Here is a 55827-nt window from a genome sequence, read left to right on the forward strand (position 1 = left end):
TCGTTATTTTGCCCTGCAATCATGTGGGCAACCTCGTCCAGCTCCGCGCTGAGTTCGTCCATGGACATAAACATCCGGCCATCCTCCAGTTCCTCCCGCGGCTCGGTCAGGCCGTGCAGCTCATCGGCTGCCGCTGCCGCTTTCTCCAACAGGACCCTCCGGCTCTCCACATTTTCTACAGCCGCGGCTTCTAAGAAAGCGGCCCAGATCTGGTCCATCATTTCGACGGCATCGTCTCCGCAGTTAAACAGGCAGTCTCCCATGCCGCACATATCGGTGGTCGTTCTGGCCAGTTCCAACAGCTTCGTGCGGGTTTCCTGTTCATCGGTTTCCGCAACGATGTGGAAAAACTCCAGTGTCATGTCTATCTGCGCATCGATATCAACGGTTCGGACAAGTTGTGAAGTGGGGATCAGATGCGTAACACATTGGGGCGTACCTGCTGTCTGCTTGAGGTTTTCAATCTCCTGATCGATCCACTCCAGATGCGTTTCAACGCCTTCCCCCGTACCGGCTGTGGTGGCCAGCATAGTCAATCCCTTGCGCATTTCCAGGGCGGGGGGGATCGCATCGTCATCCACTGCTTCGAGAAGTGAGACGGTTTCATGGGCAACGAGGTTGTAGAGATCTGTGATTGTAACCTGCCTTTTTTGTGTTTTCATTGTGTGAACTCCTTTCTGTTTTGTGACGGGTTGATGGTTTGCAGCAAACACATTGCCACATTTTTTATACGAAATCCATTCATCAGCACCGACAAAAAGCTGCTTGTCACACTGTGCAGGCTGAATAAAATTCGCTGTAGCTCTCCGCTTACATCTGGATTTCGGGGGTGTCCTCTCTCTGCTCCCGCAGCAGGGCGGCCCTGGTGTCCTCCAGTCCCTGCCCGGTCTGCTGGCGGCAGTAGGCGTCCATCTTCTCCCACAGCTGAACCTGTTCCGCGGGAGTCAGTGGGTAGGAAAACGCAAACTCATGCCCGTCAGCGCAGACGAGGTACACGGCCAGCGCGCTGTCCAGCCGTCCGGTTTTCCAGTCAAAGCTGGCGTATACATTCAGCCAGTCATCGTTGAAGGCGGAAGCAACATTGGTGCCAAATACCGCGTCAGGATCAAAATTTATGGGGATATAAAAGTTCAGCTTCCCATCGCACTCTGAGATCTCATCTGCAAATGATACCGCATCTGCCGGCAGTCTTTTAGTGCCCGCTGTGAGTTCAGGAGGGCTTTCACGCTCCAGATCCAACCGAGCATAGTAGTCGTTCAGCGTTTTTCCGGTTCTGCAGAGGCAGTCCACCTCCATCTGTTTCCACAAAAGGGCCCGTTCTTCTTTCCCGAGGGGATAGGAAAAAGACTGCCGCACAGCCCCATCCCGATTGTACAGAGTGAGGGAGAGGCTGTGATCGATTTCCTGCCGCGCCACGTCATAATTACAGAGGATATCCAGCCAGCTCCCCTCGCTGGGGTGATCCAAGGCTGCTCCAAGAACCTCCCGCTGGGCCTCCGCACTGACGAAGTCAAACTGAAAATTCAGGCAATGCCCTGACAGAATAATTTCCTCCGGGAAGGTGAGATCACCCTCCCGCAGAGGGCGGATTCCTCTGATTTCAACAGGATCAAAGGTCTGGAGTTCAATGTCCCGCCCATATAGATAGTCTATAAACTTGCGCCATTGCTCGTTTCTCTGGCTGCTGCGGCTTCGGGTGGACTGGTAGGCGGCCGTAGATACATCCTTGATTTTGAAGGTCTGCCAACCGTCCGCGAGATTCAGCGCGGAACACCAGCCGGCATCCAGATCAATTTCAAACGCGCCGGCAACCTTGCCGGTATTTTCGAGGCGCAGAGCGGCTAATTCCTCAAACCGCACCCGTGTAATGGGCTGAGAATTATAAAAGTGGTGGGAAAAATCGCCCTTCACCGCCGCGGCGCCTCCTTGCAGATAACGGCGCAGCCGTATAGCCACATCCAGAAATTCCTCGCCGTTACACGTCGAGAAGACGCTGTCGTGGCCATGTTCCCGAATATGAAAGGCCGCGTAGACCCTCTGGTCTTCCGCTTCCCGTGCCGATTCCAGTTCTTCTTTTGTGATGGCTGTTTCAATCTGCGTCCACTGTTCTAATGGAACAGTTTCGTTGTACAGCGTTATCAGATAGTCCTGCAGATGCTGTTCAATATCGCTGCCCTGGGCCTTCAGCGCCTCCTCCAGCGCATCCCAGCGCCGCTGATCCAGCCACACCTCGGCGGACATGGAGCCTGTCATTCCCTGGCCTCCTTTCCAGTGCCGGGCGCATCCGGCGCCGCGCTCCGTGAGGCGCGGGGAGGCCGCTGGCGTGTCTGCTCGTCCGGTTCCGCCATGCTCTCGATGTACTCTCTGGTCTGGGACGGTACATATCTCTTATAGAGTTTCTCCATGAACTCATCCAGATCCGATTCCAAAGAGGTGCCGGTTTTTCCCGCGTAGAACTGGATGGCTTTGAGTTTCTCCTGATCAAATGAAATGGCAACCGTGGCTTTCTTCATCGTGACCCCTCCATTACATAAAAATCCCCAGGACATTTTCAGCCCTGGAGTAATTGGCGATTGCTTCATCATATCGTACCAGCATTTGGGACTCAACGCCGTCCAGTACTAATTCCACACCATAAGGGCCGGGGCGAATGGCGGTAACTTTGGCGTCCAGCAGGGCTGAGAATTCTTCTTTTCCTTGGGCAGTCAGCCGGGGGAGGTCCGCCGCGGGCACCCACCCCACATCCTCTGCGGTATGGACCAGATAGACATCGTGGTCCGGCAGGCCGAGGGTGAGCAGGTCCCGCAGATGGATGGCGGGGTCCTCCGCCAATGCCTGGAGCTGCTGCTCTTTTACCGCCTCCGGTGGAAAGTACACTCTGGTTTCTCTGCCGTCCACGCAGGAATAATCTACCTTTGTCCACTCACCGCCATGAGCAACCTGCAGCTCCCCGAGATGGCTGTATCTCCAGTTCCGATTATTTTTCTTGCACCACTGGACTACATGGTCGCTGACGCTTCCGGACTTCCAGTCGAAGGTGAAGAGGGTTTCGCCTCTTTGCCGGAGCAGTTCCGTCCACTGCACCCGGTCCGTAAAACCCATGCTGTGGGCAACAAACGCCTCACACATCCGAATAGCCCAGTCGGACGGCTCCGCCTGACGCTCATGCTTTTTTCTGAACTCCTCTAACTGCCAGAGCAGATCCAACGAATCTTGTTTGATTTTGATGTTCTTTCCCTCCTCTTTCGTGTCAGCCTCCGATTGCTTAGCCAGCAGCGGATTGGTTCCGAAGGCTTCCGTCAGGCTCTCATAGATGCTCTCCGTATCCCATTCTCCAGCGGAGGACAGCCGTCCGGCGATCTCCCGCAGGGTCGTTTCCTGGGCGAGTATCTCATCGCGGGAGATAAACCAGGGCCAGATTTCCGAGGTTTCCTGTTCAAAGCGAATGTAGTCCACGATGTCCTGGTATGCGTCGCCGCAGTCCGGCTCATAGTGGTGGGCGAGATCAAAGCCCATGGCTTCGATCTCCTGATTGGTCAGTCTCAACTCATCGTGAAGCATTCTGTAGAGTTCCTCACTTCCGTCATGCTCCGCGAGGAAAGCTATGAGCCTATTCTGAATTCTGTTGGCGCCTGCCGTTGGAAAATGGTTTGCCAGGGCGTCCAGGCTCTCCCGCAGGCTGCCGGCCCGGTGGTCATACTCCACCCGTATCCGCCCATTGTCCAGGTCAATGACCACCCTCTGCTCCGCGGCCCCGCCATGACCAAGGTCATGGATCAGGGCATCTGCTTCATCCGCAAACGCCCGCCTGAGCGGAGCGCCGCGCTCCGCGGCGGCAGTGGAAAGTGCCTCCGCAAAGCCGCTGTTCCCAGCTTTCGCGATAGCAGAGGCCCGCGCCAACAAGGGGTGCAGTTCCGCAAGCCCATCCCCATTTTCATTTACAAAGGCAGTATGACGCCCCTGTTCCACTATCTGATACAGCATAGACATGGTGTCCATTTCCTCCTTCGCTCACTGCATCGTTATGCCGCCTATCTGTTCCACCGGCTCATCCTCATATTCATCGTATAGGCAAAAGCCAAGGGCCCCAATCTCATCGTTGCGAATTTCCAGCGTGTTGTGAAGGATATCATAGAGGCTGCTGCCGTCAAAGTATTCCGCCATATAGTTGAGGATGGCCGACATGATTTTTTCTTTCCGGTCTGCTGAGAGGGAGGGCTGGCGATCCTCTGGCGAAAACTTTTTACAGTAGTCGAGGTAATAGCAGACGTCAAAACACTCGTCTGTCAAAGTGACCTCCGCCGTCTCCGGCCGCTGCTCCAGCTTCTGAAGGAGCAGAGCGTCGAAACCATTTCCATCCTCTATCACCAGTCCCATTTGCTCATAGAGTTCACTGAAATAGTAACACCAGCTGCCCTCGTTGGTGCTTTCTGTGCCTTCCTGGATGATCCTTTCCACCGCCTGCTCCAAGATGGAATCGACCATACCCCGCATATTGGGCAGATAGGCGAAGTGTTCTCCTGCGTCATAGGCAAAGACACCGTCCCCGCAGCCCTCTCCCAAAATGAGGACGCCCCGGTAGATCCGCTTGCCGTCCTCCTCATAACAGGATGGCTGTATGCCCCGGCATTTTTCTTTCCACGGCCAATTCAGAAAGGCTTGAAAATCGTTGGCCGGCAGGGTGATCAGCCGAACCGCCTCGCACTCGGAGACGCGGAGCCGGCCGGCCTTGGCCAGCAATTGAAGTTTCAGACGCAAAAATATCAACCTCCAGTCGTGGGCAGATAAAAACGGGGATTGGTGCGCTCTCCATTGACCCGGACCTCAAAATGCAGGTGCGGACCAGTAGACCGCCCGGTGGAGCCGGAGAGCGCGATAATGTCACCAGCCTCCACCGTCTGGCCCACCTGTGCCAGCAGGCGGGAGTTGTGGCCATAGAGGGTGGACAGGCCATTGCCGTGGTCGATCATCACATAGTAGCCATAGCCGCCCGCGTTATACTGCGAGACTGTCACCGTTCCGGGCAGCGCGGCGCGGACTGGGGTGCCGGTGGGGACCGCCAGATCCATCCCGGTGTGGCCCCGCGTCTCGCCGGTGAAGGGGTCGCTGCGATACCCAAATTCCGAGGTGACCACGGACTCCCAGCCTGCCCCGATGGGGGAACAGAAACCATCCGCTCCAATGAATGGGACATCCGCCCCTGGGAACCAGCCGCCGCTTTCCCCGCTGGGGCTGCCATAGAGGATGAGGCTATAGATGCTGTCAGCGTTGCTCTGGTGGTCCGTGGTAACCTCAATGCCCATGCCCTGGCTGATCCGTTCGTAAATTTCCGCCAGGTCTTCCACAGGGGTGGCCACTGTGTAGGTCTCTGTGGCCTCTGTTACGTTGCCATCTTCGTCGGTGATTATGACAGTCCTGGTCCGCTCCTCATAGTCCACAAAGCAGTCCGCAAATGTGCGGATGCCATCCGCCCCCGGCTGCTCCGCGGCGAAATACAGAGCATAAAAAATGGCCTTGACGCGGGTATCGTCAAGGCTTTTTCCGTCTTCACACTGGCTGTTTATCACCGCAATCACATCGTCTATTCGGGCAAAGCTGTTCCGCATCTCCTCAATATAACCTCGGTATTCCGGCGTAGCGCTGGCGGAAATAGAGCCGCCGTGGAAACACAGCTCCACGGCGGACACATTGTGCTGTGAGGTCCCGGAGAGAATGGCGCAGAGCAGGACCACCAGCACGATCAGCGGAGAGAGAATGGCCACGATGACCCAGCCCACCTTTTTGCGGGCCTCCTCATTGGAAAGGACCGCTATCGCCGCTTTGATTGCGGCCGCCGCGCCGACGCTCATAAGCTCATACCGCCCATGGGCGAATCCTCCGGCCGGGGGCTGTTTCGCGGTTCAGACCAATATGCGGCCAGCTCCTCCATGGTTTCCGCGTATCCCTCGCCTTTGGGCCGATACTCTGCCCACGCTTTGTACTTCTCCAGATCCATCCCATGGTCCAGCAGGAGCTTGGCGGTGCCGGGAGCCTGATTGCTGACGCAGGCATAAAGAGCGGCGTAGTTGTCCGGCTCCACTGGCATTCCGCGCTCCAGCAAGTGTTCCGCCATCCACTCCTGGCGCTGGCCCGTGAGGGCGCGCAGGATGCCGGCCGCCTCATCGCCCGGCTGGGCGCCCTTGTCCACCAGATCCACCGCCGTCTGGAAGTCCAGCTTCTCTGCGGCCCAGCGAAGAAGCTTCGGGGGGGCGGCGGCGATCTGCTCCGGTGTGCATTGGGTAATCAGGTCTTTGGCGATGCTCCGATGACCATCCGTGTAAGCGTACAAAATCACCTCGCCTGGGAGAGAAGGCGCTTGCTCCGCGAGGAGGTTTTTCGCCTCCTTTACCAGTGTCTGCACCCTCTGGCTGTCTCCTGTTTCCACTGCCCGCTTGCAGGCGGTGAGGTATGCATCCGGCGAAAATCGGTCTGCCGCCGCGAGAAGCATCAGGGTCATATTCCCTCCCACAACTCCGGGCCGTCCCGCCACCTCGATCAGCAGATCGTCAGCCCGGTCCGGTACTCTGGGATAGAGGTTTTGGAAAGCGTCAAATTCTCCGTCCCGAATGGCCAGTACTGTTTTATCATAGTCGCTCATGTGCAGGGGCCGCTGGCCCACCTCATCCATATAGGCGGTGATGCTCCCGGTCATCCGCCGCAGGAGCTGTTCCGTCTGGGACATGGCCTGCTCCTGCCGCTCCCGCTGCTCCACCAGCGCGTTGATGATGGTGCGCTGTTCCGCGGGGCTCAAGTGGACAATCATGTCCTCCGGCTCTGCCTGTTCCCCCAGACGGAGGTACCGGGCGTAGGTTCCGTGGTCTCCGTGGAACGCCTTGGTGATGGCGGAGGAGATGAGGAACATCCGGTCCAGATCCGCGCCGCTTTCACCCAGCGTCTTGCCGGTAATAAAACTCTTGGTGACCGGCCGGTCGCTTTCATACCACTTCAGATACACATCCAGATAGGCGCCCTCACTGCTGCCGTAGTCGGTAGTACAGAAGATATCCGCGCCTTTGGGGATCTCCCGGCCGTTCTCCCATTCCCGATCCATGAGGAAATATTCGTCCGGCAGGCAGCCCATGCCCTCCAGACGGTGCTTCAGTTCCTCAAAGACCTCTTGTGCGGTACGCTGGCCGGCATACTGCGTCTGCCGGGGATCTCCCGGCAGCGGCTCCCGGCGGGATAGCTCAATTGTTTTCATTTTCATGACCTCCTTCGGTTTTGTAGGCTCATTTCATATCGTTGTGTGGCCAATCAAGGCCGAAAAGTCGGCGATATGACAAAATTCGGTTGACAAGGTTCAGCTTGTATTTTATGATAATCGCATCAAACAGAAAGGATGTGCCCTGAATGGCCGCTCGCAGCACTGAAGAACGTATCGCGCTAATCGACGCGAAGATTTCCAAAAAACAGGATGAGATCAAGGCTCTGGAAGCCCAGAAGCAGAAGCTCCTCCACCCGGTTACCATGAGATCTGTCATGGAGAAAGCGAAAGCCGCTGGCCTATCCGCGGAGGAGATCGCGGAGAAACTGGGGCTTGAAATGTGATGTCATATCCTGTGGAGATAGCCGGCGTATATCATGCGCCGGCCATCTCTTTTTTCATGTGGGGATAGCGGTTGCTGTCGGCCTGCCGGCCGGGGTCAGTCTTACCGCCCGCCCGCTGTGCCGAACAGCGCCTCCTTGTAGGCCGGGGCATGGACTTCCAGTAAATACCGCTCATTGCCGCATTTGAACAGGCACACGCCCCGCTGGGGGAAGCGGATGAGGTTGTACTCCGCCTCCTCCAACTGGAGCAGGTCCATATAAAAACGCTTGTCAATGGAGCCACAGTTGAAGATGAACTGGTGGGGCGGAATAGCGAACAGGGGCTTGGTCAGTTCCCGGATGCCCTCCCGGTCAAAGTCCTCCAGATTCTGAGAGGCCATGATGAGATTAGATTCCTTTTTGCGGACGCGCTTCAAGGTGTTGCGGATATACTCGATGATGGTGGTCCCCACCGACACATTGTCCGACAACCACACATACAACTCATCCAGCGTCGCCGTAGTATTGCCAATGGTCAGCAGGCGGTCGGACATATAGGAGAGGATGTTGAAGAGCATGGCCCCCCGCACATTCTTGCTGGCCTGCAAGAGTCCCTTTACGCCGAAAACAATAAAGCGGGAGGAGGTCACATTGGTGTGTCCATTGAAGAACTGTGCTTCGGCGCCCTGGCACATGGAGTGGAGGCCCAGCAGGATCTCCTGCAGCAGTTCCTTTGTGTACAGCTGGTGCTGGGTTTCATCGTACTCCCGGTACTCCTGTTCAATGAGTTCATAGAGGTCAGAGAGGATGGGATAGTCCTGGGGCTTGAGACCGGCGAAGTTGGTATTGTCGCAGATACCCCACCTGGCGTACAGCTTGCCCACCATGATCTCAATGGCGTCGATGTGCCGGTCTGAAAAATCCTTGTAGGCCCGGAAAAAGTCCTTGAGGAAGGAGATGTGCTGGCTCAGACGGGTGGACTTACGGAATGCCTCCGGCGCGTCCCTGTCCTCCGGGCCGCTGCCATCATCCCAGCACTTGGGCTCCAGCGGGTTGATGCGGTACACGCCGCCCATCAGATCCATGAAACAGCCGCCCACGGTTTCGCACATATCCCGCTGTTCATGCTCCACATCCAGAGAGATCACGGACTTGCCCGCCTCGAGGAAGTTGAGCAGGAGCAGTTTGAGCAGATAGCTCTTGCCCTGACCGGAGTTGCCGAGGATCAGAATATTGGCGGAGGTCTTATCGTCATCCCGCTTGTCGAAGTCCACGAGGATATTGGCCCCGTACTTGTCCTTGCCGATGTAGAATCCGTGTGGGTCGGTCTTGCCACTGTAGTTGAAGGGGTACAGATTGGCCACGCTGGATGCGGGTAGGACCCGTTCAAACTGGGCGCCGAAGGTGTTGCGGCCGGCTGGCATGACAGAAACAAACCCCTCCTGCTGGCGGAGCATGAGCCGGTCAACATTGAGCTTGGAGCGGACCAGTTCAGTCAGCACATCGGTCTGAAGCAGCTTGAGTGCGTCATAGTCCGGGGCGGTCAATTCCAGGAACACCGCGCAGTGGAGCAGAGGCTCGCGATTGCGGTGCATGGAGGAGACCAGAGTGACCACATCCTGCAGGTTGGCCTCGGCGGTGACTGTCTGCTGGAGATCCTCGGTGCTGGAACGGGACATCCGGTGCTTGTTGGCAGCGTTGTGGATGATCCGGCGTTCCTCGCTGGGAGTGACCTGCCGGGTGTAGATGCGAATAGTGACACCGTCCATCTCGCCCAGATGCCGCAGGATGGCCTGCTCATCGGTAGAGGTGGGGTACTCCCGCAAGGCCCACACACAGCGGCAGGTGTTGCCGCACAGGTAGTGGTCCACCTTGAAGTCAATGACCGAAGGGGCGACCATATCAAGAAAATCCTTGATATATGGTTCCTCCGCCGCAGGCCGGGGTATATTCTTTTTTCTGTTTTTCGGCAATGAAAAAACCTCCTGTCCAGGCCGGCAGGAGATCTTTTATTGCGCTGTTTTTTCCTGATATGGCCCGGAAGTTCTCCTGACGGCCATATCAAATTAAGTTGCGGGTCACAGATCAGTCATTCAAAATGATCCAGCGTTCCCCATCGTAATCTTCATACTTTTCTGTGGTAGCGTTCTGCTCGAAGTACACTCCCAGCATGCGCTTGAGATCCTCGCCGCTGGCGAGGCTTACCTTAAATCCCTGATCTTCAAGGCTTTTTTGGATGCGGGAGAGATGGGTGTGCAGTTCCATCCCTGTTTCCTCCCGCAGCCGGACCAGCATGAAAAACTCACGGGCAGTCGCCATCTGGATCTGCAGGCGGTCCAGGGATTTTGCGTCCGCCTCCAACAGCCGACTGATGACCGGCAGGTCCTCCTCAGCGGCCCGCTGGCGGTAGTAGCGCTTGTTGTCCTCAAAGCTCTCTTTGGAGTTGAGGGCCAGCATCTCGATCTCAGCCTGTCCTTTGAGGACGGTCATGAGAGCATAGATGCGGTTGCTCACAGCCTCCGGGGGCTGGACCGAGAGGTTGGTGGGTTTGATGGCAAAGAAGGTCAGCCGCACGTGGCCGGTCTTCAGGCCGCTGTCGGTGATCTCGTCGATCCCGATGAGCTGCCGTGTGGTCTGCTTGGCTTTTGCCTCTTTTTTTCTGCTCATTCTTTATCACTCCTGTTCTTTGTTGAGCCGCACAGTCCCCAGGCATAGGTCTGCTGGCCCAGGAGAAAATATCGAATCGCATAGCGCAGGAAGTCCAAAATGCTGGTATCTTCCAGCCGAATGGAGAGAAATGCATAGGCCGCGGTGACCACCACCGGGGGCAGGAGGCCCAGTTGGGCCATGGCGAATACGGAGATCAGGGCGCCCACGCCGACAATGGCGATGTCCCGCAGCTCCCACAGCCATAAAACCGCTTTTGATTTCAGGTTGTCCGGATAGATATACACTTACGTTCACCTCACATTGTCATGCTCATTCCAAATCCCTGTTCATCCTGTTCAGGATCGGGTTCCTGACTTTGCGCTTCGTCTCGCTCCTGCGTTTCGCTCTGGTTTTGTTCCAGCTCCCAGGAGCGGAGCTCCTGAGCCACCACCCCCACAACAAAGGCCCGTTTGGACATACCTTTGTGTGCCTCGAGATACTGCTCAACACGTTGGAAAAGCGTCTCGGGCATGGTGATTGCCAGCGTCCGTTCTTTCTTGTTTTCCTGTATGGCCGCATCCTGGAGCGGCTCCTCACCCTGTTCCCACTGGCCCAACGCCTGATTCAGAAGGCTCTGGACAAATGCCTTTTGGGTGAGCGGTGAATGGGCATCCAAATACGACTTCAACTGCTGGAACATCTCCTCTGAAATCTGAACGGCCAAAGTACGCTGTTCCTGCCTCGGTGTGGCAGGCTGGTCCAGATAGGCGGTGAGTACCTTGGTGAGATACTCGCCATTGGTCATCTCCGGATCTTTGTTTTCCATCAGCCGCTTATGAAGTGACTCTGGAATCAAACCACAGAGATTTTTCATGGGTTCCATGTTAATAGCTCCTTTCACTTATTCTGTTGAGTCAGTAAACGCCAATGCGATCCCCCGCAGGACAAAGTCCACGCAGGGGATCGCCACAGAGTTGCCCAGCGCCTTGTACCGGGCGGAGTCGGAGGCGCCTGGCAGGTCGGTCCAGTGATCCGGGAACCCCTGGAGCCTCTCGCATTCCAGCGGGGTCAGCCGGCGGATGAATTGCCCGGTTCGGACTGGGTGAATAGAGTTGAGGGAACTTCCGGTGGCGCCCTGTTGAAGCGCACCGTGCAAATCGCCGTTCTCCCGGCCATTCCTGCAGTCTAACTCAGCCACATCCATTACCAGGTCTGTCGCGTCCTTATGCTGGCGGGCGCTCTGGGTGCTGGCTACTGCATCCTTTCGGAACACATCCACCCGCTGTCTGCTGAACATAGCGTGAGCAGGTTCTTGGGTTGGAGCACTTTCCTGCGCGATCAACGGAACATTGTTGCCGCCGGTTCCGTATCGGGCGGACATGGTGGGCGCTACGGCATGGGGGCCGGTGTAGCGGGCGTCGATGCCATGGTTTTCGAACAATACCGGCTGATTATTGCCGCTCAGCCCTGCCGCCGCGGTTATGGTTGGGCAGACGCCCACGCCGAGCTCCGCGCCGCCCTGCTGGGTGGCGAGCACCAGTGGCTGGTAGCCATGTTCCTGCGCCCGGAGTGTCCCAGCAACATCTTCACTACAGGCCATCATATTTCCGCCCTGGTCGTTAAGACAAATGACAGGCTGATGGCTTCCCATCTGCGCCCGCAGGGTAGCCGTCTTATTTTCTGTCAAATCCATCCGCTCTCCCCCCTGGTCATTAAGGCATAGAATGGATGGCATACAGTTTCCGCTGGCGGTCCCTTTTAATGTGGGCGCAATTTCCTCGCTATAGCCAATACTTCCTGCGGAAGCTCCGGCTCCAGCAGAAAAACCGGCCGTAAAAATGGCGGGATACCCCTGTCCAGGCATACCACCGCCTTCGCTCAGCGAGGTGTGCCGCTCCTCAGAGAGAAAGCAGTCACCGTTGCCTTTGGCCGTGATCCCGGCCACAAAGGTCTGCTGTTTCATCCCAGGCTGGGCGGTCAGCGCTGCGGCGACATCGCGCAGATCCCGCACCTCATCCCGCTGATTGGCGGCAAAGGCGGTGATCACACCGTTCCGTCCGGTGGACATCCCGCAGTTTACGCCGAGGGTGGCCGCCTTTTCTCCCACCAGGTCTCCGTTGTATCCGTCGAATCCAATGGAGGCTGTCCCGCCTGGAGGATCAGCGCCTCCCTGAGCTGGGGCGGAAGTTCTTTGCCTCTGGCTTCTGCCCGGCGTAGAATCCCTAAGCAGGCGGTCCTGCTCAAATAGTATTTGGATGGCACTTCGTCCTGCAAAATCCGCGACAAGGAAGATTCTCTTTCTTCGCTGGGCGACACCCCAGAATTGAGCATCCAAGACTCTCCAAGCCAGGCTGAATTGATCTCCCAGAATGATTGCCCCAGCAGATTCCCAGCGCCCGGAGTCAGGTCGAGGCACTGAACAGGAGCTGTCTTTAATTCGGACGATCTCCTCGAGGACGATGCGGAAGTCTTCGCCTTCGGCCGAGCTGAACGCTCCTGGGACATTTTCCCAGCACATATATCGAGGTCGAATAGCGTGAGCTGTTCTGCCGCGCGGCTCATCTGCATCCCTCATTTCTTTTACAACACGGATCTGCTCCATAAACAGGCCGGAACGCTCCCCGGCAAGACCTGCTCTGGCCCCCGCCACGCTGAGATCCTGACAGGGTGAGCCCCCTGTGATAATGTCCACCGGGGGGAGTTCGGCGCCGTTTAACTTCGTGATGTCCCCGACATGGAGCATGGAGGGGAACCTCTTTCTTGTCACTTCGATGGGGAAGGCTTCGATCTCGCTGGCCCACACCGGCTCGATGCCGTTGCGGACCGCCGCGAGGGGGAACCCTCCGATTCCATCGAACAGGCTGCCCAGCGTGGGCATTATGCCATACCCATGCTCTGCCCTGGAGCTTCGCTTTGCTCCATCTCAGCGGGCAGAGCCTCCTGCTTGATTTCCAGCTCCCCAATCTGTCGGATGGGGATGCCGAGCCGTTGGGCCTCCTCAATCTCACGGGCCATGCCGGAACTGATCCGGTCGCCGCAGCACCACAGTTCGTCGCAGACTTCCAGCACTCGATGCCCCAGCCGAAGCCCAGTTTCCCGTTCCGCGGGATCGCTGTCATCCAGCATCTGCGGGTAGAGCAGGTGGACGGCGATGGGAGTATGACCCTGGCGGATCGCATAGCGGCAGGCTTTTTTCGCAAACGCAATGTTCGCCTCAATCTCTCCGGCAAAGGGAGAAGCGATATAAATCAGTTTTTCTCTGCTCATTTCGCCACCCCCACTGCCTGTACCACGGTGCGGGTGGTGTTGATTGCCGACTGTGCCGCGTAGACGGCGGACATGATGTTGGCGCGGGTGGAGGTATCCAGCCCGAAGGCGCCGCAGATCCGCGGCACCTCACCGGCCGACAGCATCAGCCCAAGGCCCAGCAGCGCGTGGTCTTTCAGCACCAACAGTCCCGCTGTGAGGATGGTGGCCTGCAGGAAGGTGGTCAGGCACAGGCCGATGATCTGCTTGCACCACTGCACAAAGCCGTCCATGTAGCCGCGGGGCACCGAGAACATATACAGGGAGCCCACAGCGATCTGGATGAGCAGGATGCCGCCGCGCTTAAGATTGGAGAAAAAGCACTTGATGATGGCGTATCCCATCATGATGATAATGAAAATGACCATGATGGGACTGGTGATGCTGCCGATCCCGCCAAACACACCGGAGGCCGCTGCCGTTCCGATATCCACTTCTTGCAGGGAAGTGATGATATCTGTGGAGAGGACGTCAAAGCTCTCCCCATACCCGGTGATCCCGGAGGTCAGGCTGGCCTGTAGGGTGACGGAGAGCTTGTAAAGCTCTACCGGCACCAGGGTAAAGCAGCTCACCGCCATAAAACCCTTGATGGCGTTGAGCGCGGCGTCTTTGACATTGGCCCGTCCGGTCTGGTATTCGATCCCGACCTCGAACACGGCCACCACCAGCCCGACAACATACAGCGCCCAGGCCAGATAAGAAAAAAAGAGGACGATGGACTGTACCCAGCTCATCTCGAAGAGTTCAACGCCCATGTTCCCCATCTCGGCAAAAAAGTTGCCAAAGAAGCCCACGAGCTGGCTGTAGACCCAGTCGATGAACTGGTCCATCAGCCCGCCGAGGAAAAAGTCCAATATAAACATCTGGTGGTTTCACCCCTTTGCGTAAGGGGGACCGTGCCAGTATTGGACGTATACTCCTGCTCAAAGGCACAGGGGCCGTGACTTGGCACGGCCCCTGCTTGGATTCACTTCCTGTCTTCTTAATACATTTGCGGGCTGTGCTCCTGCGCCTCATCCTGACGCTGGAACACTTGCAGATACTCATCTACCGCGCCCGCCAGCACCCTGTAATCTGCCTGAGTAGGCTGGTACACATACCAGCCCACCTTCCCGTAGTCATCCCAGAGGTGCGGTAAAACGCCATTCGGGAAGTTGGGGTTGCTTACCTTTTTCTTTCCCAGCAGATCGCCAAAGCGGAGGATATTCACATCCACCGCGCCCTCGGTCCGGTTCAGAACCGTCAGCTTGAGGGCATTGTACTGGCTGGCAATGTTCAGAGAAACGAACTCCAGCCTGGCCCGCAGATCCGGGTCAAGCTGGATGTAGGCCGACCTGCCCGCAAAGGATACTGGGCCGCTGGTTTTGCACTGCGTGAGGATTTTCCTCAGCTCCTGCCCAAATGGATTCATGTTTCTTTCCCTCCCTACACGGTTAATTCCGGGGCAGCCGGAGCCGGTGGGCGGGCCAGCTCCAGCGTACTGCTTTCCAAGGCCAGAACACCATCCAGCCGGTGAATAAGGCCCTCCATGTGTTTCTGCCACCTATCCCAATCTTTCGGATCAAACCAGCCGCCGGGCAGTTCGCCGGCTTTGATCTGTTGCTCCGCCCTGATCCTGGCATATTTCAAGGTATCCGCAAGGTAATCCCGAAGTTCCAGGAGAGCAGATCTTGATGCTGTAAACGAGGTGATGGAGCGGAACTTGTTGTCTTTGGCCGCCCACTCGTCATCATAGTCCAAACTGCCGGGATCACCGTCAAGATATTTTACAATGATCTCAGCCAGTGCCATAGGACTGGTATGCGCACGCCCCAGTTTTACATCACAGGGGGCATTCCATTGGTCTTTCTTTAATGGTTCAAGCATTTCCCCCAGGTCCAGCTGTCCGTCTTTCGGTAAATTGTGCCGGATACACCCAACTGCATCCAGTCCATCGTCGGATTCCAGTGCGGTGATTCCCCAACAGCCCATAGAAACCGCCTTCCATTTCCGGCTTACGCCTCATCATTCTTGTCCTACATTTCCAGTTTCGGTCCAATCTGCTCCTGCTCATCCAGCCCAAATGCCTCGCGCATTTCCGCATCCGCCAGAATCCCGAACGCTTCCTGACAATCTGCGCAGCTCACGATCCAGGTCTTTCCTTCAAAGTACCGGAGCGTTTCCGCCAATATTCTGGTCTTCGGGTCCGAGGCAGAGAGAAGCTGCTCCACCCCCTCCCGCGAAAGATATTTGCGCTCTCCGCTCCAGGAGCCAATCACGCCGACAGTGTACTCAGGGATTTCCACCGGCAGTATTTTACAATCCAGAACCGGATCTGGATCAAAGGTGAAAAACACATCAATGGGAGTATCTTCTACCACGCTTATCCCGATGCCGTATGGACCTGCGCCTGCTCTGCACATCCCGGTAGACCGCTGGTACAACTCGTTAACCAATGAGAGCATTTTATTTCCGGATGGATTTGAAATTGGATATTCCATTGGTCCCTTCCTCCTGTGTTCTCAGAATAATTCTTTACATTCCCAGGATGCTCCAGACATAGGTGGGAGCCGTCAGGGTGAAAATGAGGCAGGCAAACAGAATGGCCGGCGCGGTCCACTCAAATTGGCCGTGCTTTCTGTAGTCAAAATACGCCATCCCCAATTTTGCAAAGAAAAATACAGCCAAAATAAGATCGATCACCGGAAAAATAACATTATTCACTACGGTTTTGATCTGCTCAGATGCCGTTGTCCATGTCCCCTCAATGGCCTCAGCCACATTTCCCGTTTCAGCAGCAAAGGCAGTCGTGCCGAGTAGGACTGCCAGCAGGAAGACCATTACAAACCCGCAGAGAACCTTTCTGTACTTTGTCATAAAATAATCCACCTTTCTTTTGAAAAGGAAAAGCCGCGGGAGTTATTCTCCCGCGGCACAGGTGGACCAGCACAACCAAGCCGCAAGGTATTTCCCACGGCCTGTCTCTTGTCTGCTTTTACTCTGATAATCACTTACAGGGTAAGAATCTGTCCGTCAGATGCGGATAGTTCTTGGAACTTTTCTTTTAATAATGCTTCAAGCACCTCCTTTGCGAGTTTGCAAAACACCGAATACATTGGAAGCCCATTTTCAGCTGTGTATTCGTATGGCTCCGGCAGCCGACCGTGCTTTAGAAAGAAACCATTTTCCGCCTCTATAAGCCGCTCAACAGACCACTCCCGTACTTCGTTCCGATATACCAGGACGGTTTGAATATGGCGCTCATCTCTTGCGGAGAGAAGCGTGGGGTAGCGAAGTTCAGCATACTCCTGGGCGGTCATCCCCATGTAGCGCTCAAAGGTCCTGCGTGTTGGCAGCCCAAATTGGGGATTCATTTCCCGCGCCACCGGCAGCCTGCTGTTCTTTTCCACGAATCCCGCGAAGGCTTCTTCGATTTTCCCCTTGGTCCATACTGCCGGGGGCCCTTTTTTACCCACTGTCAAGAGCCTCCTTACATCGAGAAAGAAATATCAAAAAACCGCGTCTGAGCAACCTCAACCAGCGGGGCCACTTCAATAACCTCGGGATTCTGTTGGAACTTCAGATCTCCCCGGAAGCCCAGCTTCAGGTTGCTGAATACCTCGGCGGCCTTCAGCAGTTCGGGCGGCGATCCCGGAGGCGTCTCCTACATCCAGCGCACCCACTCGCCAGTCTGATACCGGGGGTCAGCCGGAGGATCACATAGTCCTCCGGCACAAACTTGGGGTAGTGGCCGATGCTGCCGCCCACCTTGTAATAGGGCTTCCCCTCGCTCATGACGGTGGCCCGCATGAGCGTCAGGGTATCCTCCAGAGAGGCACAGAACCAGCACTCCCTATCGCCCATGCGCCGGATTCGACCGTCCCGCAGGATGCTGTCCAGATTCTTTCGGTGCGTGTAGTGGTAGACTTCGCTGGGCCGCTCATCTAATCGGATATATCCCATAGAGTCCACCTCCTACGGGTCAAGCGGGGCGATGTGCCAATCGTCCCACAGATTGCCTCGGATGCTCAGCGAATCGGTGAGGTTGGCCGACAGCATCCCCGCCGGCGTCCAGCAGTCGATGACCCAGGTGTTGACCGTATAGGAGCCGTCCAGGTACCAGATCGGCGTGAAATGGGTGCGCCGGTTATAGGTGCTGTACTCGTTTTTCTGGAACTCCAGCCGGGAGGACGAGGAGCTGATGGAAATGCGATCCAATAGCCGCCAAAAGGATTCATAGTTGAACTCTGGGAAGTAACTGACTGCATTCTGCAGGGCGGTGGTGGCCGACCTCTGGGAACTGTTCACTCTGGCGGTGACCACCTGATTGACCCCATAGCCGGACTTCATGGTGCTGTCGCTGGCGGTGGGATTCTTCTCGTCTGGAGTAATTTCCATAGCAGCGGAAAGGCTGGCACTGTAGCGTTCCAGATCAAATTCCCACCAGCCGTGGTCACACCAGTATCCGCTGTCTTCGCCGGTACTGTGCCACACCCAGTATTCCCGCCACCAAGGGTCCCAGATGGTCCACTGGGCCGAGGTTTTCTCCGGCCGGTCTGGGACCGAGGAGGGGGTGAAGGACTCGTTCCGGTCATCCGCCACCGGGTTGGGCGGCGGGTTCTCATCCAGATCTACGATTTTGCAGTGGATGGTGGCCTGTGCTGAGCCTGGGCCGGATACATCCACATTGATGGTCATATCCTGCGGTTCGTCCGGTGTGGTCCAGCGTACCCAGGCCAGTTGGGAATCCCCGTCCGGGTAGTAGACATTGCTGACCGTATAGGTGGTCCCATCAATATGGAACCGTACAGTGACTGGATTATCCGGATCACTCTGGCCTCCGCTGACCTCTACTGCCGTAATGACCTCGGTATTGGTCCGGTACTCATAGTCATAGGTGCTGATTTCCGGCTCCTCCGGCTGCTCCTCAAAGCGGACGATGCCAAGGCCCAAAGAAGACTTGATGTCCGAGTTGGACACATTCTTATTGGTGGGACCGGACCATGCAGGATAGCCTAAATCCGGTGTTTCGAGGAACATGGACAGTGGGAGGTTTTTGGCTGTCAGCGATCCCATCCAATAGCGGAGCTGGCCGCTGACCTGCTCGTCATAAAGCGCCGCCTCCGTTGCGGTTGTGGCGATCATGACGCCCTCGAACTTATAATAGGCAATGGGTTCCAGCAGGATTTTATACTCGCCGCTGATGAGCGTATCGTAATCCATGCCGGTTATATCGGCAATCCGCTTCACAATATACTCAGAGCAGAAATACTTTTTTATTGCTTCGATGTTGTTAGTTCCGTTAGTGCTGATTATTCTTGGCATTATCTGTCCGGGATTTTTAAAGGTGTACCCACCTTTGACAGGAGAAAGCCCCGTTCCGTTATTGTACTGGAGCTTGCTCACCTTACCGAAATGATAGATACCCTCTGATGGTGTTTTGTTGGTGAAGTCAAATGGTGTGGTGACCACAGCATGGTCACTGGTCCGTACCACAGTAACCCGGACGCCGTCATTACCGGGGTTCCAGCTCCCGTGACTGGTGGCATCACCCATGCTGCCACCCCCGCCGTCAATGTTGCCAGACCCGCCAGTGTCAGCATAAGCGGACATACAAAGAAGAGCAAGTAACAGGGCCAAAGAAAGGAATGTGCTGATAACTCGTTTCATGTCTCCTCCTTTCTGACAAAGAAAAAGCACAGCCGAAGCTGTGCTTTTTCTCGTCATAATTCTGCTGTATCAGTCCATGATACCAATCTGCTTATTGATGTCGCCGTCACCGTCAACATATTCGCCTTGGTTCGGACCAGCGTCTGGCACGTTATCAAAACCAGGCAGGCCACCGCTGGTGTTGGTGGAGGGCTGCTCAGGGGGCGGGGTTACATTGTCGTGGTCCTGCGGCTCAGGGGTGCCCTCTACCGGAGTCCCATCCGGCGTCTTGGTGGGGTCCTTCAGTTCCTCCTCTGTATATTCCGGCTTGGCCGGATCGCCCTGGATGGTCTGCTCTGTGCCGGTAAAGTCAGCGCCGTTTCCCTCGCCGGCGTTGGTATTGGCATCCGGTGTTTCCGGGTTGACAGTCACAGCGTCTTCCGGCTCCTGGACATCCCCGGATTCCGAGGGAGGCGGAGTGCTGTTGTCCGGGTCCACCACCACATTGCCCTGCTGGGAGCTGCTGGGCGGAAGCGGGGCGTCGGTGACCTTGTCTTTGCTGAAGCTGCTCACGATCACAACAACCAGCACCACGCAGATGACGAGGCAGCCGGCCACCGTCAGCCATTTCTTCGTATTATTCTTCATCGTCTGGATTCCTCCTTTTTCTGTTGGTCACACTTCTTGCGGAAGCGGTCCGCATGTAATTCCAGGCGGCTGAGGAGAGTTCGGCCTTAAAATCTATTGCCTACATCTTCCTATACATCCTGGTCTTTGTCAAGCTGTACCCTATCACAAGAGTGGAGAGAAGTCTATTGGGGCAACAGAAAACTTTTTGAAAACTGTGTTAAAACCGAGGTGTGTAGCCCGCGCTGACCTTGACTGTCATCCGCATGGGCGGCAGAAGCTCCCCGCCAAAGGATACCGGGACCTCCAGCTCGATCTCGCAGTCCGCCACAAAACGGTCACCGGCGCTGTCGCCAGAAGCAAACGGCGCGTTGCGGATCTCCACATCAAGGCCCCAGACACGGAACTCTGTGGTGCCGTCCTCCGTGTACTGGGTGTGGTAGCCGCCCTGGTAGGTCAGTCCGAGGATATCGTCCAGGCGTCCATAGATATCGCCATAGTCCAGCGATTCCTCGAAGTCTCCCGCCAATGGCTGATAGGCGCCGGAGTAGCCTTCCCGGACGCTATGGTACACATCGTCATAGTTGTCGTTGACGGTGGAGATCACTGCCTCCTGCACCGCGTCCCGGACCCCCTGGGCCACGATGAGCAGGCGGAAATACTCGCTGATGCAGCACATCAGCATCACCAGCACCAAAACGATGGCAATAATCAGGGGGAAGGCCACGCCACGCTGGTCTTTCAAAATCTGCCGGAGTCTGTTCATTTCCAGTACACCTCCGACTTTCCTGTGGCATCCGCCCGCAGGGTGATGGGAAAGCTGCCAAAGCCGGCAAACAGGCCGAGGTCAATCTCATAGGTGAGCGTGACCGAGACCTCCTCATTGAGCTGGATTCGGCCGGCATCGCTCCACTGGACAGCGGGGTCCAGTCCGGTCTGTTCCCGCAGGGCCTGTTCTCTGCGATCTGTTTCCGAACCGACCCGGCCGGTAATCTCCGCCTCGCGCACCAGTTCAGTGGCAAAGGTGTCGAGCTGCTGTTTGGCGATAAAGGCCGGGAGGACCTGTACCGCCAGCGCAATCATCAGCATGGCGCAGAGAACCAGTACGCACACATCCATGTATCCCTCGCCGCGGCGGGATCTCAGAATCCGTTTCAGCACATGGTCACCTCCATTTCCGGAGAACCTTGTGCCTGCTCGGGAGTTTCCGTGAGGAGATGCCACACACCGTTCTGCCGGCTGGCTGATTTAACCGTCTGAGCGAGGAGCTCATCGGCCGGAACGGTCATAGACATACCTGACACGCCAGGATGAGAAATCATGTCGTGTCCATCAAGCAGGCTTTCCGCCTGAGCTTCCGTGAGAGAAACAAAACCGCACGGCGTCATCAGGAAAAATCCCCCGCCCTTATGATCAAGCAGGAAATCCCGGACGGTTGCGGGGACACGCACATCGTTAAACTCCTGTTGGAGCGTCCATACACAGTGCAGAAGCTCCTCCTCGTGAGGGATATCGGCGCCATTTTCCGAGATCCACCGGTCTGTAAGATAACCAAGCGGGTCATCCAGGCAGAGCAGGAACTTCGCGTCCTGCTCGCTGATGGCATCGTCAAGATTGTCATGGATCAGCTGTGCGGCGGAAATCGTTTCGGCGGCATCCAGCAGTTGGGCGGGATCAGACTCCATCCACTGCTTGACCCTGCGCTCATAGCTGGCATCGATCCGCTTCTTCAGTTCTTGTTTATCATTCATCGGGAGCCTCCTCTCTTAAAACATCCCACCCAGGGAGTGGATGATCTCATAGATGATGATGGCCAGATAGGTCCCCAGGAAGCACATGAGCAGCGTGAGGGAAAAGGCCCGGATCTTGGGCGGGATCTTCATGGCCTTCGCCTTGAGCCGCTGGAGCTCCAGCTGTTTCATATCATGGGACAGCATCTGAAAGTAGTTGATCCCGTTATCACCCCGCAGCACACCGATGAGTCCCCGGACAATGTCCGAGAGGAGGGGGGAATTAAACCGGGCCTCGAAGCGGGTCAGCGCCGCCTCGTAGGAGCCGGACCGCATATCCGCGGTGAGGACATCCAGCTCAGCGGAAAAGGTTTCGCCGGCGTGCTGCTTGTAGTGCTCGATCATGCTCAGCACATCCCGGCTGACAGCCAGCTCCTGTGTGATGGTGGCCACAAACCGGGGCAACTCCGCCTCGATCTCGTCCCGCTTGACAGAGAGCTTTTCCTCCGCCCGACGAATCTCCTTGAAATAGACCGCCACCGCCAGAAGAACGACTACCAGTGCCAGCAGCGGGAAGACCAACAGGCATGGGATCACCGCCAAGAGCACCGCGCTGGTCTGGACCATGGCAAAGGCGGTGTATTCCTCCGGGGTCATGTTCAGCCCAGCGGCGGCCAGTGTGTTTCTCAGGCGCCCGCGCTTGTACTCATCCATGTGGATGTGCGGAGCCAGTCTGACCGCCCAGCCCATGAGCAGGGCTTCCACACTCTTGGCCTGTTTTTTCTCCTGGCGGCCTACTGAAAGCATGGCCCTCTGTGTGGCCAGACGGGGGAGCTTAAGCAGATCGGCCATAATAAAGAACAGGCCCGCCGCGAGGAGAATACCAAAGAGGAAAATTAAAAATACCACCGACATCACCTCCGATACTCAATGGGCTGGGTCAGCTTGATAACCGCCGCGGTGCTGATGAACATCACGGCGGCGATGACCGCCAACAGCGCCTGCCCCAACGGGGTGTGCATCAGGACATCGTACCAGTCCTGGTTGAGCCAATACAGCAGGGGGATATTGCCGATGACCAGCACCTGCATGGTGATGAACTCCTTGCGGGGCTCAAACACCAGATTCTCCAGCTCACCGTTGACGATGCGCATGTCGGAGAGCTTGGCCACGATGGGGGTCAGGATGGTCTTGAGGCCCCTGTCATGGCGGCAGGTCAGCAGAGCGGCCACCCACTCCCGAAACACGGCGTTGTCGATCTTCGTCCCCATGTCCTGGAGGGCGGCGTCCACATCGGGGTCCACCAGCTTGACGCGGGTGAGGAACTCCGCGAACACGCTCCGGACGGGCGGGTTGAGATAGTCGAGGTTTTCTTCCACCGCCGTCTGGATGTCCTCACTGCGCAGGTAGGCCGTGGTGATGATGGAGAGGGCGGTTTCCAGCTCGGCGGCAATGTTCTTTTTGTAGTGATTCGCAGTCAGGCGGATAAACCAGAACGGCACGAGCATCATGCCCACCGCCAGCACCGGCACCAGGAAGAGGTTGCCCAGCGTCAGGGCGAAGGCGGCTCCCACCAGAAAGAGAAGCAGGGACAGGGCGCACACCATGGGGAACTTGGCGGACCGGCCGGTCATCCGCAGGATATTCTGGGTATCCTCGATCTCCCGGCGCAGGAAGGATTTCTTTTTGCGCCGGGTGCTCTCATTGACCTCCGCCCGGATGCTTTTGGGCTTGCTGGTGATCCTGCGGAACACCCCTTCGGTGAAATCCATGGGCGAGACGCGCAGGAGAATGAAAAAGCCCGTGATCAGTCCGGCACAGGCAATCAACTGGATCATATTCACGCGGATTCGCCTCCTTCCTGACTGGTCTTAGGCTTTGCGGGTGGCTTGGACGCTGTGGTCCTGGTCTTTGGAGCGGACTTTGCCTGTCCTGCCTTTGCCGGACTGGAGCCTGACTTGCTTTTAGAGGGAGCGGGCTTTTTGCCCACAAGCTGGGTCAGCACCTCCCGCGGCATACCGTTGTCGATGAACCGCTTCCGCAGGCTCTCCGAGATGGGGTTGACCGCCTCATGGCGGCCCTTGACGCGGTATTTGCCGTCCACCAATTGGTTCTGCTCAATCTTGAAATGATAGAGGGTGTTGTACCGGCGTTCCCCATTGGGCAGGATCTCGCACTCCATGATCTCCATGATTTTGCGGGATTTGTCCTCCAGCTGCTTGGCGAACACCACGATGGGGAATGCCTCGGTGACCAGATCCATGAGGGTGTCGTCGGCCATCTCATGCTTGCGCTTGCAGAGGGTGACCATGCGCCGCCAGGTGGCCTGAGAGGAGTTGGAGTGGATGGTGGTCAGCACGCCGTGGCCGGTGCGGGCCGCCTCCTGCGCCGCGTATGCCTCGGCGGAGCGCATCTCGCCCACGCAGATGATATCGGGGTGATACCGCAGGGCCATGTCCAGCAGCATATCTTGGTCGATGTTCTGCTTGGCGTTCTCGCTCTCACGGGTGAGGGTGTGGATGACGCTGTTACACACCCTTCCGTCCTTCTCCCGCACCAGATCCAGCTCACGGGAGCCGTTCTCAATGGTGAAGATGCGTTTATTGTCCGGGATGGTGGTCAGGAGCCACCCCGCCACCGTGGTCTTGCCGGAACCAGTGGCCCCGGCCACGCAGACGGAAACACCGTACCGCAGGCAGGCGGCCAGAAAATCCAGCATGGGGCCAGTGGCCGTGCCGCCCTTCACAAAGTCCTCCTTCTGCATATTCTGCGGGTTGACGATACGGATGGAGGCGGTAACGCCCACATCCTCGTCCACCAGCGGGGTTTTGAGGACAGCGATGCGGATGTTTTTGGAGAGGTGGCCCAGGACGGCGGGGCTGGCGTTGTCCAGCACCATGCCGCTGACATGGAGCATGCGGCGGATCACATTGACGGCGTGTTCAGGGCTGTCGAAGTGCTCCTCCAGCTTGACCGTTTCCCCGTTGGCGTACAGTACCTCAATGTCCCGCCAGGAGTTCACATTGATCTCCTCGATGCCGGTCCCGAAGATGTACTTGGTGAGCAGACCAAACTCAGCCATCTCCGTGTAGAGGGCGTCCACCAGCTGGGTGCTGGAATAGCCCTTGACCGCGATGCGCCGGTCCTGCACATATTTGGTGATGTACCGCTTGATCTGGGCCTTGGCGTCCTCATCGCCGCCCTCGGTGATAAGAGCGGAATACTTGCCGGAGATATACTCCTGCACATCCTGCAGGACGGTGTTGAAGTCCTGTCCCTCATTCTCCGGGGTGAAGAAGAGGGAGTGCGCCCGGTGACCACCTGCCGGTTCCGTGTTCAGGGAACGCCTGGGGAGTTCTTCCGCTATATCCACATGGTCTGCGGGATCAGATCCACCCCCTGTCTCATCATCAGCTGTGACATGCTGCAGAGGCTCATCCGCGGGCTGGAATTCCCCTGTGCCGGCCCCATGCTGACTCTGCTCCGCATCACCGCTTACCGGGCAGTCCGGGCCAAAATAGAGGGGGAGTTCCTTTTTCTGTCCGTCCGGGCCTGTGGCGATATGCGTCGCGGCAGATTCCCCCGCAGATGCTTGGGGAGCGAACAAGGACTGATTTCGTTTCTCACCTAACACCCAAACACCTCCCTGGCGATCTTCTCGATCTCCTTGCGGAATACCCGGCTGTCCTTCATGGAAAGGTCCGCCAGCAGATTGCCGGCCAGATAGCACCCCTCCAGCTCCGCCGAATGGGGCAGCGTGAAGGCCACAGTCCCCAGTGCCTGACTCATGTGTTCTCCAGCCTGCTGGGGTTTTACATTGCTGGCGGTCTTGTACTGCTTGCCCGCGTCCCACTTGGCGTCCCGCAGAAGGGGAAGCTGACTGGACAGGTAGCTGATGCTCTTGAGATCGGCGTTGGCCAGCCGCAGAACGGAATCCGCCTCCATGAGCGCCACAGCGGAAAGGATGTCGTTGGCGATGTAGCTGCCGCAGTCAATGACCACATAGGGGGCGATCTCACGCAGGCAGTCGATGAGTTCCCGCGCCTGCACCTCGTTGTAGGGCGGGTAGGTGTACTCATTCTCGCCCTTGAGCATCCCCAGCATGGTGAGGTAGCCGAGACGCTTATGGGTGACCAGATTGTTCTTGACCAGATTCTCCGACACATGGGCGGCGGCCAATACGCTCCCGAGGGAGCGCTCGCACTCCAGCTCCGACGCCGGGCAGATGCAGGGCAGCATGGGGGCGGTCATATCACAGAGCAGGAGGATCACATTCCGACGCTTATCTGCCAGATACTTGGCCAGCCGCACGGCTACGGTGGTCTTGCCGCTGCCGGGACTGCCCCACACCGCCAGCACCCCGCCGCCCTGTTCCTCCTGCTCATAGGCGTCCTCCTGGCCTGTCCCGCGGGAAAAAATGCCGGCTTTCTTAAAATTCAGCATCAGGCCACCTCCTCGGATTCCGTGGGCGCCTCCGTTTCTGCGGTTTCGCTGGGATCGGCGGGAGGCTCGGATTCCACAGGATTCTCCTCCGGCTCCTCCTCGGGATCGGGTTCCGGGGGATACAGCTCCAGAATAATCTCATCCTGAGCGGTCAGGAACTTTTCAGCGTTCTTGCGGTCGCCCCGGTAGACCAGCGCCAGATGGATGGTACCCTCCGCCTCCAGTTCAGCCAGTACCTTGGCCTGTTCAGGGGATACCAGCAGGGTGACGGTATCCGGAAGCTCCTTATCGTCCTCCTCATCCGCAGGCGCGCCGGTGTTGGCGTCGTAACCGGAGGAGGCGGTGACGCTGATGATCTCCACATACTGCAGCTCAGCAGGGACAACGGTCTGGCCCTGCTGCTTGTAGTCCGGGGCGATCACCGACACAATGTCGCCGCTCTGCAGTTTGCCGGAGAGCCCCTCCGCAAAACTTTTGATGGACACAGAGATGGCCTGCTGGCTTCCATCCAGGCTGTACAGGTAGGCATTCTCAGCGGCCGGGGCGTCCGAGAGTTTGGACGAAATGATATAGTCACCTACGGCCAGATCTGCAGTGGCATATTTGCCCACGGCGCTCTCTTTCTGTCGCAGGACATCCTCCGGCAGATTGTAGCCGCCCACCTCTACAGCCTGGACCATACTCTCCGTGATCTCATCTCCGGCCCGGATGGGCTGGACCACCCGCACGATCTCAGCCTTCTGGCTTACACTCTGATTGAAGAGCGGGGTCAGGCCGAAACAGATCAGCAGGGAGAGCAGAATGCAGATCACGCCCACCACGGTGCGGTTTTTCAAAAAACTCATACTCGCATTTCCTCCTTCATTTCATGTTGGGTCGGAAAGTCCGGGCGTTACGCCCGGACCGATCTGGTTCTTCTGCCCCGCTTCAGCCGGGGCAGAAGAATGGCGGCCGCCGTCAGGGGCAGGGTCACGCCGGCGATGGTGAGCACAGTCTTTTTCGTTACATGGAACTTCTTCATAATAGTCAACCTCCAAAACAGTATAGTGCGGCAAAGCCGATGGACAAAAAGGGTCCAAACGGAAGAGGCGTCCGGCCTGTGAGGGCGTGGGGACGGCGGAATATCTTGTGATAGAGCCTGGTGATACAGAAATACAGCACCGCCAGCAGCAGGCCCAAGGCCAGCCCCCAGAATCCCTGCCAAAAGCCCAACACAAAGCCAGCTGCGGCAGTGAGCTTGATGTCACCGCCGCCCATGCATTCCGGCTGGATCAGAGCGGCAATCAGCAGAGGCAGGGATGCCAGGGGACCCAAAAGCTGGACGGGGCTGAAAGAGATCAGCCCCGCCGCAGCAGTCAGGAGACAAAGGGAATTTGGGATAACGCGCTTGCGGCAGTCCACCGCCGAGGCGGCGGCCAGCGCCGCGAGGAACAGGAGCGCCTGCACCTGGAATCAGCCGTTGTAGTCGAACATTTCCTCCACGCGCTCGGTCACGGTGGGCAGGACGGTGTCCCCGAACAGGGTGTACAGGCCGGCCAGGAGCAGAGCACCCAGCACCACGGCGATCAGGATCTTGATGGCGGTATCGATGTAGCCCTCGCCGCGGGTGCTGCAGAGGGGGGCGGACAGGCGGGCACGGGCGCGGGTCATGGCGCAGTGGGCCTTGCAGGTCATGGTCTTCACGGTGTTGGACATCTTGTTGAACATCTTCTTCATAAAGCGATTCCTCCTAAAATTTTTAGATTGTTGATTGTTGTGTGGTCAGCGGGTCACATGCCCATCTTCTGGGCCTGCTGTGCCGTGGGGTCCGGCGCCGACTGCCGTGGCTGGCTCATAGCCTGGGTCAACGCCTGCTGATAGGCGCTGAGTACCGCGTCGTCAAACTCCATCCGGGCGTCCTTCGTGCAGGGGAAGCAGATATCCTTGTACTCGCCGTTCCCGGCCTTGTAGCTGGGCATGGATACAAAGAGCCCCTTGCTGCTCTCCATGACCTTGACGCCCCGGACGGCAAAACAACCGTTGATGTTCACGGATGCCGTGGCCTTGCAGGTGCCCTCCGGCCGGAGAGTGTGGATCTTGACGTCATAGTGGGTAGGGTAGACGGCATGGGGATCGCCGGTGCTGTGGGCAGCCGGTTCAACTGCCTTCTGTTCTTTTGCCATGGTGTACTCCTCCTCTCTCTGAATATCAAAAATGAGCGGCCTCGCCGCTCTGGGGTCACAGGGTCATGGTCATACCCGATTCCTGCTCCGGGGCTTCCAACTGCACCGGAACGATGGATGTGCGGTCCACATAGTAGAACTCGCTGCCGGAATCGTCGTAGAGCTCGATGAGATCTGAGATGGCCAGCGGCTGGCCGTCGCTGCCCAGGGGCTTGCGGCAGAACGCCTCCCAGATCCCGTCCAGGCTGTTGGTGCTGACGGTACCGTCATACACCACCTGGTAGCGGGCCAGGTCCGGTCCGCTGTATTCCGCTTGCATACGGTCCAGCCCAATGAAGCGCATGGCGATGGGGGCTAAGGGGCCGAGCTGCCAGACGCGGCAGGCTTTCAGGGCTGGTCCGCCGTCTGCCGCCTGGTATCCGCCAGTGGACAGGCGGTCATAGACGCCGTCCGTCCACTGGACGGCCAGCCCCTTCTTTGCCAGCCAGTCCTCCAGCTCCTCGCGGCGGAACATGGAGTCCGCCACCACTCCCTGTTCTGTCCTGTAGCCCACTGGGTTTCCGTAGTAGAGCAGGCATCGGTTTTTCATCTCTATACTTCGCATGGCGGCATATCTCCTTTCCGCGTTTAGGTCATGCGCATCCCTCCCATACCCGCGTTCTGCCCTTGAAGCTCCTCCAGCTTTTCTCTGGCCCAGCCGGGGAGGAAGTCTTCTTTCAGAACGCCGGTGAAGTCTGTACGGTTCCAACGGGTCATTTCTTCGTCCCCGAGACAGGTGCAGCGGATGGAGCGGCCAATGGCATGCGGCCTGCATCCAAAGCCGTCATGTGCCAGCCAGAGCTGGTTCTGGGGCGTCCAGCAGGACTCCTTGAGGGTGTCTGGACTGAGCACCAGCACCCGGCCCTCATAGTCCAGAGCTTCATAAGAGTTGGGTTCGCAGTGCTCCGGCCCGAACAGCTCCAGCTTGTCGTATGCCTCCCGCACCTGACTGATGAACGTGTCCAGATACAATAGGGCGGTATCTACTTCAAAATAGCGGTTGTGGCCGCGGTCAGGGGGAACGTAGATTTTTGACTGCCAGTCCCGGCTTTCCGCGCTGAGCTGTTCCCTGTAAAAGCCCAGCCCTTCCATGGTGTTGGCCAGAACGAAATTGGTCCGCTTGAAGCCCCACCGCTCCAGCACCTTTTGGGATGCCTCCGGCTTCAACGCGCCGCAGCTGTCGCGGTAGACGCGGATGGCGGCTTCGATGTCCCGGGCGCAGGACACATTGGCGTGGAAGCTTGCGTCCCAAAGCGCCGCTTCTCCAAGCCTGTGGGCCTCTGCCCATGAGTGGGGATAGAGATACACATTATTCTCCATAGAGGATCTTCTCCGTCATCAGATGCTCCTCCAGCTCCCCCAGGCAGATCCCGGCTTCAGCCAGCATATCCAACAGATAGGGAGGTACATCCCGCAGGTCGTGGTCATACTCGGCCACGCCGATGGTGACGGTCTGTTCCTCGTCATCCGCATAGGCGCAGAGCTTGGCTCCGGCAGGGATGCACGCCTCCCGCCGCAGGTAGTCCGGCAGCTCCAGCATTCCATCCTCCAGATCGTCGAAGGGACAGCCATCCTCGCAGTCGTCGCAAGTGCCGCAGACCATGGCCAGATGGACGGTGAGTTCTGTTGCCAGCTGGTGCAGGGCGTCCATTGCCTGGATCAGCTCCGTGGCGGTCATCCGCTTTTTCAGAATGACCACCGCGCTGTCCAGAGCGTGGATCTCGGCCTTTTCATCGGCCTCAAAGCCGCTGATCTTGAATACCCCGCTGGGGATTGAAAGGGTGTTGTTGCTCATCTGTTTGTTGAACTTCATTTTTCTCATCACTCCATCAAAATTGTAGGCATGGCGGGGTTAACCTCCCCCGGCCCTTCGTAGGAATATCTTTGGTTGTGCCACTGCCGCAGCTCATCTCCATGCACCCAAAATTGGGCAAGGGCACTGACGGCACAGCCATACTGGAAGCCTGTAATGAGGTCTGTATCGGCTTGGTGGCTGGTGCGCTCCGCGATATCCGGCAGGGCGGCGCCAGACGCCATCTCCGTCTCCATTAAATCAGCCCAGCGGCCCATGAACTGCACAGCGGCAAAACTGTATCCATCTCTGCTGTTGACTTCCAGGAATTGCCGATATTCTGCTTCCAACCCCTGTTTAATGATCATTTTCTCGCACCTCTTTCAAATCGTCTGACTGAATGCCGGAATATCCAGCCTTTCCTGCTGGGCAGTCAGCCCGTCCCGGAAGGCCGTCAGGTCTTCCATCGTTGGGGTATAGCTCCTTGCTTCAAGGGCAGCCAGCAGCGCGTAGAGCTGGCCCACCTCGGACAGCAGGACCCGGAGTCCGTCCGCGTCCATATCGGTTCCCATCCGGCGAAGCTGTGCGGCGAAGGTGATGCGATAGCGGGGCTGGCCAGGGATGCTGTCGATCCGCATATCCATCCCAAGATTGGAGACGTCTTGCGGGCGGATATAGACCAGCCCCGCCACGCTGGGTCGGATCTGCAGGCGTCCCTGGCTCATCTCCTCAATCAGCTGAGCCGCCTGTTGGAGCTTCTCCAGCTCGGTGATCTGTTCATCCAATTGTTTCACCCCCATTCCAGTCAAACAGCGTCATTTGAGAGGGGACCATTCGGCTCCGCTCCCGCAGGTCATAGTTGGCGATGAGTAATTCCGGGAACTGCGCCCCGTTGTCGTACCGCTGCTTGATGTTGTTGATGCGGGTGGTTTCCATGAGATAAATGCCTGGCTGGTCATACAGCCCACGGACAAAGGTATCGTCGTTATAGGAAAGCAGGAACTTGCCCTCGATCCGCATCAGGGCGTCCCGCAGGCGGATGTGGTCTGCCTCGGTGAAGCCGTCTTCCCCGATGTTGGAGTAGTAGCCCTCGGTGGCATGGTAGGGCGGGTCGAGATAGAAGAAACTCACCGGCCGGTCATATTGACGGAGCAGTTTTTCAAAGTCCTTATTCTCAATAACCACCTTGGCCAGCCTGCGGTGGGCCTGCTCGATGAGCGGAAAGTTGCTCCACATATCATGGGGCTGGCTGCCGAAGCTGGTCAGGCCGGAGGCGTAGCTGTACCGGATGAGCTGATAGAACCAGGCGGCTTTCCGCACATCGCCGGCGGGACTGTCTCTGGCCAATGCGGAACGAATCCGGTCAAAGTCCTCGCGGGCGTTGAGGACATAGCGGAGTTCTGCCATCAGTTCCTCCGGTTTTTCCCGGACACAGCGGTACAGGTTGACCAGAAGACTGTTGAAATCGTTGTAGACCTCGAAATCATTGCCGGGCGGCTTATAGAAGAGGACCCAGCCGCCTCCGCCGAAGACCTCGATATACCGCTCATAGTAGACTGGGAACAGGGTGACGATGAGTTCACGCAGTGCTTTTTTGCCGCCGATCCAGCTCATGAAGCTATTCAACCGCATCACCGCCTTCCAGCGGCAGCCGGGTCTGTGCGGTATTGAACTGTTCCAGGGATCGGTTCAGTCCGCTGATGGCGGCGGCGATCCCGCTGATCCGCCGTGTCAGATGGGCGATGGTTGCCCGCACCTCCTGTTCCGTAGTGGCGTAGAAGTACCCGCTGCCGCTGCTGGCGATGGGGACTCCCTTGCGGCGCAGGCGGTTGACCATCTGCCGCACTTCGATCCCCTTGATGGAGAAAAAGCACTCCAACTCCCGGCTGGTGGCGGCATTTGAAGCGCCCAGGTGGTATCGCTCCAGATATTCCGCCAGCCGTTCTTTCTGCATAAATGCCTCCTTTCCGGACCTGGTTTTCCGAAAAAGGGCATAAAAAAAGAAGGGGGCCGTTTTCCCCTTTCGGAAAACGGCCCCTGTATCTTGATTGGATATGCTCGTTTAGCTTATAGAATCACCCCCAGTTCTCTCAGCATTCGGACACAGTCTTTGGCGCCCTGGCAATAAAGGTGGATATTGTGCCTTTGCTCCATGCGGGAGAGGAAGCGGATGTACTCCTGCATTTGCACTTTTCCAGCAGGCCCCAAAAGGGGATCTTGTTCGATCTCATCCCGGATGCGGGAGAGTTCTGCCTCCTCTTGGCTGAATTCAGGATGGTTTCGCTCCATCTCCTCAAAGATCAGCTCGATGCGCCGGTCAAGCATCTCCTTCCGCAGAGCTTCCTGCTCATTCACTGGTTTCGCCCCCTTTTGGCAAACACTATCACACTCTGCGGAGAATAGCTATACCAATACCCAACAAAATCGAGGCAGCTACATTGACAGAAGAGGGCCGCGGTGCTCAGGCTGGCTGTACTCGTACTGGAGCTCGCCGCCATTCCACGCTGCATAGCCGTGATCCGCGGCGGAGAGACCATACTGCCGCATGCTGGCCTCCACATAAGAGGCCCCGTCAAAGGCGTCTGTGAGCAGACCGCTGGGTGGAATCAGACCGTTTCGGATCGCCAGTTCCCGTCCGTATGCGGCCATATCCATGCCCCGTGGAAAGAACGCGTAGTGTTGGAGATTCTGCGAGAGATCCAGGGCCAGATCCAGCCGGTGGCAGTCCTCCAGTTCCAGCACCGTCAGCCACTTGTCCAGCCAGTGGGGTTGCCCCTGGCCCTGCTCCGCCCAGACATAGCCGAAGTCGATGGCGTGACGGACCAGTTCTCCGGCTGAGTCGTACTGGGAGAGGATATCCGTCAGCTGGGGCAGGCAGCAGTCCACCTCCAGCGCAATACACTCACTGAGACTCTCCGCCTGCAGCGCGTCCAGCCCCAGCAAGAGTTCATCTGGATGGTTTGAGTCGATGTACTCGCCAGAATCCGGGAAGCCCACCCAGACCCCCTCCATATTGCTCCGACTGGCCAGCCTGATTCGGATGGCATAATCGCCGGTGACTGGCTGGAGGGTGGGGTCTTCCTCTACGAAAGGATCTGCCAGCTTGATGCTTCGCACATAGTGGCCGTTGCAAAAGGCCCCGTTCTGCGACTGGTGGTAGGCGGCCCCCAAATGCTCCACATTCAGGAATGGCCGGGCGGCCTCCGAGGGAGGCTCCACATTCTCCATGACAAATTTCCCAAGCGCGGCCTCATCTCTCGAGCCATAGAAGAGGTCATAGCAGTCCAGCTGGGACGCGATCCGCGTCACATGGCCAATCTCCTGGGGCTTCTCCAGCTCCATGGCCCCTTGAAACAGAATTTTTTCTTTCTCTGTCATATTGGCAAAGCGCCGTTCCAGCCAGTCATGCTCCGATTTGGTGAGATAGAAGCCGTCCAGCTTGTCAAAGAGGGCAGCGGTTTGATCTGCCATCGATTACATCATCTCCAATCCTTGTTCTGCCGCCTGTTCTGGATGCAATATGGGAAGGGGCTGACCATCCTTTCTGCGGATCAGGCCATATTCCGTAATGGCTCCCAGCCAGTCATCCAGCATCTGCTGACCGATCCGGGCCGCCTGCGGGGTTTGGAACAGTTCCTCCGGCAAATCCGGATACTTCTCCCGAAGCACCATCTCTGCGTAGCCCCAGGTCTGTGCCACCTCGGGACGAAGTTCGTACTGGTCGGCTTCCTCCATCAACTGGACGGCGCTGGTCAAATCGGGCTGGCCCACAGCAGCCAGGAGCGCCTTATAGCGGACAAACTCCGCCTCGCCCCAAGTTCGCTCCTGCTTTGCCAGCCGGCGGGCGAAATCGTTGACCTGCTCCAAGCCGTCGTCCTCCAGCGCGTCATTGATGGCATCCCGCAGGGAGGGGATCAGGCAGTCCACACAGTGGAAGGCGCATTCCTTTGTAGAAACGGCGTCTACCGCCTCCAATGTCTGCTGGATACCACCATGGATTACAGGGAGATCCAGCGTTGCAGTGTTATCATTATCATACTGGGGATCATTGAAAAAGCCTTTACGGACCTCCAGCACAATCGGAGCGCCGGAGCGGTGGAAGTAGGCTACCTCGCCAGGCCGATATACATAGATAGGCTTGATTTCTCCACTCAGCTCTGCATAGCCGCGGTCGGTGAACACACCGCCGTGGTCCTCTTGGTGCTGTTCACCCAGCAGTTCCAGCAGCCTTTCCCGGAAGCCGCTGTTTTCCTCTGTGACATCCAGCAGAGCCATTGCCTCATCTGAGAGCATCTCGCTGTCATACAAAAATGCCCCAAGCTCCTCATGATTGGAAACTCGGGGCGCAAAACAGCAAACATCGGTATTATAGGTCAGGTTGATGAGCCGCTCCAGAGGGATGGGCCCGCTGTACTGTTCCTGTTCCATCTTCAGGAGGGCTTCCATTCCTGGCCGTTGCTCCTCGGTCAGCGTGGCCAGACGCTGGGCAAAGAGATTCAGGTCATACAGGTTGACATGATCTCCTATCATGCCGCGGCGCAGGGCTTCACAGCGAATACAGGTCAGTTCGTTTTTACAGGATCTGCCGTCCTTGATCCTTGCTTTCTGGAGCGCGTCATTGAATTCCGCCCAGGTTGCCGGCATCTCCATCACCGTGGCCGTTTCATACCCGTTGGGGCTGCCGTTGCTGATCTCCACCTTGAAAATCGGTTTACCCAAGATCCATCCCTCCCATCTTGGGATAGTTCTCCTGATATTTGGCTGGATCGGCGCCGGGTACATCCCAGCCTGCCATACTGCCTACCTCCATGGCCTGCCGCTGGATGGGGGTAACGCCCAGGTGTTCATTCAACTCGTCCGCCAGTTCCACATTCCGTTCCTTGTCTCCGGTGTCCCACTCGGAGGGGTAGTAGCCGGTTTCACCCCGCTTGATGCAGATGAGCTGGCCAGTGGTCCGCAGAGTGGAGAAACACAGCTCCGGCAAACCATCCGCAATCTTGGGGGAAAACCGCTCCTGTTCGGTCTGGATGGACCAGCTCTCCGGCTGCCACAGGTGGACATACAGCTCACCGCCGTCCACCTCAATGGGGCGTTGCTCGAACCCTTCGCCCCACCCATCCGAGGCTTGACCACCCAGATACTCTTTTAAGGTGGTAAGCTCTGCCGGGGTCAGCTCGCCGGCTACCCGGCACTCTGCCACGCCCCACAGCCGGCCGTCCCTGACCTCAACGGTGAACACCGCCGAGCGGACTTTGTGGTCTACGCTGTCGCCCTCACCGTACCAGTGCATAAGGCCGCTCTCGCTTTCCTCCGGCATCCGATTTTTTACCAAAGCGGACAGAATGTGCCCCTCATAAGCCACGAGGGTGTGGCCATCCCACTCCTCGCCATCCTCCGACAGATCCCCCCACTCGTCCCGGCTATAGAAGTCGGCGGTGAGAGGCATATACAGCTTGAGCGTTTTAGGCTCCGGCGGGTAGACTGAGAAACGGTCCTCACCCAGCACCAAGGCCAGGGTGCGGCCATTGTCCCACTTTACATGGAAGTGGCCGGCATCATCGATGTGATCCAGTTTCCCGGTACTGCCGGGGGGAAGGGGCTGAGGATCATCCCCCATCTCTGTGAGCCGGATACGGGAATCCTTGGGGAACTGTTCCCGCAAAAAGGCCAGCCATTCTTTCGGTACTGCTTTCATGTGATACCTCCCATCGTCATACCCTGTTGGGGCATCGTCCTTTTCAGCTCCATGTGTAGCTGTTCTGCCGCCTTCGCCACCACGGGGTCCGACCGGAAGCTTTCCAGCCGTTTGTGATCCTCAAAGAAACTCTGCTCCCCGTCCAGAGAGCGTACCAGATCTACCGTGGCGATGCTGTCCTTGGTGACACCCAGCCGCTTTTCGCTGGCATCGGTGTCTTGGTAGATCTGGATGGCCTCCTCCAGCGTCAGCTCCTGCCTGATTTTCTCCTGCGGGGTATTGGTGTCCGTCATGACAAACCAGGCATAGATGTGGGGACGGCTGGGGTCTGCGGCATCCCGGAGGGTCCGTTTTCCGGCCTCAGTCATCCCATAGTTGCAACTCCTGCGGGGATTATCCTCTCCATAAAGATTATACAGCAGGTCGTCGATCTGCTTGTCGACCTCCAAGTCGTCGGTTAGCACCTCCCAGCGAAGGCCGGTAGTAGGTCGGCTGGGAAGTTCCTCTCGGATACAGGCCACGAATTCGTCCTTATCACGGTATTCAAGTTCCTCGCCGCTGGCAAAGGTTATCCGACCCACCACAGGGTGCTCCTGCTGGTATAGTTCCTGCTGGCGCAGATCATAGCAATACAGATACCCTTGATGCTCACCAGAGAGGGGCGTACAGCGCAAGCAGAAGCGGTAATTTTCCGTTTCTGTGATATAGCCATAACTTCTGCGGTCTTCCGTGATAGCCCCGCCATGCTGCCAGCAGTAGGCGTCCATAGCGCCCAGATTCTTCAGGAGTCCGGTCTGACGCAGGTTGTCTGCCAATCGCTGCAGCACCTCTTTAAACTCCGGGGTATTGAACCTGTCCCCGTTATGAGGCCACCAGCTATGCCAGAACTCCCTTCCTCCGTGGCCGAAGTCCATTCGCACATGGCCAATCGTGCCCAGGGCCTCATCTTTCTCAGGTTCCAGTTCGGAAAAAAACAGCCCCGCCTCATCGGGAGAGGCGGGGCGCAGTACAAATTCACGGATGTCCTGGGGGCAGGGCAGATCATGCTCCTCGCAAAATTGCTCCAGCGTCAGTTCCTCTCCCAACAGATAAAATGTACCATTGACCCGGCGCGATGTGACGCCCTCGCGCCTCAAAGGGGTAGGAGAGAGCACAGTCCCCGCATGATAGCCGACTTCCTGATCTACCAGGGTGATCCTGGCATTGGGGGCCTTGCGGGTTCCACGCAGGTCGTAGCAGTGCCACCCTTGGGGGATGGTATCCCGCTGAACCAGCCAGTTGGTAAACAGCACGGGCTTTCCAAACAGCTCCGCGTGCTGCATGGAATCAGTCCAGATATCAATGCTCATTCAATTCCTCCCATCCTCACACTGTTTTCCCACTCGCTCTGGTCCCGCAGCGCTTCCTGCATCTGCGAGCAGAGACTGTCCAGTGACGGAGAGGCACAGTTCCAGAATGCGGCGATGTTCCGCATCAGCCGCTCACATTCCGCCACCTGCTCGGCCGCTTCACTGGCGCCCTGTCCCGGAATCATGTCCATGGCATAGCGGTACAGGCCAAGCACTGCGCCATTGATCTGATCCTGTACGGGTGCCCACGGCTGCTCCGATTGTTCCGCCTCCCGCATCCGACGGTCAAAGGCGGACAGACGATTTTCTCCACTGTTGTCGAGTCCCCAATACCCCTCCAGCCGGTCAATTAGTTCCCGCAGAGCGGATGACTCGGCTTTCCCGGCGTCGCCTGCTTTCTGCCGCAGTTCAGCGGCGTATTCTGTGAGCCCATCAATGCACTGAACAATCAGCTTTTTGTCTCTCTGTGCCTGGGGTTCCATGAGCGTGATCAGTTCATCCAATGTCAGTTTCATTTTTTCTACCTCCCGCGCTGGGCCAAAGCCCCAGCGGATTACCCGCAACATTACCACACTTTTTGCAGAATAGCCACCCTGACTTCGTAAAAATCAGAAAATAAGCACGGCGCCTGATTCGCTGGTTATTCAACGCCAAAACTCCGCCTCAAAGGTGGTCTTTTCTAACCTTTCCCCCAACAGGGGATTTTTTAACCGCTCAAACTATGGCCAGTCAAATTCTTCCCTATAGCAGAGGATCTTTTCGATTCCATACCCCGCGTCCAGGAGTGGCTCAGCCAATCGTTTTATACAGCCTGCCGCAAAAGACGCCGCTTCTTCTCTGTCCACACCTTTACCGCGGAACACATATTCCAGCCATATTCGATATGTGGGGAGCAGAGTAAACTCCATGTTCTCCTGAATACGCTCCATGAACATATTATCAGACGCCAGAATTGATGTGACGCGCTCCGCCATGGTTGCCTGCAAACCTTCAAACATAGCCCAGCCATAATCCCGTACATTAAAATAGGGATTGATGATAATGCCCATTCTGACATCGTAGTCTATCTTGTACTCCACTTTGTTTTCCTCCATCAAAATAAAGAGCGGCCCCGCCTTAATTTTCAGTGCATCTGCAACCCCTCTTGTACTTCAGGAAACGGAGCGCTGAACCTTCGGATGAGACCGAATTCGGTCCTTCGGACGCCGTCCTCCTGCATATAAAAGTTACCCAGCGCCTCGAAATCCGCAAAGCCATCGAGGGTGGAGATCAGTTCCTCGTCTGCCCCGATCCGCTCCAGCACCTGCTTGCCGTATTCCTCCGGATCGTCCGGTACACGCTCATAGTCGTCCAGTTCGATGGAGAGTTTCAAAGCCTCCTGGAGCGTTGCCGGCTGTTCCACATCAAGGACGGAGAGGTACTTCAGCAATGCGCCGTCCTCCTGATCCATCTGCCGGATATTTTCCGCCAGCTCATCCAATTGCTCCAACCTCATGTCCGTCCCGTACAGAGGAAGATGTTCCCCAAAATAGGGGCGCAGGGCCTTCACCTGAACGAGTTTCACCATATTGAGGCTGCCCACTCCAAGAAACTGTCTGGCACTCTCCAGTTGCTCGAAGGTTGCCGGTAGCATAATCTGCACGGTTTCATTCTGCGCACCCTTGGAGCAGATGTTTTTCAGCTGTACTTGGAAAACACCGTCCAATGGCTCTTTATCCAAAAACTCCGGCGTCTTTTTCTGGACATAACTGCCGTTAGAGTATACCCCGCCATGGTTTTCCCGGTATTCAGCCCCCACACGGGCGTAATTGATATAGGGCTTGAAGCGATCCGGAAATGGTGTGATCCCTTTGTCCACAAGGTAGGCGCCCAATTCTGAATCAGAGGTTATATTGCCGATGAGCATATATTCATCCAGTCTGTTCGCCACAGCAAGGGCCTCATCCAAGTTCTCGGCGTGTTCCGCATCCAATGCCCCGGAAAAGATGGCGGCTTTTTCTGGAGAGAGGGCGTCTGTGCGTTCCGCCAGTTGCTGGAGCTTTTGAAACTGCTCTGAATCTTCCACGTCCACATCGTACAGATAGCGGTAAAGACCCGGCACATTGCCTCTCACATCCAGGATAGCGGTGGTTGTGGTATCAAGGCTAATCCCGTCCAGGATTACAAAAGCCTCTCCAATCTCAGCGGGACTGGCAGGCAGTCGCAGATGGACGCGCTCATGTTCGTTGCCTCGGCTTAGTGTCAACAAAATCATTCTATATCCCTCCCATGGTGAGGCCTGTTTGGTGTATGGCTTCAGCTTCCATTAGGTCTTGCAAAGGCGTTTCTCCGTGATAGGACACATAGCCATAATCGTTGAACCAACCGCCTTCCTCCCGAATACGTTGCTCCCCATAGCCTTTGTAGTCATAGAACCCATCCAGGTTGTCATCATACTCGAAGCGGCCAAACTCTTGGATCATGTACTTCCCGTATTCCTCCGGGGTATGGACGCCTGGAATGAAGCTGAACAGATCCAGGTTTTTGGCCAACTGACAGATCTGTGCGGCGTTCTTTGGATCTGCAAACACGATTACAGCCTCCAGCTTGTTCTGCCCTTTCTCATCCAGTTTCGCAATGGCGCTGCTCATGGCGTTGAGGGCGGTCAGGTTGTCTTGTTTCTCGTCCAGGAGTTCATCGACCTCCTTTTGCAGAAAAAACGCATCTATTGTATATTGTGCTGTGCCTGCATCCCGCACACCTGCCCGCAGCAGGGTGCGCCGAATCTGCTGCTCCGACGCGGGGAGCCAAAGCAGTTCCGGTTTTTGGCCTTCTGCCGGCATGATCTTCAATCCAAGGTTGCTGTTATCATAGAGATATTCCGGAAACTGCCGTCCGTTGTAGAGCTGCTCCAGCCTCATGCCGTTATCATAGACAACGCCATAGGGGGTGACGGTCCCGGCCCCGCGGTCAATGAGCAGGAGCGCCGTTTCAACCCCGTCCAGATTCTCCAGCTCCTCCATACTGGCACTGCCACCATTCAGATTCATATAGTGTTCTTGCCCGATTTCCTTAAGGTCAGAAAAATCTGTGATGACCGTGGCCCGCTGGCAGCAAAAGGTCAGATTGATGAAATCTTTTATTTGTGTGATTCCCAACTTGTGGGCCATCCCCTGGAACTGGGCGGCCTCACCGTCATCAAAACTGTCCAACCGCTTGGCCAAGTAGTCCAGCTCGTCCAAGGTAACGGATTTGCCGGTCAGCTCATTCAGGACAGTATAAAAACTGTCCAGCTCATCCACTTGGCAGTCCTGACGGAGCGTGTCGCCGATTCCCAATGGCTCCAGCAGTTCTATCGTGTGGTCGTATTCCTCCCTGGGAATGGGGAATGGAATCGTAATCTGCCCATATTCCGGGTGCTGGGCGCTGCTCAGCACCGCTTGGATTACATAGCCCATTCTGACGCCTCCTTACCCGCATCCATGACTGCCTTTCCGTGCCGGGCGATCAGGGTTGCGTAAATGATATTGAGAAAATCCATGTCACTCACCAGGTTTCGGTGCGCCAGATCTTCCACCTCCATGGGCGGCTTCAGGTCGTACAGCCGTCTGGCGGAATAAAAGACGGGGTAATCTTGTGCCGTGAACCCGTGGAGCGCAATGCGGTTGAAATCAATAAAATCGTGTGAAAGAGCGGAGAGCGCCGGCTGCCAGAGCCGCTCCTTTGAGGCGAGGAGGTAGAGCGCCGCCAGATAGCCAGGAGGCGCGCCATCCCACGCCCTGTCCGCAAAGCGGCTTTTCAGCTGGACGAATACTGTGCGCAGGATTACCTGATCCGGCCCATCCCAATGCTCCACGGCCTGAATTCTCTTGCGCAGGCCGGCATGAGGGATGTGTCCGAAACATTCCAGGATCAAATCACGATACCCAATTGCGCCGGACTTCAACCGCTCCGCGATATAGGGGCAGATGGGGACCTGACAGGACCGGCGGCGGTAGTGCAGGCAGTACCGGCAAGCCACATCCACCGGCTTGTAGCGGAAGCGGCTGAGGATCATCGTCCCACCGCCGCGCCTCTGAAAGCCGGGGACGCTCATCATCATGCGCTCCAGTCCGGCCCGTGGGGTATCTTGGGCGAAATATTTTGTCATGGTACACTCCTTTTTTGAGCACAAAAAAGCGGGGGCCGCTTATGCTGCACAATGTGCAGACGCGGCCCCCGCTCTCTTTGATGTCACATATCCATTTGTGGTTCCTGCTCCTGTCCCTGTTCCAGTCGGTCCGTCAGGTCTGGGACGGTGTATTCGATCTTTGTCCTTGCGGTCTGAAGAGCTTTCAGCTGGACATCTTCTAACTCCGGACCTTCATCCAACAGATAGTCTGTGCCCCGATAGAGTTCGGTTAACTCCTCCGGTGAGAAGAGCTGGGCCTTGGAGATCAGCCCGGAACGGACGGCGAAGTCCTGCTTTGCGCTTTGGAAATCTCCCATATAATTATGGCCATAGAGGAGGGCTGTCCTGTCGTAATTCCAGATCCATGTGTTGAACTGATAGCCCCATTCCTTCGGCAGTTCTATGCCGGCCAGCACCGCTCCACCAAAATCCGCAAGCAGATGGAACTCATCTTTTAAGCTGCTGGCGCGAAGCAGGGGGGCGTTCTGAACTGCTTCTACATACTCATATACCTCATCCGCCATCTCTGCCACCCTGTGATACAATTCACTGGCCTTCTGGTTTTGACTCCCGGCCGGCAAAAGGAAGGCATCATGCCCTGGAGAAACAAAGAGGACAGGCCGGCCATGGAGAAAAACCTCCAGCCGCTTGTCCTCCACATTGGATGATTCAATTCCGCCTTCTCTCAGGCGCCGGGACAGTTCTTCAAAAAACTTGTTTTCCATAGAATCTCCTTTTCCACATTTTATTGCCATCGTGTAAAAGAAAAACCAAGACCCTGTGATCAGGATCTTGGCTGAGGAAATGTGGCGTTTGATATGTGGGTTCGACTCTCCGCTGAATGGAGGGCCGCCGGTCAAATATCGGAAAAATTGGGCCCGTAGATTTACGAATCTACGGGCCCTGGAAGCCTTGAAAACACTGAGGTTGTTCCCTCAATATCTTTTTTAGCCTCCTCTTTTGGTCCGAGTGGCGAGATTCGAACTCACGGCCTCATGGTCCCGAACCATGCGCGCTACCAACTGCGCTACACCCGGATATGAAATTGTGCGGCTCACGCCGCGAACAGTAGTATTATATGAGCTTCCCTCCGTTCTGTCAAGAGGGAAATCCACATTTTTCAAAAAGCCCCGCGGCACACGGCCGCGAGGCTCTGGCGGGAGCATGTGAGGATCGAACTCACCCGAGAGGCTCTTCACCCCTCTCACCGGTTTTGAAGACCGGGGGGCACACCAGCACCCATCTACTCCCATGTGAGAGGCGACAAAAGCCGCCTCATTTTTCTATCTCGCCAAACTGCGCGCCCGGTCTGCGGACATCGCCCTCGCGGCGAAGAATCCCTCGCCGGTCGTAATACTCCAGCACCAGCAGCGCGTGGTCGCGCGAGGTGCCGAGCGCGTCGCGGAATTCTCCAAGCGCGAGCGCGTCGTGCGTTGCAAACCATGCCTTCACCCGCGTGCCGACCGCATCCAGAACGTTTTTTTCGACGCAGAGCTCCGGCGCAAGCAGCACGAGCTCGCCGGTAGATAAAAGACTCTCAAGCACGCGCGCGCACTCCATGCGGTCTTTTTTGTCGAACAGCGCACAAAGCGCGTCCTGCTTTTTGCCAAGAATTCCCGCCGCGCGGCAGGTGCGCAGCAGCTCTTCCCGGATGGCGCTCTGCCGCTTGGTCAGATGCACGGAAAAGTCCGCAAGCGCGCAGTGCTCCGCCGTCAGCGTGAGTTTTCCCTCGCGCGCAAAGCAGGCGAGGATCGCGTCCGCATTTTCCCGTGCTTTGCCGCGCAGAAGCCGCTGCCGCGCCTCGGCGAGGCGCATGCCCGCGTGCAGCGGATGCTCGCGATGATACTTTGCCAGCATCGTCTCGCAGTCTGTCCACAGCCTGTCCAGCGTCGACGATGTAAGATAGCGCGACGGCGCGATCTCGACGAGCTTTCCCCGCGCACAGAGTACGGCGAGCATTTCCACCAGTTTTTCTTCCGGTTCATCGAAGCACGCGACAAGGTCCGCAAGCGTCATGCCATCCGCGCCGTGCTCGCCGACGGCCTGCACGAGCTTTGCCTCGTCCGATCCGCTCTCGCGCACGGCGAGCGAGGCGATCACGCGCGCGTCGTATCGCTTGTGCCGGTACGGATGCTCGTCCAGGATCATCCCGCCGCCGACAGTCTCGAGCGGCGAATAAAAGCGCGCCACAAAGCGGTCGCCCTGCCGCGCGGCGAGCGCTTCGCTCAGCCGCAGCTGGGCATAGCAGCTCTCGCCCGGACGCAGCGCATCGCGGTCCAGCAGCACCGCCTTTGCAAGGCGCACCGCCGCGCCGTGGTAGATGTGCAGGCGCGAGCCGCTCTCGATGATCCGCTTAGAATCCGGCAGATTTTGCAGTTTCACGTCCAGCATCAGCGACGGCTCCATCGAATCCGTCCTGCACAGCACATCGCCGCGGCTGATGCTCTCTTTTTTGATGCCCGCTAAGTTGACCGCCGCGCGCTGTCCGGCGTACACCGCCGACACGTTGCGCCCGTGCACCTGCAAATTGCGCACGCGGCACTTATTCCCGAGCGGCATGAGCTGCGCCTCGTCGCCGACGGCGATGTGCCCGTCGATGAGCGTGCCGGTGGCGATCGTGCCGAAGCCGTCGACGGAAAACACGCGGTCGATGGGCAGGCGGAACGGCGTGCGCGTGCTCTTTTCCTCCGCGTGCAGCGTCAGAACGTGGAGCGCTTCGCGCAGGGCCTCAATGCCTTCGCCCGTGCGGACGGACGTGCGCAGGATCGGCTTATCCTCTAAAAACGTGCCCTTGACGCGGCTTTTGACGTCCTCTTCGAGCATGTTCAGCCAGTCCTCGTCGACTAAGTCGGTCTTTGTCAGCACGATGAGTCCGTCCTTCACACCGAGCAGCTGCAGGATGTCCAGATGCTCGACTGTCTGCGGCATGAAGCCTTCGTCCGCCGCCACGACAAGCATCGCAAGGTCGACACCGCCCGCGCCGGCGAGCATGTTCTTGATGAACCTCTCGTGCCCCGGCACATCGACGATGCTCGCACAGCTCCCGTCCGGAAAGTCGAGTCGCGCAAAGCCGAGGTCGATCGTGATGCCGCGCTTTTTCTCCTCGGCCAGCCGGTCGGTGTCCACGCCCGTGAGCGCCTTGACAAGCTCGGTCTTGCCGTGGTCGACATGACCCGCCATGCCGATGATAACATGCTTCATCGGATGGCCTCCGCAGCCGCCGCGGCGATCTCGGCAAAGTCTTCCTCTCGAATCGTGCGCACGCACAGCAAATATTGCCTGCGGTGGATACGCGCGACGATGGGCTTGGCGCGAAGGCGCAGCTTCTCTTCCAGTTCATCCACGCTGAGCCTCCCCGGCTCGATCGCGACGGCCCAGCCGTTGAGCTCCTGCGCCGGAGCGCTGCCGCCGCCGACAGCGTCGCCCGTCCACACGAGCTGCGAGGAAACGCCCGTGTCCGCGATCGCCTTTTGCAGCCGCAGCGCCTTGGCGTGCAGCTCATCCTCGCTCGCCGACAGCATCGCGAGCGTCGGGATCTCGCGCGCGGCGGTCTCCGAATCCAGATAGACGCTCAGCGTCGCGTGCAGCGCGGCGAGCGTCATCTTGTCGAGGCGCAGCGCCCGCGCAAGCGGGTGCTTTTTGATCCGTTCGATGTACTCCCTTTTGCCGACGATCAGCCCCGCCTGCGGCCCGCCGAGCAGCTTGTCGCCCGAAAACGACGCAACGTCCACACCAGCGTGCAGACTTCTCTGCACCGTCGGCTCGCCGCGGATGCCAAACGGTTCGAGGTCGACGATCGCCCCGCTGCCGAGGTCTTCAATGAGCGGCAGGCCGTGCCCATGCGCGATCTCCGCCAGCTCCTCCCGCGGTACGGATTCGGTAAAGCCCACGATGCGGTAGTTGCTCGTATGCACCTTCAAAAGCGCTCTCGTCTGCTCGCCGATGGCGGCTTCATAGTCGCGCCGGTGCGTCTTGTTCGTCGCGCCGACCTCGCACAGCGTGCAGCCGCACTGCGTCACGATCTCCGGAATGCGGAACGAGCCGCCGATCTCGACGAGCTCGCCGCGCGAGGCGATGACCTCTCCCCCGCCCGCAAGCGCGGACAGGATGAGCAGCACCGCCGCGGCGTTGTTGTTCACGGCCATCGCCGCCTCCGCGCCCGTCAGGCGGCACAAAAGCGCCTCCACGTGCTGATAGCGCGAGCCGCGGCAGCCGTTTTCCACATCGTATTCAAGCGTCGAATAATCTCTCGCCGCCTCTGCCGCGGCGTTCGCCGCGCGCTCGCTCAGGCAGGCGCGGCCAAGGTTCGTGTGCAGCGTCACGCCGGTCGCGTTGATGACCGAGCGCAGCGTCGGCAGCTGCTTTTCCTCTGCACGTGCCAGAATGCGCGCGCAGAGTATGCCTGTCTCCGGCAGCGCGGAAAGGCCGCCGCGCACTTCGTCTCGCAGCGCGTCCAGCTCCTCGCGCACGCTCTCGCGCAGCAGCACCGGCGGCAGCGCCGACACCTTGAGCTCGTCCCGACCGAGCAGCTCGTCCACCCGCGGGATGGAACGAAACAGATTTTCTTCCACGCTTTTCCCTCCCCGCGCCCGACACACAGTGCGTCGGGCACCAGTTCTCCAGTTTGCCTTTACCCTATCAGAAAGGCCTTCGCCCGTCAAGAAAAACCAGAACCGTTCGCTGAATCAGCCATGCAGTTCTGGTTTTTCTATTGTTCACAAGAGCGCGGATCGTCCCGTGGCCGCAAATTTTCAATTCTTGAAAATTTCTGTCTCTTTGGGACAGCTTCCTGTCGGGGCGTGCCCGCCTCAAGCCCTGTTGGGATCAAGTACGGCAAACTGGAATTTATGTCAATGCGAACTCAATCTCATCAAGTTTATTTGTTATTGCGTTCTTTCTCCCTGTCTCCTTAAAACCTATTCGACGATAGAGTCTCTCAGCATTTATATTATTCTCAAGAATCCACAGCGTAGGGGTATCCGTACATTGGCCTACTGCGTATAGTAACAATTTCGTTCCATGACCCATGTTTTGCATATCTGGAAGAATATAAAGATCCTCTATTAAACCCTTTGTTACAGAAACAACCCCTATTGGTTTTTCTTCTACAAGCATATAGAGCTTTGTTCCGTTGTTCATCTTGTTTCTCAAATACTCCCGTTGCCGATCTGGCGTATGTGTTTCTATGAAATCAGGAGCACAAAATGCACGATGCGATTCCTTCCAGGATATTGAATGGATGGTTGCGGCTTGAAGAAGATTTGTTTCATCTACAGGTACTATCATCCTTACCTCCACAAATTCCGATTTGTTGAGCCGAGTATACCATATTTCTCAACGAAAGAACATTTTTATATACGAGAACCTAACCGTTTTACTGCGTACAGAACCCCGATCTGCAAAAAGCCCCATGCGCGACACCTTGACGGCGCGAACATGGGGCTTGATATTTCCTTGACCTATCCGCTTTTTTATTTTACCGCGCTGAGCAATTTATCCTCTTTCCGCTTTTTGAGCATGATTGGCACGTCCATCAGCGCGAACACCGCCACGAGCAGCACGGGAAAGCCGATCCAGTGGTAGCCGACATGGTCGCGGAACCACGCGAGCGGATTGCCGTCCGGCGCGTACATCAGAAACATGAAATTCGTATCGAGCAGCAGGTTGACGCAATAAATCGGCACCGCCATCGCCAGCAGCAGCAAGAAGCACTTGCCCATGTACCTGACGCTCGGTCGGATATCACCGCCCGAAAACAGCATGATTGGATAGGCCGCAAGCAGAATGTGCACGCTCGTCGAATGCCAGAACATGAAGTTCGCCGCCGGAAGCGACGTCCACGTCGGGAACAGCAGTGCCGCCGTCGCCGCGGGGATACAGATAAAATAGAGAAAATTGTCGAGCAGCCTGCTCGGCTTCCATGCGTGCAGCGCGATAAGGAAAATGTTGATCGAGCACAGGTGCAGCGGCAGATAGTCCCAGTTGAAATTCCCGCCGATCTGCAAACCGATCTGTTTGAACGCCTCGTCCGCGAGCAGGAGAACGGCAAAGAGCCCCCGCAGCTGCGCCCGCTTCTTCCCGTCCGCTTCCTTATAGAGCTTGCAGCTCAGCGCGGCAAAGCCGATATACAGCGCAAGCGTCACTAAGTGCCGCGCGCCGAAGAGCGAAAAGCCAAAACCCTCGCCGATCGTATCCACCGTATCCCAAAAGTGCTCCACTTGATCCAGCCTCCGCAAATTTGTTGTCCATGCCAGCATATCATACGGCGGCGAAAATACACCTGAAAATTTCTTTAAGATTTCAGTATCCCATCCGCGCTCCCAGCATCTCGCCGCTGCTGCCGCCGCGGTACACGCCGTTTTCGATCACGCGCTCGCCGAGCACGAATACCTCGTCAAAGCCTGTCGCAGGCAGGTTGGGCCGCGCGTAGGTACCGTGCTCGCGGACGTTTTCGGGCGAGAAGAGTAAAAGGTCCGCGTCCATGCCCGCCGCGATGACGCCCTTTTTCTCTAAGCCGAAGCGGTCCGCCGCATGCCCCGTCACCTTGTGCACAGCCTGCTCGAGCGTGAGCACGCGCTCCTGCACGACGTATTTTTCAATGAGCCGCGCGAATGTGCCGTACACGCGCGGGTGGACACGCCCGCCGCTGGGGTACGTCGCATCCGAAATGACGCCCGAGAACGGCGTGCGCAGGATATCTTTCACGTCTTCTTCGTCCGAGATGTAGTCGATCATCCCCGTATTGCACTGTTCCGCCGCCAGCAGGTCAAAGAGCGCGTCAAACGGGTCTTTTTGAAGCGTCCGCGCGATCTCGGCGACGGATTTTCCCTCAAAGCGGCGGTATTCGTCCATCTGAAGCCCGATGGCGATCACATTGTCAAAGCCGACGAGCAGCGTGATGTTCTCAAAGTCGCTGCCCGCCTCCATCCGCGCGCGCATTTCCTTTCGCGCAGCATCGTCGAGCAGGCGCTTGGTCAGCGCCTCCGTGCCGCCCTCCTGGAATTCCGGCGGCAGCACGTGGATAAGCTGTGTCGAGCCCGCAGTGTAGGGGTACACGTCGCACATGACGTCAAGCCCATCCTGTCGCGCCCTTTCAATCAGCGAGAGCATCTCCGGCACGGCCTTTCGCGCGTTGCGCCCTCCGATGGCCTTGAGATGGCTGACCTCCAGCGGCGTTTGCAGCGCGCGGGTGACCTCGAGCATTTCGCGCAGCGCATCGACGACGCCGTCGCCCTCCTGACGCATATGGACGCAGATGGGCACGCCGCTCCGGTGCAGCGGCGCGAGTGCGCGGATGAGCCCGTCGGTCGAGTAAAAGATCTCCGGCGCGTAGCCAAGGCCGAGCGACACGCCGCACACGCCGTCGGCCAGCGCCGCTTCCATGTGATAGTGCAGATCGCGCAGCTCGAGCGGTGACAAATCTCCCGTCGTGAAGCCCGCGGCAAGCGTGCGCAGCGTGCCCATGCCGATGAGTTCCGCGCACGAGAGCGGCAGTCCCCGCCCCTGCGCCGCCTTGAAATAGCTGTCAACGGACGCAAAGCGCAGCTCCGGCGGGATGTTCCCCGTGATGGGCGCGAGGTATTTCGCGCACTCGTCCGCGTGCGCGCCCGAGAGTGGCGCGAGCGACATGCCGCAGTTGCCGTTCACAAGCGTCGTGAGGCCCTGGCAGAGCTCCGCCTCGCCAAAGCCTTCGCGAAACAGCGCCGCGTCGGCGTGGCGGTGCATGTCGATAAAGCCCGGCGTCAGAACGCGGCTCGCGGCCTCGATGGTCTCGAACGCCTGCGCGTTTGACAAATTTCCAACCTCTTCGATCATGCCGTCTAAAATGCCGACGTCCGCTGTGAACGCCGCCTTTCCCGTGCCGTCGACGATCTTCGCGCCGCGGATCAACGTATCCAGCATGTATATCACCTCTTTTTTGCAGTCTACCACACCCCACGCCCGCTTGGCAAGGTCATTCCCCCTTGCAATCTGCCGTGCCGCAGGGTATACTGGGGAAAACGCAAAAAAGGAGCGCTTCCATGAATAAGAAAGACCGCATCCACGACTGGCGCAAGCTCAAGTGGCCGTTCACCGCCACGTTTTTATATTACTCTCTTCTCTCGCTCTACACCGGCACCGCCGAGCAGAGCGAGCAGGGCTTTCTCGTCATGTTCCTCACGGTTTTGATCGTGGACGCCGTGGCGTATTTTTCCTACTGCTATTTCCTCTGCAAAAAAGAGGAGAACATGCAGAAGCTCTGGTTCGTCTTCATTTTGGCCTATGTGCTCATCTCCACACAGCAGCTCTCCATTCTCTGGCAGATGATGACGGCGCATGTGGTCGGCGCATAAACACAATTTTTCTTTTTTCATACCGTCTTTTTGAACGTCCTTTCCATCGGGAAAGGACGTTTTCTTTCATTTTGTCTTCTGTGACATTTGCGTGCCACTGTCTGAAAATCTGATACGCGGCTCCTTTTGTCCATAGTTTTCGGCAGTTTTCTTTGTTAAGTTGGTGTTAACGAGGGGAGCGTCCCCTTCTCGCGCCGTGAACAAAAAAGTTTACACCCTGCCCATTGAAAGCGCGGCGCTTCTTTGCTATGCTTTTCCTGCAAGCCCGCATTTTTCCGTGCGGGACAAGAAATGCTAAGTACAAAGGAGCTGATGGCAGTGCCGATCCGTCCGCTTGTCGATCGCACTTATCTTGAACAGGTGCTGCTCTCCCGTTTTTCCCACGGTGAGGTACAGCAGTGGGTCCAGAAATACTTCCAGCCCTACCGTGAGCTGATGAGCTATTACCGCTGCGCGATCATGGAGGTCGAGACGAAGTTCAATGTGCTCAACGAGGAGCTCTCGCTGCAATACGACCGCAACCCCATCGAGACGATCAAGACCCGCCTCAAGTCCCCCGAGAGCATCATGGAAAAGCTCACGCGCCGCGGATATCCGCTCACGGTGGAGAGCATCGAGAAGAATCTGAACGACATCGCCGGTGTGCGCGTGATCTGCTCGCACCCTGCCGACATCTACAAACTCTCCGAGGCATTTTTGCGCCAGGACGACATCACACTCTTAGAGCGCAAGGACTACATCGCAAACCCTAAGCCCAACGGCTACCGCAGCCTCCATCTCATCGTCGAAACGCCCATCTTCCTGCATGACCAGAAGCGGCTCATGAAGGTCGAGGTGCAGTTCCGCACGATCTCGATGGATTGGTGGGCCAGTCTTGAGCATAAAATCCGCTACAAGAAAAATCTCCCCGAAATGGAATACGTGGAGCGCGAGCTCTATGAGTGCGCCGAGATCAGCGCACAGCTCGACGCGCGCATGGAAAAGCTCCAGAAAATCGCCGCACAGGCAACGGAGGGAAAGGATTCTCCCCTTTCCCCTTAATACAAGGACGCCCGACGCATCGCGGGCAAGGAAAGGAATCGTGATACTATGAACGCAGCAGAGAAAATCGCCCATGCAGCAGAGCGCAAGGCCTTTGAGGCCATGCTCGACTCGCTCATCAGAAAAAGCCAGACGAAGGACGTCTGCACCGTCGCAAACGACTTTGTCAACATGGTTCAGAAAATTCACTCCAGCGTCTGGACGCCGGAGACCTTCGAGATGCTGCACCAGATCGCAAACGACCCCAATAGCAAGTGGGCGCACTACGCCGAGCGTCTGCTGCGCGAGTGCGACCCCCACCTTCTTCGCACCTTCCTGACGGCCGCTGCCTACGAAGGCGGCTTCCGTGGCTTCCAGCAGGCGCGGGCAAACTCCGAGAAGTATGACTGCAACATCCCGTGGATCGTCCTCATGGACCCGACGAGCGCCTGCAATATGCGCTGCGCGGGCTGCTGGGCGGCAGAGTACGGTCACAAGCAGAACCTCACCTTTGAGGAGATGGACCGTGTGCTGACCGAGGGCGCAGAGCTCGGCACCCACGCCTGCCTCTTCACCGGCGGCGAACCGCTCATGCGTAAGGCGGACATCTTCCGTCTGTGCGAAAAGCACCGCGACATCGCCTTCCACGCCTTCACGAACGGCACGCTCATCGACCAGGCCTTCTGCGACGAGCTCAAGCGCGTGGGCAACTTCATCGTCTCGGTCAGCATCGAGGGCTTTGAGGACGCCAACGACGGCCGCCGCGGCGCGGGACATTTTGAAAAGGCGCTCGCCGCGATGGACCTCATGCACAAAAACCACATCCCGTTCGGCGTGTCCATCTGCTACACGAGCAAGAACTACAAGGTCGTCACGAGCGATGAGTTCCTCGACCTGCTCATCTCCAAGGGCTGCTTCTTCGCCTGGTACTTCCACTACATGCCAGTCGGCATGGGCGCGACGACCGACCTGCTGCTCACGCCCGAGCAGCGCGCCTATATGAAAGACCGCGTGCGTGAGATCCGCGGTCTCACCGGCGGCAAGGAGATCTTCGCCATCGACTTCCAGAATGACGGCGAGTTCACAGGCGGCTGCATCGCCGGCGGCAAGCTCTACTGCCACATCAACGCCGCGGGCGACGTCGAGCCCTGCGTGTTCATCCATTATTCGGGTGCGAACATCCGCGAAAAGAGCTTCCTCGAATGTCTCCAGCAGCCGCTTTTTAAGGAGTACCGCAAGGGCCAGCCGTTCAACAACAACCACCTGCGCCCCTGCCCGATGCTGGAAAATCCCGAATATCTGCCCCAGATGGTCGCGCGCAGCGGCGCGCATTCGACCGACCTGGAAGCTCCCGAGAGCGTGGAGCACCTGTGCAACAAGTGCGAGTCCTACGCCGCATGCTGGCGCCCCGAGGCCGAAAAGCTCTGGGACGAGGAGCACCGCGAATAAATGACTTTCCTGTAACCTTCCCCGATACGCAAGAAAGCCGCCGACCATCAGGTCGGCGGCTTTTGTCACGTCTTCGAATTTTTTTACTTGACTGCCGCGAGCAGGGCGTCAACGCGGTCGGTCTTTTCCCATGTCACGCCGAGATCCTCGCGGCCCATGTGACCGTAAGCGGCAAGCTGGCGGTAGATGGGACGGCGCAGGTCGAGGTCGCGGATGATGGCGGTCGGGCGCAGGTCGAAGACCTTCTCCACAGTCTCTTCGAGCTTGCCGTCATCGACCTTGCCGGTGCCGAACGTCTCAACGAGCACGCTCACGGGATGCGCAACGCCGATAGCGTAGGCGAGCTGGACCTGGCACTTGTCGGCAAGGCCCGCGGCCACGATGTTCTTGGCCACATAGCGCGCGGCGTAAGCGGCAGAGCGGTCGACCTTCGTCGGGTCCTTGCCGGAGAATGCGCCGCCGCCGTGCGGGGCGCTGCCGCCGTAGGTATCGACGATGATCTTGCGGCCGGTCAGGCCGCTGTCGCCCTGCGGGCCGCCGATGACGAAGCGGCCGGTCGGGTTAACATAAATCTTCGTGTTCTCATCCATCAGCTCCGCGGGAACAGTCGGCTTGATGACAAGCTCGATCATGTCCTTGCGGATCTGCTCAAGCGTCGCCTCCGGCGCGTGCTGGGTGGAGAGGACGACCGTGTCAACGCGGACGGGCTTACCGTTTTCGTCGTACTCGACCGTCACCTGCGTCTTGCCGTCGGGACGGAGATAGTCGACAAGGCCCTGCTTGCGCACGTCGGTCAGCTTCTTTGCCATCTTATGGGAAAGGGAGATTGCGAGCGGCATGAGCTCAGGGGTCTCGGTGCAGGCGTAGCCGAACATCATGCCCTGGTCGCCCGCGCCGTTGTCGAGCTCGCTCGCGCCGCTCTCCTTATTTTCAAAGGAGTTGTCGACGCCCATCGCGATATCGCCGCTCTGCTCGTCGATGTTCGTGATAACGCCGCAGGTGTCACAGTCAAAGCCGTACTTCGCGCGGTCGTAGCCGATGTCACGGATCACGTCGCGCGCGATCTTCGGGATGTCGACATAGCAGCTCGTGGTGATCTCGCCCATGATGTGGACAAGGCCGGTGGAAACGGTCGTCTCGCAGGCCACGCGGCCGTTGGGGTCTTTTTCAAGGATGGCGTCAAGCACCGCGTCGGAGATCTGGTCGCAGATCTTGTCGGGATGCCCCTCGGTAACGGATTCGGAGGTGAATAAACGTTTTGCCATGGTTATTTTTCTTCCTTTCTCATTGTTGGGAAAAACAAAAAATACTCTGTCGAACCGACAGAGTATCGCGCTTTCTGCTCTTCCTCATCTTTCGATTCGTTCGTCGGATTTGGCACCTTGCCTCTTCGGGCAGGTTGTCGTGGTGTCATAGGGCCGATCCCTCAACCACTCTCGATGAAGTATTCACTTGTGGCTTTCGCCGAATCGTATTCTACCATGTTTGTGCGTTTTGTCAAGTGACATTTCCCCAAAAACGTCCAAATCGGCGTAAAATGCGGTGCTCTTGCAATTTTGAAAAAAAGTGCTATATTAAGGAAGTTCTGCACACAAAATCTATTCGACAGGAGCTCGTTTGCGATGGTCTTCAGCAGTGTCAGCTTTCTTGTTTTCTTTCTTCCCTGCCTGCTCGTTCTTTATTTTATGGTGCCGCGGCGGTACCGCGGGGCGCGGAATTTCATCCTGCTCGCGTTCAGCCTCGCCTTCTACGCCTGCGGCGGGCCGAAGTTTTTGCTGCTCATGCTGCTCTCCATCGTCATTAACTACTGCTGCGGGCTCCTCGCGGGGGCAAAGCACCGTCCCGCCGTCCGAAAGGCAGGCGTGACGCTCGCAGCCGTGCTGGGGCTCGGGCTTCTCGGCTGGTTCAAGTACGCGGGCTTTTTCGGCGAGATGCTCCACGCCCTGATGCCCTTTATCCCCGTGCCGCAGGTCACACTGCCCATCGGCATCTCATTTTTTACCTTCCAGGGTCTCAGCTATGTGATCGACGTTTTACGCGATGCTGCCGCCGTGCAGAAAAATCCGCTCAAGCTCGCGCTCTATATCTCGTTTTTCCCGCAGCTCGTCGCCGGTCCCATCGTGCGCTACACCACGGTCGCAGACGAGATCGACGAGCGGCACGAGTCCGTTTCCGAATTCTCCGCGGGCGCGGTGCGCTTTCTCTTCGGCCTTGCTAAGAAGATGCTGCTCGCCAACGCTGTCGCGCAGATCGCCGACGCCGCCTTTTCCGCCGTCTCCCCCTCGGTGGCCCTTGCGTGGCTCGGCGCCGTCGCCTACACGTTTCAGATTTATTTCGACTTTTCCGCCTATTCCGACATGGCCATCGGCCTTGGCCGGATGTTCGGCTTCCACTTTCTTGAAAACTTCAACTATCCCTATGTCTCCCGCAGCGTCACCGAGTTCTGGCGGCGCTGGCACATCTCGCTCTCCACGTGGTTCCGCGACTATGTCTACATTCCCCTCGGCGGCAACCGCTGCTCCCGCGCGCGCAATATTCTGAACCTCTTTCTCGTCTGGGCACTCACGGGCCTCTGGCACGGGGCCAGCTGGACATTCATCGCGTGGGGCCTGTGGTTCTTTGTGCTGCTCATCGGCGAAAAGTTTCTCTGGGGTAAGGCGCTCTCGCGCCTTCCGTCTCTTTTGCAGCATGTCTACGCCATGCTGCTCGTCATTTTGAGCTGGGTGCTCTTCCGCGCGGACGATATCAGCGCTGCGCTGTGCTACATGGCCGCGATGTTCGGCCGCGCCCCCGCCCTCTGCGACAGCCGCGCCGTGTACTACGCGCTTGAATTCTGGCCGGAACTGCTGCTCTGCTGCATTGCTGCCCTGCCGGTCAAAAACCTGCTCGAAACGGCACTTGAAAAGCGTAACAGCAAGCTCTCCCGCGGCATCCTCATCGTGGGGCCGAAGCTCGCCTCCCTCGCACTGCTCGCGCTTTCCTACTGCAGGCTCGTCACGGGCTCGTTCAATCCCTTTATCTATTTCCGCTTCTGAAAAAGGAGGTGTCTGCGCATGAAACGTATCTGTGAATGGGCGATGGCCTTGCTCTTTTCCGGCGTGCTGCTCATCCTGATGGCTGCGACCATCCTGCTGCCGAAAAGCCGCTACTCCTACTACGAAAACCGCAACCTCTCCGCCTTTCCCGAGATCACGGCGGAATCGGTCCTCAGCGGTCAGGTCTTCGACGACCTCGAGACCCTGTTCTGCGACTACGCCGCCTGGCGAACTCCCGCGCTCAAGGCCGTCACATGGGCCGATCTGAACGTTTTCCGCCGTCCCGTGGTCAACGAGACTGTCGTCACGGACGATGTCCTGCTACCGCAGCTTTACGATCCCGCCATGAGCGATGACGACATCCGCGCGCAGGCAAAGCTCGTCGCGGAGGACAACGCCGCGCTGCAAAAGCAGGTCGAATCCTACGGTGGGCATTACTGCTATGTCGCCGTTCCGTGCCAGTATGTCTACTATGAGGACAGCTACCCCGCCTATCTCACGAACCGCTCGCGCTATACCGACCTTGAGCTTTCCGCACTGACGGAGGAGATGAACGCGCAGGGCGTGTGCTTCCTCGACATGGGCCCCGTCTTCGACTCGCTCGGCCATCCGCCCGAGTTCAGCTCACGGGTGGACAACCACTACGGTCTTCTTGGTGCGTATGAGACCTACCGTGCCGCCGTACAGAAGCTAAACGGCGACTATGGCCTCGCGCTCTCCTTCCCCGAAGAGGGCACGGATGTGACGTTTTCCGCGCTGCCTAACCCCTATATGGGCTCGCGCACGCGCAAGCTTCTGGGGCTGCGCGGCGATGATGAAAAGCTGCTCACCGCCGCCTTCCGCGAGGATATCCC

General features: G+C 57.6%; 64 protein-coding genes, 2 tRNA genes and 1 riboswitch (1 of these 67 only partly in view). Of the genes, 6 read left to right on the forward strand and 60 right to left on the reverse strand.

The features are described 5' to 3' along the window. The 7 genes from NI20_RS0104780 to NI20_RS0104810 form a co-directional block, all read right to left on the reverse strand. Positions 1 to 662: hypothetical protein (locus tag NI20_RS0104780; protein ID WP_033120315.1), on the reverse strand; the 662-nt coding region annotated here is incomplete at its 3' end. 148 nt (positions 663 to 810) lie between these two features. After that, the gene (locus NI20_RS0104785) at positions 811 to 2253 is read right to left on the reverse strand and encodes a hypothetical protein (protein WP_033120316.1); all 1443 of its coding nucleotides are present in this window, start codon (positions 2251 to 2253) and stop codon (positions 811 to 813) included. Beyond that, a complete protein-coding gene (locus tag NI20_RS0104790; RefSeq protein ID WP_033120317.1) occupies positions 2250 to 2513 on the reverse strand; it encodes a DUF6103 family protein in 264 nt (87 codons plus the stop codon). Before NI20_RS0104790 ends, NI20_RS0104785 begins: the two co-directional genes overlap by 4 nt. Before the next feature lie 13 nt (positions 2514 to 2526). Then, entirely contained in the window at positions 2527 to 3990 is a 1464-nt protein-coding gene (locus NI20_RS0104795) for a hypothetical protein (protein ID WP_242842921.1), read from the reverse strand. A 21-nt stretch (positions 3991 to 4011) separates the two neighbouring features. Continuing rightward, complete coding sequence (locus NI20_RS0104800; protein ID WP_052084438.1) at positions 4012 to 4758, reverse strand: hypothetical protein; 747 nt, start codon at positions 4756 to 4758, stop codon at positions 4012 to 4014. Between the two features lie 5 nt (positions 4759 to 4763). Continuing rightward, complete coding sequence (locus NI20_RS0104805) at positions 4764 to 5849, reverse strand: M23 family metallopeptidase (RefSeq protein WP_033120318.1); 1086 nt, start codon at positions 5847 to 5849, stop codon at positions 4764 to 4766. Next, positions 5846 to 7240, reverse strand: coding sequence for a hypothetical protein (locus NI20_RS0104810; protein ID WP_033120319.1), 1395 nt, complete (start codon positions 7238 to 7240; stop codon positions 5846 to 5848). The genes NI20_RS0104805 and NI20_RS0104810 overlap by 4 nt, the downstream gene beginning before the upstream one ends. 149 nt (positions 7241 to 7389) lie before the next feature. Here NI20_RS0104810 and NI20_RS0104815 point away from each other — a divergent pair, with 149 nt between their 5' ends. Further along, positions 7390 to 7587 (forward strand): hypothetical protein, encoded by a 198-nt coding sequence (locus tag NI20_RS0104815; RefSeq protein ID WP_006876421.1) that lies wholly within the window; start codon positions 7390 to 7392, stop codon positions 7585 to 7587. A gap of 101 nt (positions 7588 to 7688) precedes the next feature. Here NI20_RS0104815 and NI20_RS0104820 read toward each other — a convergent pair whose 3' ends face one another. The 52 genes from NI20_RS0104820 to NI20_RS0105070 form a co-directional block, all read right to left on the reverse strand. Continuing rightward, positions 7689 to 9467: a VirB4 family type IV secretion system protein gene (locus tag NI20_RS0104820; RefSeq protein ID WP_052084443.1), complete on the reverse strand. Its 1779-nt coding sequence runs from the start codon at positions 9465 to 9467 to the stop codon at positions 7689 to 7691. A gap of 184 nt (positions 9468 to 9651) precedes the next feature. After that, positions 9652 to 10233 (reverse strand): hypothetical protein, encoded by a 582-nt coding sequence (locus NI20_RS0104825; RefSeq protein WP_033120320.1) that lies wholly within the window; start codon positions 10231 to 10233, stop codon positions 9652 to 9654. Further along, positions 10230 to 10520 carry a hypothetical protein gene (locus tag NI20_RS0104830; protein ID WP_033120321.1) on the reverse strand — a complete coding sequence of 97 codons (291 nt, stop codon included), beginning with the start codon at positions 10518 to 10520 and terminating at the stop codon, positions 10230 to 10232. The genes NI20_RS0104825 and NI20_RS0104830 overlap by 4 nt, the downstream gene beginning before the upstream one ends. An 11-nt stretch (positions 10521 to 10531) precedes the next feature. Then, complete coding sequence (locus NI20_RS0104835; RefSeq protein WP_033120322.1) at positions 10532 to 11098, reverse strand: hypothetical protein; 567 nt, start codon at positions 11096 to 11098, stop codon at positions 10532 to 10534. An 18-nt stretch (positions 11099 to 11116) separates the two neighbouring features. Beyond that, positions 11117 to 13093: a DNA cytosine methyltransferase gene (locus NI20_RS0104840; RefSeq protein ID WP_033120323.1), complete on the reverse strand. Its 1977-nt coding sequence runs from the start codon at positions 13091 to 13093 to the stop codon at positions 11117 to 11119. Then, positions 13093 to 13482, reverse strand: a complete 390-nt coding sequence (locus NI20_RS0104845; protein WP_033120324.1) for a DUF4406 domain-containing protein — start codon at positions 13480 to 13482, stop codon at positions 13093 to 13095. Before NI20_RS0104845 ends, NI20_RS0104840 begins: the two co-directional genes overlap by 1 nt. Beyond that, a complete protein-coding gene (locus NI20_RS0104850; RefSeq protein ID WP_033120325.1) occupies positions 13479 to 14384 on the reverse strand; it encodes a conjugal transfer protein TrbL family protein in 906 nt (301 codons plus the stop codon). The genes NI20_RS0104845 and NI20_RS0104850 overlap by 4 nt, the downstream gene beginning before the upstream one ends. A gap of 119 nt (positions 14385 to 14503) precedes the next feature. After that, positions 14504 to 14932, reverse strand: coding sequence for a hypothetical protein (locus tag NI20_RS0104855; protein WP_033120326.1), 429 nt, complete (start codon positions 14930 to 14932; stop codon positions 14504 to 14506). 14 nt (positions 14933 to 14946) lie between these two features. Beyond that, complete coding sequence (locus tag NI20_RS0104860) at positions 14947 to 15492, reverse strand: DUF4259 domain-containing protein (RefSeq protein ID WP_033120327.1); 546 nt, start codon at positions 15490 to 15492, stop codon at positions 14947 to 14949. A gap of 44 nt (positions 15493 to 15536) precedes the next feature. Next, positions 15537 to 16001, reverse strand: a complete 465-nt coding sequence (locus NI20_RS0104865) for a hypothetical protein (protein ID WP_242842922.1) — start codon at positions 15999 to 16001, stop codon at positions 15537 to 15539. Between the two features lie 34 nt (positions 16002 to 16035). After that, entirely contained in the window at positions 16036 to 16377 is a 342-nt protein-coding gene (locus NI20_RS0104870) for a DUF3852 domain-containing protein (RefSeq protein ID WP_033120328.1), read from the reverse strand. A gap of 134 nt (positions 16378 to 16511) precedes the next feature. Next, entirely contained in the window at positions 16512 to 16976 is a 465-nt protein-coding gene (locus NI20_RS0104875; protein WP_033120329.1) for a hypothetical protein, read from the reverse strand. 154 nt (positions 16977 to 17130) lie between these two features. Further along, positions 17131 to 17463: a hypothetical protein gene (locus NI20_RS13795; protein ID WP_369699396.1), complete on the reverse strand. Its 333-nt coding sequence runs from the start codon at positions 17461 to 17463 to the stop codon at positions 17131 to 17133. A 12-nt stretch (positions 17464 to 17475) separates the two neighbouring features. Next, a complete protein-coding gene (locus tag NI20_RS0104885; protein ID WP_033120330.1) occupies positions 17476 to 19170 on the reverse strand; it encodes a hypothetical protein in 1695 nt (564 codons plus the stop codon). 69 nt (positions 19171 to 19239) lie between these two features. Beyond that, positions 19240 to 19797: a DUF6550 family protein gene (locus NI20_RS0104890; RefSeq protein ID WP_033120331.1), complete on the reverse strand. Its 558-nt coding sequence runs from the start codon at positions 19795 to 19797 to the stop codon at positions 19240 to 19242. A 199-nt stretch (positions 19798 to 19996) separates the two neighbouring features. Next, positions 19997 to 20542, reverse strand: coding sequence for a TadE/TadG family type IV pilus assembly protein (locus tag NI20_RS0104895; protein WP_033120332.1), 546 nt, complete (start codon positions 20540 to 20542; stop codon positions 19997 to 19999). After that, complete coding sequence (locus NI20_RS0104900) at positions 20539 to 20934, reverse strand: DUF4320 family protein (RefSeq protein WP_369699397.1); 396 nt, start codon at positions 20932 to 20934, stop codon at positions 20539 to 20541. Before NI20_RS0104900 ends, NI20_RS0104895 begins: the two co-directional genes overlap by 4 nt. Next, positions 20931 to 21527 (reverse strand): hypothetical protein, encoded by a 597-nt coding sequence (locus tag NI20_RS14080; RefSeq protein WP_052084439.1) that lies wholly within the window; start codon positions 21525 to 21527, stop codon positions 20931 to 20933. The genes NI20_RS0104900 and NI20_RS14080 overlap by 4 nt, the downstream gene beginning before the upstream one ends. 15 nt (positions 21528 to 21542) lie before the next feature. Continuing rightward, positions 21543 to 22415 (reverse strand): hypothetical protein, encoded by an 873-nt coding sequence (locus tag NI20_RS0104910; protein WP_033120389.1) that lies wholly within the window; start codon positions 22413 to 22415, stop codon positions 21543 to 21545. Between the two features lie 5 nt (positions 22416 to 22420). Continuing rightward, entirely contained in the window at positions 22421 to 23350 is a 930-nt protein-coding gene (locus NI20_RS0104915) for a type II secretion system F family protein (protein ID WP_081958377.1), read from the reverse strand. Next, positions 23347 to 25140, reverse strand: a complete 1794-nt coding sequence (locus tag NI20_RS0104920) for a CpaF/VirB11 family protein (protein ID WP_033120334.1) — start codon at positions 25138 to 25140, stop codon at positions 23347 to 23349. Before NI20_RS0104920 ends, NI20_RS0104915 begins: the two co-directional genes overlap by 4 nt. Continuing rightward, positions 25134 to 25949, reverse strand: a complete 816-nt coding sequence (locus tag NI20_RS0104925; RefSeq protein ID WP_033120335.1) for an ATPase AAA — start codon at positions 25947 to 25949, stop codon at positions 25134 to 25136. The genes NI20_RS0104920 and NI20_RS0104925 overlap by 7 nt, the downstream gene beginning before the upstream one ends. Further along, positions 25949 to 26794 carry a Flp pilus assembly protein CpaB gene (gene cpaB, locus NI20_RS0104930; protein ID WP_033120336.1) on the reverse strand — a complete coding sequence of 282 codons (846 nt, stop codon included), beginning with the start codon at positions 26792 to 26794 and terminating at the stop codon, positions 25949 to 25951. Before cpaB ends, NI20_RS0104925 begins: the two co-directional genes overlap by 1 nt. Before the next feature lie 47 nt (positions 26795 to 26841). Further along, a complete protein-coding gene (locus NI20_RS15845; protein ID WP_255358003.1) occupies positions 26842 to 26970 on the reverse strand; it encodes a hypothetical protein in 129 nt (42 codons plus the stop codon). Between the two features lie 5 nt (positions 26971 to 26975). Further along, positions 26976 to 27395 carry an A24 family peptidase gene (locus NI20_RS0104935; protein WP_033120337.1) on the reverse strand — a complete coding sequence of 140 codons (420 nt, stop codon included), beginning with the start codon at positions 27393 to 27395 and terminating at the stop codon, positions 26976 to 26978. A 6-nt stretch (positions 27396 to 27401) separates the two neighbouring features. Then, a complete protein-coding gene (locus NI20_RS0104940) occupies positions 27402 to 27665 on the reverse strand; it encodes a DUF6133 family protein (protein WP_033120338.1) in 264 nt (87 codons plus the stop codon). A 53-nt stretch (positions 27666 to 27718) separates the two neighbouring features. Then, a complete protein-coding gene (locus NI20_RS0104945) occupies positions 27719 to 28111 on the reverse strand; it encodes a SpoVG family protein (RefSeq protein WP_033120339.1) in 393 nt (130 codons plus the stop codon). A gap of 55 nt (positions 28112 to 28166) precedes the next feature. Further along, complete coding sequence (locus tag NI20_RS0104950; protein WP_033120340.1) at positions 28167 to 28715, reverse strand: YodL domain-containing protein; 549 nt, start codon at positions 28713 to 28715, stop codon at positions 28167 to 28169. A 23-nt stretch (positions 28716 to 28738) separates the two neighbouring features. Continuing rightward, positions 28739 to 29470, reverse strand: a complete 732-nt coding sequence (locus NI20_RS0104955) for a DUF3849 domain-containing protein (RefSeq protein WP_033120341.1) — start codon at positions 29468 to 29470, stop codon at positions 28739 to 28741. Next, positions 29460 to 29963 (reverse strand): hypothetical protein, encoded by a 504-nt coding sequence (locus tag NI20_RS0104960; protein WP_033120391.1) that lies wholly within the window; start codon positions 29961 to 29963, stop codon positions 29460 to 29462. Before NI20_RS0104960 ends, NI20_RS0104955 begins: the two co-directional genes overlap by 11 nt. Before the next feature lie 8 nt (positions 29964 to 29971). Beyond that, the gene (locus tag NI20_RS0104965; protein ID WP_052084440.1) at positions 29972 to 30310 is read right to left on the reverse strand and encodes a hypothetical protein; all 339 of its coding nucleotides are present in this window, start codon (positions 30308 to 30310) and stop codon (positions 29972 to 29974) included. Positions 30311 to 30325: 15 nt separating this feature from the next. Beyond that, the gene (locus NI20_RS0104970) at positions 30326 to 30736 is read right to left on the reverse strand and encodes a hypothetical protein (protein WP_242842923.1); all 411 of its coding nucleotides are present in this window, start codon (positions 30734 to 30736) and stop codon (positions 30326 to 30328) included. After that, positions 30720 to 31556, reverse strand: coding sequence for a DNA adenine methylase (locus tag NI20_RS0104975; protein ID WP_033120393.1), 837 nt, complete (start codon positions 31554 to 31556; stop codon positions 30720 to 30722). Before NI20_RS0104975 ends, NI20_RS0104970 begins: the two co-directional genes overlap by 17 nt. A gap of 4 nt (positions 31557 to 31560) precedes the next feature. Continuing rightward, positions 31561 to 31896, reverse strand: a complete 336-nt coding sequence (locus tag NI20_RS0104980; protein ID WP_033120343.1) for a hypothetical protein — start codon at positions 31894 to 31896, stop codon at positions 31561 to 31563. A gap of 113 nt (positions 31897 to 32009) precedes the next feature. After that, positions 32010 to 32297, reverse strand: coding sequence for a hypothetical protein (locus NI20_RS0104985; protein WP_033120344.1), 288 nt, complete (start codon positions 32295 to 32297; stop codon positions 32010 to 32012). A gap of 78 nt (positions 32298 to 32375) precedes the next feature. After that, complete coding sequence (locus NI20_RS0104990; protein ID WP_033120345.1) at positions 32376 to 33413, reverse strand: hypothetical protein; 1038 nt, start codon at positions 33411 to 33413, stop codon at positions 32376 to 32378. A 3-nt stretch (positions 33414 to 33416) separates the two neighbouring features. Beyond that, on the reverse strand, positions 33417 to 34661 hold the full coding sequence (locus NI20_RS0104995) for a hypothetical protein (protein ID WP_197055354.1): 1245 nt from the start codon (positions 34659 to 34661) through the stop codon (positions 33417 to 33419). After that, complete coding sequence (locus NI20_RS0105000) at positions 34654 to 35637, reverse strand: DUF4314 domain-containing protein (protein WP_033120346.1); 984 nt, start codon at positions 35635 to 35637, stop codon at positions 34654 to 34656. Before NI20_RS0105000 ends, NI20_RS0104995 begins: the two co-directional genes overlap by 8 nt. Further along, positions 35634 to 36986 (reverse strand): LPD28 domain-containing protein, encoded by a 1353-nt coding sequence (locus NI20_RS0105005; RefSeq protein WP_033120347.1) that lies wholly within the window; start codon positions 36984 to 36986, stop codon positions 35634 to 35636. The genes NI20_RS0105000 and NI20_RS0105005 overlap by 4 nt, the downstream gene beginning before the upstream one ends. After that, entirely contained in the window at positions 36983 to 37501 is a 519-nt protein-coding gene (locus NI20_RS0105010; protein WP_033120348.1) for a hypothetical protein, read from the reverse strand. The genes NI20_RS0105005 and NI20_RS0105010 overlap by 4 nt, the downstream gene beginning before the upstream one ends. Positions 37502 to 37705: 204 nt before the next feature. Next, entirely contained in the window at positions 37706 to 38065 is a 360-nt protein-coding gene (locus NI20_RS0105015; protein ID WP_156108559.1) for a hypothetical protein, read from the reverse strand. Positions 38066 to 38109: 44 nt separating this feature from the next. Further along, complete coding sequence (locus NI20_RS0105020) at positions 38110 to 39240, reverse strand: DUF6329 domain-containing protein (protein WP_033120350.1); 1131 nt, start codon at positions 39238 to 39240, stop codon at positions 38110 to 38112. 1 nt (position 39241) lies between these two features. Then, entirely contained in the window at positions 39242 to 40423 is a 1182-nt protein-coding gene (locus tag NI20_RS0105025; RefSeq protein ID WP_033120351.1) for a hypothetical protein, read from the reverse strand. Beyond that, positions 40411 to 41115, reverse strand: coding sequence for a hypothetical protein (locus NI20_RS0105030; RefSeq protein ID WP_033120352.1), 705 nt, complete (start codon positions 41113 to 41115; stop codon positions 40411 to 40413). The genes NI20_RS0105025 and NI20_RS0105030 overlap by 13 nt, the downstream gene beginning before the upstream one ends. Positions 41116 to 41198: 83 nt before the next feature. Next, entirely contained in the window at positions 41199 to 41861 is a 663-nt protein-coding gene (locus NI20_RS0105035; RefSeq protein WP_033120353.1) for a hypothetical protein, read from the reverse strand. A 236-nt stretch (positions 41862 to 42097) separates the two neighbouring features. Further along, positions 42098 to 42173: transfer RNA gene (locus NI20_RS0105040), tRNA-Pro, on the reverse strand. 117 nt (positions 42174 to 42290) lie between these two features. Then, a tRNA-Sec gene (locus NI20_RS0105045) sits at positions 42291 to 42387 on the reverse strand. Between the two features lie 24 nt (positions 42388 to 42411). Beyond that, positions 42412 to 44337 carry a selenocysteine-specific translation elongation factor gene (selB, locus tag NI20_RS0105050; protein ID WP_033120354.1) on the reverse strand — a complete coding sequence of 642 codons (1926 nt, stop codon included), beginning with the start codon at positions 44335 to 44337 and terminating at the stop codon, positions 42412 to 42414. Then, on the reverse strand, positions 44334 to 45707 hold the full coding sequence (gene selA, locus NI20_RS0105055; RefSeq protein ID WP_033120355.1) for an L-seryl-tRNA(Sec) selenium transferase: 1374 nt from the start codon (positions 45705 to 45707) through the stop codon (positions 44334 to 44336). The genes selB and selA overlap by 4 nt, the downstream gene beginning before the upstream one ends. 274 nt (positions 45708 to 45981) lie before the next feature. Continuing rightward, positions 45982 to 46422 (reverse strand): GNAT family N-acetyltransferase, encoded by a 441-nt coding sequence (locus tag NI20_RS0105060; RefSeq protein WP_033120356.1) that lies wholly within the window; start codon positions 46420 to 46422, stop codon positions 45982 to 45984. Positions 46423 to 46607: 185 nt separating this feature from the next. Beyond that, positions 46608 to 47354 carry a TIGR02206 family membrane protein gene (locus NI20_RS0105065; RefSeq protein ID WP_033120357.1) on the reverse strand — a complete coding sequence of 249 codons (747 nt, stop codon included), beginning with the start codon at positions 47352 to 47354 and terminating at the stop codon, positions 46608 to 46610. A gap of 82 nt (positions 47355 to 47436) precedes the next feature. Continuing rightward, positions 47437 to 49038: an amidohydrolase family protein gene (locus NI20_RS0105070; RefSeq protein ID WP_033120358.1), complete on the reverse strand. Its 1602-nt coding sequence runs from the start codon at positions 49036 to 49038 to the stop codon at positions 47437 to 47439. Positions 49039 to 49157: 119 nt separating this feature from the next. Here NI20_RS0105070 and NI20_RS0105075 point away from each other — a divergent pair, with 119 nt between their 5' ends. From NI20_RS0105075 to NI20_RS0105085, 3 genes are all read left to right on the forward strand, one after another. Continuing rightward, positions 49158 to 49469 (forward strand): hypothetical protein, encoded by a 312-nt coding sequence (locus NI20_RS0105075; protein WP_033120359.1) that lies wholly within the window; start codon positions 49158 to 49160, stop codon positions 49467 to 49469. A 312-nt stretch (positions 49470 to 49781) separates the two neighbouring features. Then, positions 49782 to 50510, forward strand: coding sequence for a GTP pyrophosphokinase family protein (locus tag NI20_RS0105080; protein WP_033120360.1), 729 nt, complete (start codon positions 49782 to 49784; stop codon positions 50508 to 50510). Positions 50511 to 50558: 48 nt separating this feature from the next. After that, entirely contained in the window at positions 50559 to 51938 is a 1380-nt protein-coding gene (locus tag NI20_RS0105085) for a radical SAM protein (RefSeq protein ID WP_033120361.1), read from the forward strand. An 83-nt stretch (positions 51939 to 52021) separates the two neighbouring features. Here the strand turns inward: NI20_RS0105085 and metK are convergent, their stop codons facing one another. Further along, positions 52022 to 53203, reverse strand: coding sequence for a methionine adenosyltransferase (metK, locus tag NI20_RS0105090; RefSeq protein WP_033120362.1), 1182 nt, complete (start codon positions 53201 to 53203; stop codon positions 52022 to 52024). Between the two features lie 81 nt (positions 53204 to 53284). Then, positions 53285 to 53384, reverse strand: a riboswitch (SAM riboswitch). Positions 53385 to 53560: 176 nt separating this feature from the next. Between metK and NI20_RS0105095 the strand changes: the two genes are divergently transcribed. Both NI20_RS0105095 and NI20_RS0105100 read left to right on the forward strand, forming a co-directional pair. Next, entirely contained in the window at positions 53561 to 54973 is a 1413-nt protein-coding gene (locus NI20_RS0105095) for an MBOAT family protein (RefSeq protein ID WP_033120363.1), read from the forward strand. An 18-nt stretch (positions 54974 to 54991) separates the two neighbouring features. Then, positions 54992 to 55827: the 5' portion of a hypothetical protein gene (locus tag NI20_RS0105100; protein ID WP_033120364.1), read on the forward strand. The gene runs 352 nt beyond the window's last position; only the first 836 of its 1188 coding nucleotides appear in the window; the start codon lies at positions 54992 to 54994; its stop codon lies beyond the right edge, outside the window.

The sequence above is a fragment of the Oscillibacter sp. ER4 genome (genome assembly GCF_000765235.1).
Lineage (GTDB): Bacteria > Bacillota > Clostridia > Oscillospirales > Oscillospiraceae > Hominicoprocola > Hominicoprocola fusiformis.

Bases quoted from the DNA above. Each gene is read 5' to 3' on its own strand.
- NI20_RS0104785 (WP_033120316.1), bottom strand. From the start codon at position 2,253: ATGACAGGCTCCATGTCCGCCGAGGTGTGGCTGGATCAGCGGCGCTGG.
- NI20_RS0104790 (WP_033120317.1), bottom strand. From the start codon at position 2,513: ATGAAGAAAGCCACGGTTGCCATTTCATTTGATCAGGAGAAACTCAAA.
- NI20_RS0104795 (WP_242842921.1), bottom strand. From the start codon at position 3,990: ATGTCTATGCTGTATCAGATAGTGGAACAGGGGCGTCATACTGCCTTT.
- NI20_RS0104805 (WP_033120318.1), bottom strand. From the start codon at position 5,849: ATGAGCGTCGGCGCGGCGGCCGCAATCAAAGCGGCGATAGCGGTCCTT.
- NI20_RS0104810 (WP_033120319.1), bottom strand. From the start codon at position 7,240: ATGAAAACAATTGAGCTATCCCGCCGGGAGCCGCTGCCGGGAGATCCC.
- NI20_RS0104815 (WP_006876421.1), top strand. From the start codon at position 7,390: ATGGCCGCTCGCAGCACTGAAGAACGTATCGCGCTAATCGACGCGAAG.
- NI20_RS0104820 (WP_052084443.1), bottom strand. From the start codon at position 9,467: ATGGTCGCCCCTTCGGTCATTGACTTCAAGGTGGACCACTACCTGTGC.
- NI20_RS0104825 (WP_033120320.1), bottom strand. From the start codon at position 10,233: ATGAGCAGAAAAAAAGAGGCAAAAGCCAAGCAGACCACACGGCAGCTC.
- NI20_RS0104835 (WP_033120322.1), bottom strand. From the start codon at position 11,098: ATGGAACCCATGAAAAATCTCTGTGGTTTGATTCCAGAGTCACTTCAT.
- NI20_RS0104840 (WP_033120323.1), bottom strand. From the start codon at position 13,093: ATGCCCACGCTGGGCAGCCTGTTCGATGGAATCGGAGGGTTCCCCCTC.
- NI20_RS0104845 (WP_033120324.1), bottom strand. From the start codon at position 13,482: ATGAGCAGAGAAAAACTGATTTATATCGCTTCTCCCTTTGCCGGAGAG.
- NI20_RS0104850 (WP_033120325.1), bottom strand. From the start codon at position 14,384: ATGTTTATATTGGACTTTTTCCTCGGCGGGCTGATGGACCAGTTCATC.
- NI20_RS0104855 (WP_033120326.1), bottom strand. From the start codon at position 14,932: ATGAATCCATTTGGGCAGGAGCTGAGGAAAATCCTCACGCAGTGCAAA.
- NI20_RS0104860 (WP_033120327.1), bottom strand. From the start codon at position 15,492: ATGGGCTGTTGGGGAATCACCGCACTGGAATCCGACGATGGACTGGAT.
- NI20_RS0104865 (WP_242842922.1), bottom strand. From the start codon at position 16,001: ATGGAATATCCAATTTCAAATCCATCCGGAAATAAAATGCTCTCATTG.
- NI20_RS0104870 (WP_033120328.1), bottom strand. From the start codon at position 16,377: ATGACAAAGTACAGAAAGGTTCTCTGCGGGTTTGTAATGGTCTTCCTG.
- NI20_RS13795 (WP_369699396.1), bottom strand. From the start codon at position 17,463: ATGGGATATATCCGATTAGATGAGCGGCCCAGCGAAGTCTACCACTAC.
- NI20_RS0104885 (WP_033120330.1), bottom strand. From the start codon at position 19,170: ATGAAACGAGTTATCAGCACATTCCTTTCTTTGGCCCTGTTACTTGCT.
- NI20_RS0104890 (WP_033120331.1), bottom strand. From the start codon at position 19,797: ATGAAGAATAATACGAAGAAATGGCTGACGGTGGCCGGCTGCCTCGTC.
- NI20_RS0104895 (WP_033120332.1), bottom strand. From the start codon at position 20,542: ATGAACAGACTCCGGCAGATTTTGAAAGACCAGCGTGGCGTGGCCTTC.
- NI20_RS14080 (WP_052084439.1), bottom strand. From the start codon at position 21,527: ATGAATGATAAACAAGAACTGAAGAAGCGGATCGATGCCAGCTATGAG.
- NI20_RS0104925 (WP_033120335.1), bottom strand. From the start codon at position 25,949: ATGCTGAATTTTAAGAAAGCCGGCATTTTTTCCCGCGGGACAGGCCAG.
- cpaB (WP_033120336.1), bottom strand. From the start codon at position 26,794: ATGAGTTTTTTGAAAAACCGCACCGTGGTGGGCGTGATCTGCATTCTG.
- NI20_RS15845 (WP_255358003.1), bottom strand. From the start codon at position 26,970: ATGAAGAAGTTCCATGTAACGAAAAAGACTGTGCTCACCATCGCCGGC.
- NI20_RS0104940 (WP_033120338.1), bottom strand. From the start codon at position 27,665: ATGAAGAAGATGTTCAACAAGATGTCCAACACCGTGAAGACCATGACC.
- NI20_RS0104945 (WP_033120339.1), bottom strand. From the start codon at position 28,111: ATGGCAAAAGAACAGAAGGCAGTTGAACCGGCTGCCCACAGCACCGGC.
- NI20_RS0104950 (WP_033120340.1), bottom strand. From the start codon at position 28,715: ATGCGAAGTATAGAGATGAAAAACCGATGCCTGCTCTACTACGGAAAC.
- NI20_RS0104955 (WP_033120341.1), bottom strand. From the start codon at position 29,470: ATGGAGAATAATGTGTATCTCTATCCCCACTCATGGGCAGAGGCCCAC.
- NI20_RS0104960 (WP_033120391.1), bottom strand. From the start codon at position 29,963: ATGAAGTTCAACAAACAGATGAGCAACAACACCCTTTCAATCCCCAGC.
- NI20_RS0104965 (WP_052084440.1), bottom strand. From the start codon at position 30,310: ATGATCATTAAACAGGGGTTGGAAGCAGAATATCGGCAATTCCTGGAA.
- NI20_RS0104975 (WP_033120393.1), bottom strand. From the start codon at position 31,556: ATGAGCTGGATCGGCGGCAAAAAAGCACTGCGTGAACTCATCGTCACC.
- NI20_RS0104980 (WP_033120343.1), bottom strand. From the start codon at position 31,896: ATGCAGAAAGAACGGCTGGCGGAATATCTGGAGCGATACCACCTGGGC.
- NI20_RS0104990 (WP_033120345.1), bottom strand. From the start codon at position 33,413: ATGGCAGATCAAACCGCTGCCCTCTTTGACAAGCTGGACGGCTTCTAT.
- NI20_RS0105000 (WP_033120346.1), bottom strand. From the start codon at position 35,637: ATGAAAGCAGTACCGAAAGAATGGCTGGCCTTTTTGCGGGAACAGTTC.
- NI20_RS0105005 (WP_033120347.1), bottom strand. From the start codon at position 36,986: ATGAGCATTGATATCTGGACTGATTCCATGCAGCACGCGGAGCTGTTT.
- NI20_RS0105010 (WP_033120348.1), bottom strand. From the start codon at position 37,501: ATGAAACTGACATTGGATGAACTGATCACGCTCATGGAACCCCAGGCA.
- NI20_RS0105020 (WP_033120350.1), bottom strand. From the start codon at position 39,240: ATGATTTTGTTGACACTAAGCCGAGGCAACGAACATGAGCGCGTCCAT.
- NI20_RS0105025 (WP_033120351.1), bottom strand. From the start codon at position 40,423: ATGGGCTATGTAATCCAAGCGGTGCTGAGCAGCGCCCAGCACCCGGAA.
- NI20_RS0105030 (WP_033120352.1), bottom strand. From the start codon at position 41,115: ATGACAAAATATTTCGCCCAAGATACCCCACGGGCCGGACTGGAGCGC.
- NI20_RS0105035 (WP_033120353.1), bottom strand. From the start codon at position 41,861: ATGGAAAACAAGTTTTTTGAAGAACTGTCCCGGCGCCTGAGAGAAGGC.
- selB (WP_033120354.1), bottom strand. From the start codon at position 44,337: ATGAAGCATGTTATCATCGGCATGGCGGGTCATGTCGACCACGGCAAG.
- NI20_RS0105060 (WP_033120356.1), bottom strand. From the start codon at position 46,422: ATGATAGTACCTGTAGATGAAACAAATCTTCTTCAAGCCGCAACCATC.
- NI20_RS0105070 (WP_033120358.1), bottom strand. From the start codon at position 49,038: ATGCTGGATACGTTGATCCGCGGCGCGAAGATCGTCGACGGCACGGGA.
- NI20_RS0105075 (WP_033120359.1), top strand. From the start codon at position 49,158: ATGAATAAGAAAGACCGCATCCACGACTGGCGCAAGCTCAAGTGGCCG.
- NI20_RS0105080 (WP_033120360.1), top strand. From the start codon at position 49,782: ATGGCAGTGCCGATCCGTCCGCTTGTCGATCGCACTTATCTTGAACAG.
- NI20_RS0105085 (WP_033120361.1), top strand. From the start codon at position 50,559: ATGAACGCAGCAGAGAAAATCGCCCATGCAGCAGAGCGCAAGGCCTTT.
- metK (WP_033120362.1), bottom strand. From the start codon at position 53,203: ATGGCAAAACGTTTATTCACCTCCGAATCCGTTACCGAGGGGCATCCC.
- NI20_RS0105095 (WP_033120363.1), top strand. From the start codon at position 53,561: ATGGTCTTCAGCAGTGTCAGCTTTCTTGTTTTCTTTCTTCCCTGCCTG.